The organism is Kitasatospora sp. NPDC004745, from assembly GCF_042873275.1.
GTDB lineage: Bacteria > Actinomycetota > Actinomycetes > Streptomycetales > Streptomycetaceae > Kitasatospora.
Window position 1 is genome coordinate 1 of the sequence record NZ_JBIALK010000041.1, and the last position, 51,662, is coordinate 51,662.

General features: G+C 75.4%; 47 protein-coding genes and 1 pseudogene. 19 read left to right on the forward strand and 29 right to left on the reverse strand.

The genetic code is table 11. The features are described 5' to 3' along the window. Window positions 1–156: 156 nt before the first annotated feature. The 15 genes from hypE to ACFYUY_RS37760 all read right to left on the reverse strand — a co-directional run bounded on the left by hypE (window position 157) and on the right by ACFYUY_RS37760 (window position 14,905). The gene (gene hypE / locus ACFYUY_RS37690; RefSeq protein WP_360219982.1) at window positions 157–1,254 is read right to left on the reverse strand and encodes a hydrogenase expression/formation protein HypE; all 1,098 of its coding nucleotides are present in this window, start codon (window positions 1,252–1,254) and stop codon (window positions 157–159) included. Next, entirely contained in the window at window positions 1,247–2,371 is a 1,125-nt protein-coding gene (gene hypD, locus ACFYUY_RS37695; RefSeq protein WP_360219979.1) for a hydrogenase formation protein HypD, read from the reverse strand. The genes hypE and hypD overlap by 8 nt, the downstream gene beginning before the upstream one ends. Continuing rightward, window positions 2,368–2,652, reverse strand: a complete 285-nt coding sequence (locus tag ACFYUY_RS37700; protein WP_360219977.1) for a HypC/HybG/HupF family hydrogenase formation chaperone — start codon at window positions 2,650–2,652, stop codon at window positions 2,368–2,370. Before ACFYUY_RS37700 ends, hypD begins: the two co-directional genes overlap by 4 nt. Before the next feature lie 6 nt (window positions 2,653–2,658). Next, window positions 2,659–4,977, reverse strand: coding sequence for a carbamoyltransferase HypF (gene hypF / locus ACFYUY_RS37705; RefSeq protein WP_387907684.1), 2,319 nt, complete (start codon window positions 4,975–4,977; stop codon window positions 2,659–2,661). Next, window positions 4,974–5,795 (reverse strand): hydrogenase nickel incorporation protein HypB, encoded by an 822-nt coding sequence (gene hypB, locus ACFYUY_RS37710; RefSeq protein WP_360219971.1) that lies wholly within the window; start codon window positions 5,793–5,795, stop codon window positions 4,974–4,976. Before hypB ends, hypF begins: the two co-directional genes overlap by 4 nt. A gap of 5 nt (window positions 5,796–5,800) precedes the next feature. Further along, window positions 5,801–6,178, reverse strand: coding sequence for a hydrogenase maturation nickel metallochaperone HypA (hypA, locus tag ACFYUY_RS37715; RefSeq protein ID WP_387907687.1), 378 nt, complete (start codon window positions 6,176–6,178; stop codon window positions 5,801–5,803). Between the two features lie 223 nt (window positions 6,179–6,401). Next, window positions 6,402–6,506: a DUF6893 family small protein gene (locus ACFYUY_RS37720; RefSeq protein WP_387907690.1), complete on the reverse strand. Its 105-nt coding sequence runs from the start codon at window positions 6,504–6,506 to the stop codon at window positions 6,402–6,404. After that, the gene (locus ACFYUY_RS37725; RefSeq protein WP_360219965.1) at window positions 6,500–7,006 is read right to left on the reverse strand and encodes a hydrogenase maturation protease; all 507 of its coding nucleotides are present in this window, start codon (window positions 7,004–7,006) and stop codon (window positions 6,500–6,502) included. The genes ACFYUY_RS37720 and ACFYUY_RS37725 overlap by 7 nt, the downstream gene beginning before the upstream one ends. Further along, window positions 7,003–8,394, reverse strand: a complete 1,392-nt coding sequence (locus ACFYUY_RS37730) for a hypothetical protein (RefSeq protein ID WP_387907693.1) — start codon at window positions 8,392–8,394, stop codon at window positions 7,003–7,005. The genes ACFYUY_RS37725 and ACFYUY_RS37730 overlap by 4 nt, the downstream gene beginning before the upstream one ends. Further along, entirely contained in the window at window positions 8,391–9,056 is a 666-nt protein-coding gene (locus tag ACFYUY_RS37735; protein WP_360219959.1) for a DUF6084 family protein, read from the reverse strand. The genes ACFYUY_RS37730 and ACFYUY_RS37735 overlap by 4 nt, the downstream gene beginning before the upstream one ends. Then, window positions 9,053–9,700, reverse strand: a complete 648-nt coding sequence (locus tag ACFYUY_RS37740) for a DUF5947 family protein (RefSeq protein WP_360219956.1) — start codon at window positions 9,698–9,700, stop codon at window positions 9,053–9,055. Before ACFYUY_RS37740 ends, ACFYUY_RS37735 begins: the two co-directional genes overlap by 4 nt. Beyond that, the gene (locus ACFYUY_RS37745) at window positions 9,697–10,164 is read right to left on the reverse strand and encodes a thioredoxin (RefSeq protein WP_360219953.1); all 468 of its coding nucleotides are present in this window, start codon (window positions 10,162–10,164) and stop codon (window positions 9,697–9,699) included. The genes ACFYUY_RS37740 and ACFYUY_RS37745 overlap by 4 nt, the downstream gene beginning before the upstream one ends. Then, window positions 10,161–11,945: a nickel-dependent hydrogenase large subunit gene (locus tag ACFYUY_RS37750; protein WP_387907697.1), complete on the reverse strand. Its 1,785-nt coding sequence runs from the start codon at window positions 11,943–11,945 to the stop codon at window positions 10,161–10,163. The genes ACFYUY_RS37745 and ACFYUY_RS37750 overlap by 4 nt, the downstream gene beginning before the upstream one ends. Window positions 11,946–12,030: 85 nt before the next feature. Next, a complete protein-coding gene (locus ACFYUY_RS37755; protein ID WP_360219947.1) occupies window positions 12,031–13,077 on the reverse strand; it encodes a hydrogenase expression protein HypE in 1,047 nt (348 codons plus the stop codon). A 133-nt stretch (window positions 13,078–13,210) separates the two neighbouring features. After that, window positions 13,211–14,905 (reverse strand): hydrogenase maturation protein, encoded by a 1,695-nt coding sequence (locus tag ACFYUY_RS37760; RefSeq protein WP_387907700.1) that lies wholly within the window; start codon window positions 14,903–14,905, stop codon window positions 13,211–13,213. Between the two features lie 181 nt (window positions 14,906–15,086). On the opposite strand from ACFYUY_RS37760, the gene ACFYUY_RS37765 reads away from it, so the two are divergent. The 5 genes from ACFYUY_RS37765 to ACFYUY_RS37785 all read left to right on the forward strand — a co-directional run bounded on the left by ACFYUY_RS37765 (window position 15,087) and on the right by ACFYUY_RS37785 (window position 20,419). After that, window positions 15,087–18,221 (forward strand): ATP-binding protein, encoded by a 3,135-nt coding sequence (locus ACFYUY_RS37765; RefSeq protein WP_387907703.1) that lies wholly within the window; start codon window positions 15,087–15,089, stop codon window positions 18,219–18,221. A gap of 123 nt (window positions 18,222–18,344) precedes the next feature. Next, complete coding sequence (locus ACFYUY_RS37770; RefSeq protein ID WP_360219939.1) at window positions 18,345–18,740, forward strand: hypothetical protein; 396 nt, start codon at window positions 18,345–18,347, stop codon at window positions 18,738–18,740. Then, window positions 18,737–19,147, forward strand: coding sequence for a hypothetical protein (locus tag ACFYUY_RS37775; protein WP_360219937.1), 411 nt, complete (start codon window positions 18,737–18,739; stop codon window positions 19,145–19,147). The genes ACFYUY_RS37770 and ACFYUY_RS37775 overlap by 4 nt, the downstream gene beginning before the upstream one ends. 48 nt (window positions 19,148–19,195) lie before the next feature. After that, the gene (locus tag ACFYUY_RS37780) at window positions 19,196–19,927 is read left to right on the forward strand and encodes an MBL fold metallo-hydrolase (RefSeq protein ID WP_387907706.1); all 732 of its coding nucleotides are present in this window, start codon (window positions 19,196–19,198) and stop codon (window positions 19,925–19,927) included. 93 nt (window positions 19,928–20,020) lie between these two features. Further along, a complete protein-coding gene (locus tag ACFYUY_RS37785; RefSeq protein WP_387907708.1) occupies window positions 20,021–20,419 on the forward strand; it encodes a cupin domain-containing protein in 399 nt (132 codons plus the stop codon). 24 nt (window positions 20,420–20,443) lie between these two features. On the opposite strand, the gene ACFYUY_RS37790 is transcribed toward ACFYUY_RS37785, so the two are convergent. Next, window positions 20,444–22,753 carry an FtsX-like permease family protein gene (locus ACFYUY_RS37790; RefSeq protein WP_360219929.1) on the reverse strand — a complete coding sequence of 770 codons (2,310 nt, stop codon included), beginning with the start codon at window positions 22,751–22,753 and terminating at the stop codon, window positions 20,444–20,446. Next, complete coding sequence (locus tag ACFYUY_RS37795) at window positions 22,750–23,475, reverse strand: ABC transporter ATP-binding protein (RefSeq protein WP_387907710.1); 726 nt, start codon at window positions 23,473–23,475, stop codon at window positions 22,750–22,752. Before ACFYUY_RS37795 ends, ACFYUY_RS37790 begins: the two co-directional genes overlap by 4 nt. Window positions 23,476–23,614: 139 nt before the next feature. Here ACFYUY_RS37795 and ACFYUY_RS37800 point away from each other — a divergent pair, with 139 nt between their 5' ends. Together ACFYUY_RS37800 and ACFYUY_RS37805 are read left to right on the forward strand one after the other, a co-directional pair. Then, window positions 23,615–24,469: a sensor histidine kinase gene (locus ACFYUY_RS37800; RefSeq protein WP_387907713.1), complete on the forward strand. Its 855-nt coding sequence runs from the start codon at window positions 23,615–23,617 to the stop codon at window positions 24,467–24,469. Between the two features lie 173 nt (window positions 24,470–24,642). Next, a complete protein-coding gene (locus ACFYUY_RS37805) occupies window positions 24,643–25,263 on the forward strand; it encodes a response regulator (RefSeq protein WP_387907757.1) in 621 nt (206 codons plus the stop codon). Window positions 25,264–25,284: 21 nt separating this feature from the next. On the opposite strand, the gene ACFYUY_RS37810 is transcribed toward ACFYUY_RS37805, so the two are convergent. Together ACFYUY_RS37810 and ACFYUY_RS37815 are read right to left on the reverse strand one after the other, a co-directional pair. Beyond that, window positions 25,285–26,409, reverse strand: coding sequence for an AI-2E family transporter (locus ACFYUY_RS37810; RefSeq protein ID WP_387907715.1), 1,125 nt, complete (start codon window positions 26,407–26,409; stop codon window positions 25,285–25,287). 622 nt (window positions 26,410–27,031) lie between these two features. Beyond that, window positions 27,032–27,205, reverse strand: a complete 174-nt coding sequence (locus tag ACFYUY_RS37815) for a CsbD family protein (protein ID WP_360219914.1) — start codon at window positions 27,203–27,205, stop codon at window positions 27,032–27,034. 215 nt (window positions 27,206–27,420) lie between these two features. Here ACFYUY_RS37815 and ACFYUY_RS37820 point away from each other — a divergent pair, with 215 nt between their 5' ends. From ACFYUY_RS37820 to ACFYUY_RS37855, 8 genes are all read left to right on the forward strand, one after another. Beyond that, the gene (locus ACFYUY_RS37820; RefSeq protein ID WP_360219911.1) at window positions 27,421–27,843 is read left to right on the forward strand and encodes an STAS domain-containing protein; all 423 of its coding nucleotides are present in this window, start codon (window positions 27,421–27,423) and stop codon (window positions 27,841–27,843) included. Between the two features lie 10 nt (window positions 27,844–27,853). Further along, the gene (locus ACFYUY_RS37825; protein WP_360219908.1) at window positions 27,854–28,339 is read left to right on the forward strand and encodes an ATP-binding protein; all 486 of its coding nucleotides are present in this window, start codon (window positions 27,854–27,856) and stop codon (window positions 28,337–28,339) included. A gap of 94 nt (window positions 28,340–28,433) precedes the next feature. Beyond that, window positions 28,434–28,799 carry an STAS domain-containing protein gene (locus ACFYUY_RS37830; RefSeq protein WP_387907718.1) on the forward strand — a complete coding sequence of 122 codons (366 nt, stop codon included), beginning with the start codon at window positions 28,434–28,436 and terminating at the stop codon, window positions 28,797–28,799. A gap of 184 nt (window positions 28,800–28,983) precedes the next feature. Next, the gene (locus ACFYUY_RS37835; RefSeq protein ID WP_387907720.1) at window positions 28,984–33,090 is read left to right on the forward strand and encodes a HAMP domain-containing protein; all 4,107 of its coding nucleotides are present in this window, start codon (window positions 28,984–28,986) and stop codon (window positions 33,088–33,090) included. After that, window positions 33,087–35,351: a SpoIIE family protein phosphatase gene (locus ACFYUY_RS37840; protein ID WP_387907723.1), complete on the forward strand. Its 2,265-nt coding sequence runs from the start codon at window positions 33,087–33,089 to the stop codon at window positions 35,349–35,351. Before ACFYUY_RS37835 ends, ACFYUY_RS37840 begins: the two co-directional genes overlap by 4 nt. Window positions 35,352–35,454: 103 nt before the next feature. After that, window positions 35,455–35,817: a hypothetical protein gene (locus ACFYUY_RS37845; RefSeq protein ID WP_360223180.1), complete on the forward strand. Its 363-nt coding sequence runs from the start codon at window positions 35,455–35,457 to the stop codon at window positions 35,815–35,817. A gap of 145 nt (window positions 35,818–35,962) precedes the next feature. Continuing rightward, window positions 35,963–36,757 carry a metal-dependent hydrolase gene (locus ACFYUY_RS37850; protein WP_387907725.1) on the forward strand — a complete coding sequence of 265 codons (795 nt, stop codon included), beginning with the start codon at window positions 35,963–35,965 and terminating at the stop codon, window positions 36,755–36,757. A 153-nt stretch (window positions 36,758–36,910) separates the two neighbouring features. After that, window positions 36,911–38,569, forward strand: coding sequence for an alpha/beta hydrolase (locus ACFYUY_RS37855; protein WP_387907728.1), 1,659 nt, complete (start codon window positions 36,911–36,913; stop codon window positions 38,567–38,569). Window positions 38,570–38,626: 57 nt separating this feature from the next. On the opposite strand, the gene ACFYUY_RS37860 is transcribed toward ACFYUY_RS37855, so the two are convergent. Beyond that, window positions 38,627–39,097, reverse strand: coding sequence for a flavin reductase family protein (locus tag ACFYUY_RS37860; RefSeq protein ID WP_387907730.1), 471 nt, complete (start codon window positions 39,095–39,097; stop codon window positions 38,627–38,629). A 357-nt stretch (window positions 39,098–39,454) separates the two neighbouring features. Between ACFYUY_RS37860 and ACFYUY_RS37865 the strand changes: the two genes are divergently transcribed. Beyond that, window positions 39,455–39,691, forward strand: a complete 237-nt coding sequence (locus ACFYUY_RS37865) for a DUF6296 family protein (protein WP_360222830.1) — start codon at window positions 39,455–39,457, stop codon at window positions 39,689–39,691. A gap of 22 nt (window positions 39,692–39,713) precedes the next feature. Here ACFYUY_RS37865 and ACFYUY_RS37870 read toward each other — a convergent pair whose 3' ends face one another. Next, the gene (locus tag ACFYUY_RS37870) at window positions 39,714–39,938 is read right to left on the reverse strand and encodes a hypothetical protein (protein WP_360222833.1); all 225 of its coding nucleotides are present in this window, start codon (window positions 39,936–39,938) and stop codon (window positions 39,714–39,716) included. A 268-nt stretch (window positions 39,939–40,206) separates the two neighbouring features. Here ACFYUY_RS37870 and pip point away from each other — a divergent pair, with 268 nt between their 5' ends. Continuing rightward, window positions 40,207–41,151 carry a prolyl aminopeptidase gene (gene pip / locus ACFYUY_RS37875; protein WP_360222859.1) on the forward strand — a complete coding sequence of 315 codons (945 nt, stop codon included), beginning with the start codon at window positions 40,207–40,209 and terminating at the stop codon, window positions 41,149–41,151. 150 nt (window positions 41,152–41,301) lie between these two features. Here pip and ACFYUY_RS37880 read toward each other — a convergent pair whose 3' ends face one another. Next, the gene (locus tag ACFYUY_RS37880) at window positions 41,302–42,954 is read right to left on the reverse strand and encodes a phospholipase (protein WP_387907733.1); all 1,653 of its coding nucleotides are present in this window, start codon (window positions 42,952–42,954) and stop codon (window positions 41,302–41,304) included. Window positions 42,955–43,182: 228 nt separating this feature from the next. Here ACFYUY_RS37880 and ACFYUY_RS37885 point away from each other — a divergent pair, with 228 nt between their 5' ends. Then, window positions 43,183–44,025: a hypothetical protein gene (locus tag ACFYUY_RS37885; protein WP_387907736.1), complete on the forward strand. Its 843-nt coding sequence runs from the start codon at window positions 43,183–43,185 to the stop codon at window positions 44,023–44,025. 33 nt (window positions 44,026–44,058) lie between these two features. On the opposite strand, the gene ACFYUY_RS37890 is transcribed toward ACFYUY_RS37885, so the two are convergent. Further along, window positions 44,059–45,129 carry a DUF1152 domain-containing protein gene (locus ACFYUY_RS37890; RefSeq protein ID WP_387907739.1) on the reverse strand — a complete coding sequence of 357 codons (1,071 nt, stop codon included), beginning with the start codon at window positions 45,127–45,129 and terminating at the stop codon, window positions 44,059–44,061. 218 nt (window positions 45,130–45,347) lie between these two features. Between ACFYUY_RS37890 and ACFYUY_RS37895 the strand changes: the two genes are divergently transcribed. Continuing rightward, window positions 45,348–46,745 carry an STM4012 family radical SAM protein gene (locus ACFYUY_RS37895; protein WP_387907741.1) on the forward strand — a complete coding sequence of 466 codons (1,398 nt, stop codon included), beginning with the start codon at window positions 45,348–45,350 and terminating at the stop codon, window positions 46,743–46,745. A 29-nt stretch (window positions 46,746–46,774) separates the two neighbouring features. On the opposite strand, the pseudogene ACFYUY_RS37900 reads toward ACFYUY_RS37895, so the two are convergent. From ACFYUY_RS37900 to ACFYUY_RS37925, 6 genes and pseudogenes are all read right to left on the reverse strand, one after another. Next, window positions 46,775–46,885 (reverse strand): annotated as a pseudogene (locus tag ACFYUY_RS37900) (IS982 family transposase); the annotation flags it as partial. A 26-nt stretch (window positions 46,886–46,911) separates the two neighbouring features. Next, complete coding sequence (locus ACFYUY_RS37905; protein WP_360222847.1) at window positions 46,912–47,556, reverse strand: hypothetical protein; 645 nt, start codon at window positions 47,554–47,556, stop codon at window positions 46,912–46,914. Continuing rightward, a complete protein-coding gene (locus ACFYUY_RS37910; RefSeq protein ID WP_387907744.1) occupies window positions 47,553–48,140 on the reverse strand; it encodes an RNA polymerase sigma factor in 588 nt (195 codons plus the stop codon). Before ACFYUY_RS37910 ends, ACFYUY_RS37905 begins: the two co-directional genes overlap by 4 nt. 300 nt (window positions 48,141–48,440) lie before the next feature. Continuing rightward, the gene (locus tag ACFYUY_RS37915) at window positions 48,441–49,346 is read right to left on the reverse strand and encodes a DMT family transporter (RefSeq protein WP_387907746.1); all 906 of its coding nucleotides are present in this window, start codon (window positions 49,344–49,346) and stop codon (window positions 48,441–48,443) included. Between the two features lie 192 nt (window positions 49,347–49,538). Then, entirely contained in the window at window positions 49,539–50,684 is a 1,146-nt protein-coding gene (locus ACFYUY_RS37920; RefSeq protein ID WP_387907760.1) for an RNA polymerase sigma factor, read from the reverse strand. 8 nt (window positions 50,685–50,692) lie between these two features. Next, window positions 50,693–51,100 carry a YciI family protein gene (locus tag ACFYUY_RS37925; RefSeq protein WP_387907748.1) on the reverse strand — a complete coding sequence of 136 codons (408 nt, stop codon included), beginning with the start codon at window positions 51,098–51,100 and terminating at the stop codon, window positions 50,693–50,695. Window positions 51,101–51,662: the final 562 nt, after the last annotated feature.

Below are 51,662 nucleotides of genomic sequence, written 5' to 3' on the forward strand. Positions count from 1 at the left end.
GGGGGCCACCTGTGGTCCCCCGGGGCCGGGCCCCGGCGGCCCCCCCCCCCCCCCCGGCCGCCCCGCCCCCCCCCCCCCCGCCCGCCCCCCCCCCCGGGCGGGCCCCCCCCCCCCCCCCGGGGGGGGCCCCGGCCGCCGTACGTCCTCCCCGACGGGTCAGCAGATGCGCGGCAGCTGCTCGCCCATCGGGAGGTCGACCACGCGGGTGCCGCCGAACCCGGTGCGGGCCACGACCATGCCCGGGTGCTCGGTGACGCACTCGCCGATCACGGCGGCGCCGGCGCCGAGCGGGTGGGCGCGCATGGCGTCGAGGACGGCGTCGGCCTCCCGGCGCGGGACGAAGGCGACGAGCTTGCCCTCGTTGGCGACGTACATCGGGTCGAGGCCCAGCACGGCGCAGGCGTTGGCGACCTGGGGCGGCACGGGGACGGCCCGTTCGCTGATGACGACGCCGACCCCGGCCGCCGCGGCGATCTCGTTGAGCGCAGCGGCCAGCCCGCCCCGGGTGGGGTCGCGCAGGACGTGCAGGTCGGGGGTGACGGCCAGCATCGCCTCGACCAGTCCGCCGAGGGGCGCGCAGTCGCTCTGGATCTCGACCCCGAACTCGAGGCCCTCGCGGACGCTCATGATGGCCACCCCGTGCAGTCCGATCGCACCGCTGACGATCACCACGTCGCCCGGGGCGGCCCGTTGCGGCCGGATGTCCACCCCGGCCGGGACGAGGCCGATGCCGGCGGTGTTGAGGTAGATCCCGTCGCCGTGCCCGGACTCGACCACCTTGGTGTCCCCGGTGGCCACCTCGACCCCGGCGGCGCGGGCGGCGGCGCCGAGCGCCCTGGCGACCCGGTCGACCACCGCCATCTCGACCCCCTCCTCCAGGATGAACCCGCAGGACAGGTAGGCCGGCCGGGCCCCGCTCATGGCGAGGTCGTTGACGGTCCCGTTGACGGCGAGGTCGCCGATGCTGCCGCCGGGGAAGAACAGCGGGCGCACGACGTAGGAGTCGGTGGAGAAGGCGAGCCGGGCGCCGCCGAGGTCCAGGACGGCGGAGTCGCCGAGGCCGGCGAGGGCGGGCCCGCCGAACGCGGGCGCGAAGAGGTTCTCCACGAGTTCGGCGGACATCGCCCCGCCGCCGCCGTGTCCCATCACGACCCGGGGGTGGTCGCGCAGCGGCAGCGGGCAGCTCCAGCCGGAGAGGTCGGGGGCGGCCGCGGCCCGGGCGTCCGCCCCGGTGAGGGTCTCGGTGTCAGCCAACGGGGCTCGCCTCCTGGGGTGCGGCCGGCACGCCCAGGCGCCGGTAGAGGTAGTACGCGGCGCAGGCGCCCTCGCTGGAGACCATGGTGGCGCCGAGCGGGGTGCGCGGGGTGCAGGTGGTGCCGAAGGCCTCGCACTCGTGGGGTTTGAGCAGGCCCTGGAGCACCTCGCCACTGCGGCACTGGGCGGGTTCGCGGGTGGTGATCCCGGAGACGTCGAAGCGGTGCTCGGCGTCGTGGTCGCGGTAGCGGGGGGAGAGCCGCCAGCCGCTCTGCGGGATGACGCCGATGCCCCGCCAGGCGCGGTCGGTCACCTCGAAGACGTCCTCGAGCATGGCCCGGGCCGCCGGGTTGCCCTCGGGCCGTACGGCGCGCGGATAGGCGTTGTCGACGGTGTGCTCGCCGCGCTCCAGCTGCCGGACGGTGCGCCGGATGCCCTCCAGGATGTCGAGGGGTTCGAAGCCGGTGACGACGATGGGCACGCGGTGGCGTTCCGCCAGCGCCGGGTACTCGTCGGTGCCCATCACGCTGCAGACGTGTCCGGCGGCGAGGAACCCCTGCACCCGGCAGTCGGGCGAGTTCATGATCGCCTCGATCGCCGGGGGCACCCGGACGTGCGAGACGAGCATGCTGAAGTTGCGCAGCCCCTGCTTCCGGGCCACGTGGACGGCCATGGCGTTGGGCGGGGCGGTGGTCTCGAAGCCGATGCCGAAGAAGACGACCTCCCGGTCGGGGTTCTCCCGGGCGATCCGCAGTGCGTCGAGCGGTGAGTACACCACCCGGACGTCGCCGCCCTCGCCGCGCACCCGGAAGAGGTCGCGGTCGGTGCCGGGCACCCGCAGCATGTCGCCGAAGGAGCAGAAGACGACCTCGGGGCGGGCGGCGATGGCCAGCGCCCGGTCGATCACCTCCAGCGGGGTGACGCACACCGGGCAGCCCGGGCCGTGGATCAACTCGACCTCATCCGGCAGGAGTTGGTCGATTGCGTGCCGGATGATGCTGTGCGTCTGGCCGCCGCACACCTCCATCAGGGCCCACGGCCGGGTGACCGTGGCCCGGATGTCGGCGAGCAGGCCGGCCGCCAGCTCGGGGTTCTGGAACTCCTCCAGGTACTTCATCGCCCGGCCTCCTCCGCCGCTCCCGCCGCCTCCCAGGGGTCTCCGAACTCCTCCTGCAGCAGCCCGAGTTCCTCGAACAGCTGCAGGGTGCGCCGGGCCGACTCCTCGTCCAGGCGCTGCAGCGCGAAGCCGACGTGCACGATCGCGTACTCGCCGACCCCGAGGTCGGGCAGGTACTCCAGGCACACGTCCTTGACGACCCCGCCGAAGTCCATGACCGCCATCCTGGTCCCGTCGCGTTCCGAGACCTCCGTCACCCTGCCGGGCACCGCCAGGCACATCCGCACTCACTCCTCCCGGGCGGCCGCCGCGCGGGCGGCCACCATCAGCTGGCCGAGCGCCAGTCCTCCGTCGTTGGGCGGCACCCGGCGGTGCCGCAGTACGGTGAAGCCGTCCTCGCCGAGGCCGCGGGCGCAGGCCGAGGAGAGCAGCGCGTTGGCGAAGACGCCGCCGCTGAGCGCCACCGTGGTCGTGCCGTGCCGGTCGCGGACGGCCGCGCAGACCGTCCGCGCCAACCGGGCGACCGCGTCGTGGAAGCGCGCGGCCACCAGTCCGGCGGGCGCGCCGGCGCGGACGTCCGCCACCACCGTGGCCAGGACCGGTCCGGGGTCGGCGATCCAGCCCCCGGCCTCCGGCCGCAGCCCGAAGGCGTAGCCGGGCGCCCGGCCGAACTCCGCGGCCGCCGCCTCCAGTTCGATCGCCGCCTGGGCCTCGTACCCGGCCCGGTGGCAGATCCCCGCGAGCGAGGAGACCGCGTCGAACAGGCGGCCCATGCTGGAGGTCGGCACGCAGTTCAGGTTGCGCTCCAACTGCTTTTCGAGCAGCGCGAGTTCATTGCCCTGGCAGGCCTCCACCGGCGGCAGTCCGGAGCTCCGCGGCAGCCCGGCGGCGTACAGGTGCGCGAGCGCCGTCCGGTACGGGCGCTCGACCGCCGCGTCACCGCCGGGCAGCGGCACGTAGGCGAGGTGGGCCAGGCGTCGGAAGCCGGCGTAGTCGGCCAACAGCACCTCGCCGCCCCAGACCGCACCGTCCTCGCCGTAGCCGGTGCCGTCGAAGGCCAGGCCGAGGACGGGGCGCCGGCCGTCCAGGCCGTGCTCGGCCATCACCGCGGCGACGTGGGCGTGGTGGTGCTGCACCCGCCGGACGGGCCGGCCGGCGGCGACGCGTCCGGCGTGCCGCACGGAGCGGTACCCCGGGTGCCGGTCGGTGACCAGCAGCTCGGGCCGCACTCCGCTGACCGTTCCGAGCTGGGCGACGGCGCGGTCGAAGGCGCGCAGGGTGGCCAGGTCGTCCATGTCCCCGATGTGGCCGGAGAGCCAGGCGTAGCCGTCGCGGGCGAGGGCGAAGACGTTCTTGAGGTCGCCGCCGACGGCCAGGGCCGGACGGACCGGCACCGGCAGCGGGATCGGCAGCGGCGCGTACCCGCGGGAGCGGCGCAGCGGCAGCAGCTCACCGTCGACGACCCGCACCACCGAGTCCTCGCAGGGGACGTGGATCGGCCGGTCGTGGGTGAGCCAGCCGTCGACGAGCGGGGCGAGGTCGGTCAGCGCCCGTCCGTCGTCGGTGACGATGGGCTCGCCGGAGAGGTTGGCGCTGGTCATCACCAGGAGGTCCGGTCCGGGCGGGGCGAGCAGCAGGTGGTGCAGCGGCGTGTAGGGGAGCATCACCCCGAGGTCCGGGCTGCCCGGGGCGACCGCCGCGAGGCCGGGCAGCGGTGTGCCGGTGCGGCGCAGCAGCACGATCGGCCGCACCGGCCCGGTGAGCAGCTCGCGTTCGACCGGGTGGAGCGGCAGCAGGCGCTCGACGGTGGCGAGGTCGCGGGCCATCAGGGCGAACGGCTTGTCGCCGCGCCGCTTGCGCCGCCGCAGCAGGGCGACGGCCTCGGCGTCGCGCGCGTCGCAGGCCAGGTGGTAGCCGCCGATCCCCTTGACGGCGAGGACGGCCCCGGCGCCGAGCAGCTGGCGCGCCCCGCCGAGCGCCTCCTCCCCGGTCAGGTCGTCGCTCCCGGGCACGGTGAGCGTGAGCCGGGGGCCGCAGGCGTGGCAGGCCACCGGCTGGGCGTGGAAGCGGCGGTCGGCGGGGTCGGTGTACTCCCGGGCGCAGTCGGGGCACATCGGGAAGCCGGCCATGGTGGTGCCGGCCCGGTCGTAGGGCAGGCCGGTGACGATGGTGTGGCGGGGCCCGCAGTTGGTGCAGCTGATGAACGGGTGCCGGTGGCGGCGGTCGGCCGGGTCGGCGAGTTCGGCCAGGCAGTCGGCGCAAACGGCCACGTCGGGCGGGATGAGGGTGGTGCTGGGGCCGTCGGTGCGGGACGGGACGATGGCGAAGCCGGTGGCGCCGGTGGGGGCCAGCGGCGCGGACTCCACCGAGGCGACCTGGGCCAGCGGCGGCGCGTCGCTGGCCACCCGCCGGCAGAAGGCGTCGAGGGCCGCGGGGCTGCCCTCGACCTCGGCCAGGACGCCCTCACCGGTGTTGGTGACGCTGCCGGCCAGGCCGAGCTCCCCGGCGAGGGTGAAGACGAAGGGCCGGAAGCCGACGCCCTGCACCAGGCCCCGGACGGCGACCCGCCGCCGCTCGGGGCCGAGCTCCCGGTGACCGGTCGTCACGCGCTCTCCCGCACCGCGGCGGTCGCGTCCCGGCGCTCCCCGTCCTGGTCCTGGTGCGGATGCCCGTGGTCGTGCGCATGCCCGTGGTCGTGCGGGTGCGCATGCCCGTGCCCGTGCCCGGATCCGGCGTGGTCGGCCGCCATCACCGGCCGGTGCGGCGCGGCCCCGTCCAGGACGGCCAGCGCCCGGTCCAGCAGCACACCGACGCCCTGGCCGCGCCGGGCCGAGGTGAGGACGACCTCCACCCCGGGGTTGACCCGGGCGACGTTCGCCCGGAACGCCGCCTCGTCGAACTCGGCCGCCGCGGCGAGGTCGGCCTTGGTCACCAGCACCAGGTTGGCCAGCCCGAACGCGGTCGGGTACTTGAGCGGCTTGTCCTCGCCCTCGGTCACCGAGGCGAGCGCCACCCGCAGCGATTCCCCGAGGTCGTAGGAGGCCGGGCAGACCAGGTTGCCGACGTTCTCCACGAAGAGCAGCCGGGTGTCGTCCGGCAGCCAGTCGGCGAGGTGCCCGGCGAGCATCTCCGCCTCCAGGTGGCAGAGCCCGTCGGTGAGCACCTGCTTCACCAGCGCGCCCGAACGGGCCAGCCGCAGCGCGTCGTTCTCGGTGGCGAGGTCCGCGGTGAGCGCGGCCACCGGCACCCCGCGCCGCCGGGCCAGGCCCAGTTCGGCCTCCAGCAGCGCGGTCTTGCCGCTGCCGGGGCTGGACATCAGGTTCACCGCGACCGTGCCGCGGGCGGCCAGGGCCGCCCGCAGCTCCCGTGCGCTGCCGTCGTTGCGGGCGAGGACCGCCTGACGGAGGTCGACCGTGCGGCACATCGGCATCAGCCTTTCTGATCGGCCTGGACGCCGGGGCGCTCGGCCCACTCGACGTCGAGGATCTGCAGCTCGCGCCCGGTCAGCAGCTCGACGCTGCCGCCGGCGCAGCTCGGGCAGCCGAGGTCCGGCGGCATGCCGACGGGCCACTCGACCGCGCAGGGCGTGCAGCGGGCGCGGGCCGCCACGGACTCGGTCTGCAGCACGGCGCCCGCCACCAGCGTTCCGGCGCAGGCCAGTTCGAAGCAGAAGTCGAGCGCCTGCGGGACGACGCCGGCCAGTTCGCCGACCTGCAGCCGCACCCGCGCCACGCCGGGCGCCCCGTGGTCGCGCGCGGCCGCGTTCACCTGTTCGACGACGGCGGCGGCGATCGACATCTCGTGCATGGGTCCCTTCCCACGGCCGGTGGCGGCGCGCGCCGACGGGCGACGGCCCCGGCACGACGACAGGCCCCATGACAGGGCTGCGACGACGGGCCCCATTACAGGGCGCGGTGGCGGTCCCGGCCCGAAGCCGCGCCGCCACCGCGCCCGGGGCTGCACCGTTCGCAGCAATCCGCGCCCGGCGCCCGCCCGCCGGAGCCCGTCCGGCAGGACCTGCCGGCGGGTGCTACATCCGCGAGATGCGCAGGTAGCGCTTGAGGTCGGGCAGGCTCTGCCAGACCAGCACGCCGATGCCGGCCAGCAGGCCCGCGCAGAACAGTCTTCTCAGCATGGTGTCGTCTCCCTCTCCGGTTGCGTGGCCTCGTCCAGGACCCGCAGGATCACGTGGACCGCCTCCTCGACGGCGGCGGTGACGGGGGCGCTCAGCCCGATGCCCTCCTCGAGCGACGCCGGCTCGCAGCCGACCACCAGCACCCGCCCGGGCGGTTCGCCACCGGTGCCGGCGGCGAGGGTGGCCAGCAGGCCGAGCACGGCGTCCGGCCCCATCCGGTGCCCGTCCAGGACCGGCACCTCCAGCGGCTCGGCGGCCGCCTCGATGAGGTAGACGGTGCCCGGCGGGCCGCCCCGGCAGGTGGCGTCGACCAGCACCGCGGTGCGGTACCCGTCCAGCAGCCGGTACGCCAGGTCGACCCCGCGCACGCCGACGTCGACCACCTCGACGCCCGGCGGCACCGGGTGGGCGGCGAGCCGGCGGACGGCCTCCACCCCGAACCCGTCGTCGCCGAGGAAGACGTTGCCCACGCCGGCGACCAGCACCGTCGCGCCGCTCACGGCTCCACCACCGGGGCGGGGCCGTCCAGCGGGGTGACCTCGTCGGGCTGGAAGTAGCGGAACCGCCCCTGCGCGCGCCACAGGTCCGCGCCCGGGTCGTCGTCCACCGTGACGGCCAGGTGCACCGAGCCGTCGACGTCGTGCAGCACGGCCTCCACGACGGCGCTGCGCCCGTGCAGGAAGAGGTCCTGGGCGTCGGTGCGCCGCCGCCCGGGCCGCAGCACCACCCGGCTGCCGGCGCCGACCGGCGTGCCGTCGACCATGACGCGGTCCTGCTCGGGGTCGACGTGCGGGTCGTTGCCCGGGTCCCACCAGGGCTGCTCGCCCGCGGCGGCTCCGCCGGTGACTTCGCGCAGCCCGCGCACGGCGCCGTGCAGCCGCTCCAGCACCTCGGGCGGCATGGACTCCGCCAGGTCGATCACGGCGCCGGCCCGCTCGTCGGTACCCCGCGCCTCGCGCTTCTCCTGGTCGGTGAGGGCCGCGGTCCGCAGGGCCAGGATCTCGTCGATCTCGGTGGCGTCGTAGAGGGTGCCGAGGCTCTCCGGGGCGATCTGCGGGTGGTCCTCGAGGATGATCGGCGAGGAGAGCAGCACCCGGCGCCCGCCGTCCGGCCCGGCCAGCACCGGCCAGGTGTGCTCGTTGCGGCACTTCTCGACGGCCGGGCGGGCCCACTCGGGCGGGTCGGTGACGGACAGGAAGCTGCCGTGCTCCAGCCCGAGCAGCAGGTGCGCGGAGACCAGCGAGCGGGGCAGCGCCTCCTCGCGGTCGGCGCCGCGGGGCGGCGTCCAGTCGGAGGTGTTCTCCACCACGACGGTCAGCCGCAGCGCCCGGAACGGCCCGGGCAGCTCCTCGGCGGTCACCCGGAGCAGGCCGTCGACCTGTTCGCGGCGGCGGGCCAGCCGGCCGACGGCGGTGCCGTTCTCGCGCACCAGCTCCAGTGCCGCGGTGGCCGGCAGCCGGAACGGTCGCATCACCCCCTGCCCAGTCAACTCCTTGACGTCGAGGAGGAGTTCGACCTTCTCCTCGACGCCCTCGTCCCACGGGACGAGCACCCGGTCGGCCAGTTCGAGGCGTTCCACCGGCTCGAAGCCGCCGATCGCGGCGGTCTGTTCGACGGTGCGGCGCTGGGCCCGCAGGAAGCGCAGTTCGACCGCCAGCCGGTCGTCGTCGCCGCGCGGCTCCAGCAGGCACTCGGTGCGCTGGTGGGAGTGCTCGCCGCCGCGCGCGCCGTACTCGGGCGGGACGAGCACGCCGAACTGCCAGCGCAGTCGGTTCTTGGCGGCCGAGGCGCGGTACGGGTAGAGCACGTAGCCCTCGAGCAGCACCGCGTCGGCGATCTGCCGGGCGGTCGCGAAGCCCTGCTCGATCCCGCTCGGGAAGGCGCTCACCGGACTCCCTCCTTCACGATGTCGTCGACGGTCGTCCCCCCGGCCGCGGTGAGCAGCTCGCGCACCGTCGCCTCCCAGGAGGGCAGGGCCCGTCGGGAGCGGTACGCGAGGAGGGCGTCCATCAGGTCGTTCGGCAGCCGCAGCCAGCCGCAGCCGGGGAAGTGCTGGTCGACGGCCTCGCGCCAGACCCGCACCGGCATCCGGACGGAGGCCTCCCGGTCCCAGGGCACCGGGGTGACCTGGAAGCCGCCGGGGCCGCTGAAGGCGGTGCCGGAGAAGAGCAGCAGCAGCGGCACCTCGCCGCCGTCCAGGGCCCGGAAGTAGCGGGCGGAGGCGACCTCCAGGTCGTAGCTGCACGGGACGGGCAGGTCGACCTCGGTCTCCTCGGTGAAGCCGGGGACCATCAGCGGCACGGTGGCGAGCTGGATCGGGTTGAGCGTGGTCGCCCAGCGCTCCCGCTCGCCGAACAGGTCGGCCAGCCGCTCGCCCTCCGCCTCGCCGTACGGCCGGCGCCCGGGTTCGATGCGCAGCTGGCAGCGCAGCGCGAGGGCGTGCACCCGGGTGCCGGGGGCGGCGGTGATCCGCAGCCGGAACACCAGGGTCGGCACGGCCGCGTACGGGTCGGAGCGCACCGCGGTGCAGCCGAAACCGAGGGCGCTCACGCCGTCACCTCCGCGGGCAGCGGGCGGGCCCGGGCGGCCAGCCGCGCGAAGAAGGCGTCGAGTTCGGCGCGGGCCTCCGGTCCGCCGTCGAAGCCGTGCCAGCACCGGCGCAGCCGGCCGACGAGCTCGTAGCAGGCGTCGATCGGCACCAGCAGGCAGCTGACCCGGTCGGCCTCGCGGTGCAGCAGCAGCGCCTCGACGTCCGGTGCCAGGGCGGCCGCCAGCCGGCTGCTGCCGAGGGCGGCGCTCCAGGCCTCCTCGGTCAGTTCGCTCTCGGTGGCGCCGGCCGGCCCGGGGTAGCAGGCGACCGGCCGGCCCAGCGCGGTGTTGCGGAACAGGAACGCGGTGCCGACCGGGATCCCCAGCGCCGTCCAGGCCCGCTCGTCCAGCCGGGTGTCCGGGTCGCTGAGGTGGCGGTCCGGCACCGCGAGGTAGCGCCCGGCGGCGGCGCCCGGCTGCTGGAACAGCAGGCCGCAGGCGGTGCAGGCGCAGGTCAGCGCGCGCTGTTCGGTGTCCACCAGGTGGCGGTGGCCGGGTGGCAGGCCCTGGCCGCAGAACCCGCACCGCTCGGGCAGCGGCGGGGCCGGCTCGCGCAGCCGGCGCAGCAGGGCGCTGCCGGCCCGGGGCAGCGGACGGCCGGTCATCGGGCCTCCGCGGCCAGGGGCGGCCGGGTGCCGATCTGCAGCAGCTGCGGGGCCCGTTCCAGCTCCAGGGACGTCACCTCGGGGGCGTGGCAGGCGAGCGCGGCCTCCACCTCCGCCTCGCCGCAACCGCAGCCGGAGGCGGTCCGGCGCAGCCGCAGCGTGCCGGCGGCCGGCTCGAACCCGAGCACCTCGAGGGGTTCGGGCAGGGAGTCGAGCGCCCGGCGGATCCGGGTGTCCACGTCCTCGGGGTGCAGCTCGTGCAGGATCAGCAGCCCGGCCACCGCCGGGTCGTCCAGCAGCCGGGACAGGGCGGGCGGGGGCAGTTCGGGGACGAGCCGGGCCAGGCCCTCGCCGTAGAACTCCATCAGCTCGCGGACCAGCTGCTCGCCCGCCTGTTCGGCGCCGCTGCCGGCCAGTGCGTCCAGGGCCTCCTGGATCCGCAGCCCGGTCTGCTCGGCCGTCACGCGGTCAGCCCGCTCAGGCCGGTGGGCACGTGCATGGTCTGCAGGGTGCGCCCGTTGCCGACGTACATGTGCACGCCGCAGGGCAGACAGGGGTCGAAGCTGCGCACGGCGCGCATGATGTCGATGCCCTTGAAGTTCTCCGGGCTGTTCTCCTCGAAGATCGGGGTGTTCTGCACCGCGTCCTCGTACGGGCCGGGGGTGCCGAAGCTGTCGCGGACGCTGGCGTTCCACGGGGTCGGCGGGTAGGGGTGGTAGTTGGCGATCTTGCCGTCGCGGATCACCATGTGGTGCGAGAGCACGCCGCGCACGGCCTCGGTGAAGCCGCAGCCGATCGACTCGTCCGGCACCTCGAAGCGCTCCCAGGTCTGGCTGCGTCCGGCCCGGACCTCGGCCAGCGCCTTCTCGGCGAAGTGCAGGGCGGCGGCGGCCGCGTAGGCCTGGAAGTAGGTGCGGGCGCGGTTGCGCTCGATGGCGTTGCTCCACTGCGGGATCTTCCACTCGAAGGTGGTCTCCGGCTTGGTCATGGAGCGGGGGAGGTTGATCACCACGCTGTGCCCGGTGGCCTTGACGTAGCCGATGTCGACCAGGCCGGAGAGCGCGGTGGACCACAGCCGGGCGATCGGGCCGCCGCCGGTGTCCAGGGCGAGGTAGTCGGTGCCGTCGAACCAGCGGGGGGACATCACCCAGCTGTACTTGTCGTCGAAGTTCCGCTTCTGCGGCTGGGGGATGGTGTGCTGGTTCCACGGGTGCCGGGGGTCGACCGGGTTGCCCAGCGGGTCGTGGGTGACGAAGAGCTCCTTGCCCTGCCAGTCCTCGTAGTAGGAGCTGCCGAGCAGGATCCGGATGCCGAGGTTGATCTGGGTCAGGTCGTTGGTGACGAGCTTGCCGTCGACGACCACGCCGGGGGTGACGAACATCCGGCGCCCCCAGTCCGTCATGTTCCGGTACGTGAAGTCGCAGTGGTCCGGGTCGTTGAGGCTGCCCCAGCAGCCGAGCAGGACCCGCCGCCGGCCGACCTCCTCGTAGCCGGGCAGCGCCTGGTAGAAGAAGTCGAAGAGGTCGTCGTGCAGCGGCACGACCTTCTTCATGAACTCCACGTAGCGCATCAGCCGGGTGAGGTAGTCGGTGAACAGCTGCACCGTCGCCACCGTGCCGACGCCGCCCGGGTAGAGCGTGGAGGGGTGCACGTGGCGGCCCTCCATCAGGCAGAACATCTCCCGGGTGTACCGGCTGACCTGCAGCGCCTCGCGGTAGAACTCGCCCTCGATCGGGTTGAGCGAGCGCATGATGTCGGCGATGGTCTTGTACCCGTGGTCGCCGGCGTGCGGCGCCTCGGTGCGTTCGGCGAGCTCCAGGACGCCGGGGTTGGTCTCGCGGACCATCTTCTCGCAGTAGTCGACCCCGACCAGGTTCTCCTGGAAGATGTTGTGGTCGAACATGTACTCGGCGGCCTCGCCGAGGTTGATGATCCACTCGCCGAGGTGCGGGGGCTTCACGCCGTACGCCATGTTCTGGGCGTAGACCGAGCAGGTGGCGTGGTTGTCGCCGCAGATCCCGCAGATCCGGCTGGTGATGAAGTGCGCGTCGCGCGGGTCCTTGCCGCGCATGAAGACGCTGTAGCCGCGGAAGACGGAGGAGGTGCTGTAGCACTCCGCGACCCGCTTCTGCTTGAAGTCGATCTTGGTGTGGATGCCCAGGCTGCCCACGATCCGGGTGATCGGGTCCCAGGACATCTCGGTCAGGCCGCTGCCGTCGCCGGCCGCCTTGGTCGTCGGTGCCATCGTGTGTGTGGTGCCCTTCTCTGCGAGCGGGGGAGGTGGTCGGCGGCGACGGGCCGCACGCCCGTGGGCGTGCGGCCCCCGGGCGTCACCAGGGCGGTCGGTAACCGGTGGTCAGCCGATTGCCCCGGTGCCGCCACTTCGGCTCCTTGTCGACGGTCTTCTGGGTGATCTCGCGCAGCCGGCGGATGACGGCCCCGTAGGCGGAGCTGGCGCCGGTGGAGACCCGCGAACCGGGCGGCGGGTCCATGAACGGCATGAACTTGTCCGGGAAGCCCGGCATCGTGCAGGCGATGCAGATGCCGCCCACGTTGGGGCAGCCGCCCACGCCGTTGATCCAGCCGCGCTTGGCGACGTTGCACTTGACGACCGGGCCCCAGCAGCCGAGCCGCACCAGGCACTCGGGCGTGCCGTAGTCGGTGGCGAACTGGCCCTGCTCGTAGTAGCCGCCGCGGTCGCAGCCCTCGTGGACGGTGGCGCCGAACAGCCAGGTCGGCCGCAGCTTGTCGTCCAGCGGGATCATCGGCGCGGAGCCGGCCAGCTGGTACAGCAGGTAGGTGAGCGTCTCGGAGAAGTTGTCGGGCTGGATCGGACAGCCCGGCACGCAGACGATCGGCAGACCGGCCTTGGACTTCCAGTCCCAGCCGAGGTAGTCCGGCACGCCCATGGCGCCGGTCGGGTTGCCGGCCATCGCGTGGATGCCGCCGTACGTGGCGCAGGTGCCGATCGCCACCACGCCGGTCGCCTTGGGGGCGAGGCGGTCCAGCCACTCACTGGTGGTGATGGGCTGGCCGGTCGCGGGGTCGTCGCCGAACCCGCACCAGTATCCCTCCTTCTTGATCTTCTCGTTGGGGATCGACCCCTCGACGACCAGGACGAACGGGTCCAGCTCGCCGCGGTCGGCCTTGAAGAACCACTCGACGAAGTTGTCGGCGCCCTGGACGGGGCCGCACTCGAAGTCGATCAGCGGCCAGTGCACCGCGATCCTGGGCAGGCCGGGGAGCGCGCCGGTGACGATCTCCTCGATGCTCGGCTGCATCGCGGCGGTCAGCGAGACGGAGTCGCCGTCACAGCTGAGACCGGCGTTGATCCAGAGAATGTGCACCACGTCGGTGTCGGTACTTGCAGCACCCATGAGGATGCCTCCTCGGGGATGGGAGCCGGAGGAAATGGCTCGAAGCCAGTCATAGCAACGGTTCGCGGCGCCCGCCGGTCCGCACGGCCGGGAGGGGCGCCCCGCGGGCGCAAGCCGGCCGGGGCCGTTCGGGTCACCGTGGCGCCGCGGACCGGGCCGTCGCGGGCCGCTTGCGGACGAACGCGGACCGCAGCGCGTGGTACGGCTCTTCGGGGGAGAAGAACTGCTGCCGCATCACCGCCAGCTCCTCCTCCCGGTACGCGGCGAGCGGCCTGGCCAGCTCGTCGCGCTCGCGGGCGGCCTTCTTGGCGGCGATCCGCTGCTGGGCGGTCGGCGAGGCCGCGAGCAGCCCCGCCAGCCGGGCCGCGGCCGGCCCGAACTCCTGCGGCCCGCAGGGCAGCACCCGGTCGACCAGGCCGATCCGCTGCGCCGTCGCCGACGACACCGGCAGCGCCTGCGCCGTGAGCCGCTCCGCCTCGGCCGCCCCGACCCGGCGCGGCAGCGAGTACGTCCAGTACTCCGAGCCGTACAGGCCCATCAGCCGGTAGTGCGGGTTGAGCACCGCGCCCCGGCGGCACCAGACCTCGTCCGCGGCGAGCGCCAGCATCACCCCGCCGGCCGCCGCGTTCCCGCCCAGCGCCGCGACCACCAGCCGGTCGGTGGTGGTGAGCACCTCGGCGACGAGGTCGTCCATCGCCGTGATGTTCGCCCAGGACTCGCCCGCCGGATCCGGCGCCGCCTCGATCACGTTCAGGTGGATGCCGTTGGAGAAGAAGTCCCGCCCGCCGCCGAGCACCACGACCGAGGTCGGCCGGCCCAGCGCGAAGCGGTAGGCCGACAGCAGCCGCCGGCACTGCTCCGTGGACATCGCGCCGCCCGGGAAGGAGAACTGCAGGAAGCCGACCGGGCCCTCCTCGCGGTAGCGGACGTCCGCCCACTCCGGGCGCCCGTCCTCCGCCGGCATCAGCGCCGCCGAGAACTCCGGCACCCGGGGCAGCCACGGGCCCAGCGCCGTGACCGCCGGCAGCCGGAAGGTCTCCGGGCCGCCCGGGGCGCGGCGCCGGCGCAGCTCGGGGATCCACACCGCGCCGTCCGAGGTCGCCCGGCAGACCGCGCCGTCCCGGGTGGCCAGCACGTCACCCGGGCGGCCGCGCAGGCCCGGCTCGGAGTGCCCGCCGTGCAGGTACCACTCGCCGCCGCAGAACGCGTCCAGCACACCGGGCTGGGAGTCGGCCGCGTGCAGGCGGCGCAGCACCTCCTCGGTGGAGTGGCCGGCCCAGTCGATCCGCCGCTCCTCCTGGCGCAGGAACGGGCGGGTGCGCACCGCCACCCGCCAGTCCGGGCCGTGCTGCGGACGCGGCGCGTAGTCGCCGGAGGCGAGGCGCTCGACGGCGAGCAGGACCGCGCGCACGGCCGCGTCGGAGACCTCGTTGCGGTAGAGGTCGCCCTTGCCGAGACCGGGCACGAGGCGGCACGGGGCCCAGGCCCAGACCGGCCCGGCGTCCATCTCCTCCTCCGCCTGCAACACCGTCACGCCCCACTCGGTGACGCCCTCCTGGACGGCCCGGTCGAGCGAGGAGGGGCCGCGGTCGCCCGGCGGACCGGGATGGACCACCAGGCAGGGCACCGCCGACCAGACGTCCCGGGGAATCGCGCTGCGCAGCATCGGTGCCAGCACGCAGTCCGGCTCCAGACGGCGCACGTCCTCCCGCAGCGCGGCGTCGTCCCCGGCCAGCCGGACCTCCACGGTGTGCCGCAGGTCGCGCAGCTCGGCGTGAACCCGCTGGCTGAGGCTGTTGAACGCGCTGGCGAGGAGCAGGATCCGCATGCCGGCCTCCGGCGGTGTGGGCGTCCGGGAACCCGGCGATCATCACCCCGCCACCGGCGCCCCCCGGACCCACCCGCCCCGCCGCGCCGTCCGTTCACCCGGCCGGACGCCCGACTCACCGGCCGGCCCGGCGGAGCGGTGGCTACCCTCGAAGCGGAGGACCGAGCAGACGGGTGGTGCCGTGGCCGCGAGTTACCCGTTCGTGGGGCGCGAGGACGTGCTGGGGGAGCTCCGCGACGCGCTGACGCGGGCCGCGGCCGGCCGCGGCGGGCTGGTCGTCCTGACCGGGGCGGCCGGCGCCGGGAAGACCCGGACCGCCGAGGAGGCCACCGGGCACGCCGAGGGCTTCCGGGTGCTCTGGACGTGGTGCCCGCCCGACACCGCCGGTCGCGCCTTCCGGCCCTGGTCGCGGGTGGTGGGCGAGCTGGCCGCCGACGACGTGGGGTGCGGGCGCCTCACGGCCGCCTCGCCACCCCTGCGGGCCCTGCAGGCCGGCGCCGCACCGGAGGACCCGGCGGGGGCCCCGCCCGCCACCGATCCGGAGGCGGCCCGGCTGCGGCTCGCCGGGGACCTCGCCCGGCTGCTGGCGACGGCCGCCCGGAGCCGGCCACTGCTGCTGGTCCTCGACGACGTGCACGCGGCCGACGCCTCCTCGCTGCGCCTGCTGCTGGACGTGGCCGACGCGGCGCGCACCGCCCCGCTCCTGCTGCTCACCACCGCCCGTGACGACGACCCGGCCTGGCAGGACCGCGGCTGGGCGCGCGCCCAGCTGCTGCGCCGCGGACGCAGCCTGGCGCTGGGGCCGCTGCGCGAGGCGGACGTGGCCGGCCTGGTCGAGGCCGCCACGGGCCGCCCACCCGCCCCCGCGGCGCTGCGGGAGCTCGTCCGGCGCACCGGTGGTGAGGCCTTCTTCGTCACGGAGCTCGTGCGCGCCCGTGGCCCCGGAGCCGCCGGGGGCCCGGACGACCGGTCCGCCCCCGGGCCGCCCGTGGTCGGCGTGCGGATCGCCGTCGAGGCCCGGATCGCCGAGCTGTCGCCGCCCGCCGCCCGGCTGCTCCGGCTCGCCTCCGTGCTCGGCAGCCCGTTCCGGCTGGACGTGCTGGCCGAGGCCGCCGCGGTGCCGCTCGCGGCGGTGCGGGCCGCCCTCGACGAGGCCGCCGGGGCCGGTCTGCTGGCCGAGCTCACGGCCGACGGCGGCACCTTCCGGCACGACCTGCTGCGCGAGGCCGTGTACGGCACGCTGAGCCCCGGCGAGCGCACCGCCCTGCACGCCGCGGTGGGCGCCGTCCTCGCCGGGCACTGCCGGCGGGGCAGGGACACCGGGCCGGCCGAGGCCGCGCACCACCTGCGGCTGGCCGGCCCCGGACACGCGGCCGAGGCGGCCCGGTACGCGCGGTCGGCCGCCGAGCAGGCCGAGGCCCTGGGCGCGTACGAGGAGGCGGCCCGCTGGTTCCGGGCCGCCGCCGGGGCCGCAGACGGCGCGGAGCTGGTCGAGGTGCTGCTCGGGCTCGGCGGGGCCGAACTGGGCAGCGGGGAGCCGGCGGCCGCCCGCGCCGCACTGCTGCGGGCCGCCGCGCTCGCAGGCCCGGCCGGCCGCCCCGACCTGCTGGCCCGGGCGGCCCTCGGGCTCGGCACCGGCCCGGTCGGCTTCGAGGTCGACCTCGCCGACCAGGAGCAGCAGGAGCTGCTCGCCGAGGCCCGCACCGCCCTCGCGGCCCGTCCCGACCAGGAAGGCCTGCGCGCCTGCGTCACCGCCCGACTCTCCCTCGCCACCGCCCTGGTCGAACCGGAGCAGCACCGGCTCGCCCTCGCCGAGGAGGCCGTCCGCACCGCCCGCTGGCTCGACGACCCCGCCGTCCTCGGGCCCGCGCTCGCCGCCCGCTGCGACGCCGCGCCCGGGCCCGACCGCTGCCGGGACCGGCTCGACTGGTCCGCCGGGATCGTCGCCGCCGCCCGGGCCCGCCACGACCCGGTGCTGGAACTCCTCGGCCGCCGGCTGCGGCTGGTCGCCCTGATGGAGACCGGCGACTTCGCCGCGGCCGACACCGAGGCCGACCGGTTCGACTCCGTCGTGCGCCCGCTGCACCGCCCGCTGTACGCCTGGTACGTGCCGCTGTGGCGCGGCGCCCGGGCCCTGATGGAGGGCCGGTACGCGGACTGCGCCGCCGCCGTCGAGGAGGTGGCGGAGCTGGGGCGACGGGCCGGCAGCGGCAACGCCGCGCTGCTCGCCGCCACCCAGCGCTGGTGCCTGGCCGCCCAGGGCGGCGACCTCGACGCACTGCGTGGCAGCCGCGCGGACGCCACCGTGCTGGAGCAGCACTCCGGCGTCTGGCCCCGCGTCACCCTCGCCCTGATCGCCGCCCAGCTCGGCGACCCGGAGGAGGCCGGGCGCCGGCTTACGGCGATCGCCCCCCGGATCGGCGGGGCGCCCCGGGACAGCGAGTGGCTGCCGATGCTGGGCCAGGCCGCCGAGACCGTCGGCCTCATCGGCGGGCACCCGGCGGCGGACACCCTGTACCGGCTGCTCGCCCCGTACGCCGAGCTGTTCGCGGTGGAGGGCATCGGCGCGGCCGTCCGCGGTCCCGTCCACCGCCACCTGGCACTGCTCGCGGCGGCCGGCGGCGACTCCGCCCGGGCCCGCTCGCACCGGGAACGGGCGCTGCGGGCGGCCGGGGCGGCGGGCGCGGTGGCACTGGCGGAGCGGATCGCCGAGGAGACCGGGCGCGGGCCCGCCGCGCTCCCGCCCCCGGCCGGCCGGGACGGCGCGGTCTTCCGGCGCGAGGGCCCGCTCTGGCACCTGGCCTACGCCGGCCGTGACACCCGCCTGCCCGACAGCAAGGGCCTGCACGACCTCGCCGTCCTGCTCGCCCGGCCCGGTACGCCCGTGCCCGCCGTGGAACTGGCCGCCGCGCCCGCCGCCGCCCCCGGGCCGGCCGAGGGCCTGCACCCCGAGGGCGACACGGGCGAACTCCTCGACGCCACCGCCCGCTCCGCCTACCGGCGCCGCCTGCAGGAGCTGGCGGCCGAGGCCGAGGAGGCCGACGCCGCGGCCGACCCGGACCGCTCCGAGCGGATCGCCGTCGAGCGCGACGCGCTGGTCGCCCAGCTCTCGGCCGCCTACGGGCTCGGCGGCCGGGTCCGCCGGACCGGCTCGCCCGCCGAGCGCGCCCGCACCGCCGTCACCGCCCGGATCCGTGCCGCCGTCCGCCGGATCGCCGCCGACCACCCCGAACTGGGCCGGCACCTGGACACCGCCGTGCGCACCGGCACGCTCTGCGTCTACGCCCCGGAGGACCCGCCCGACTGGCGGCTGTGACCGCGCACCGGCCGGAGCGCGCCGGAACACCGGCGTGCACCACCGCCGTGCCGCCGTGGCGCACACCGTGCCGTCCGATCTCACGCCTGTGGGTCGAAGGCGCCGTACGACGGATGTACGGCCGTGAGACCGAGGCAGGACACCATGCCGCGCACCAGCAAGACCGAGGCCGAGCTCCGGGTCGACGAGCCGGTCATCGAGGGCCGCTACGCCGAGATCGGCCCGTACACCGTCGGCTACGAGACCGTGAAGCAGGACCTGGACCCGGCGCCGCTCTTCCGTGGCCTGCCCGACGACCGCTGCCAGTGCCCGCACTGGGGCCAGGTGCTCACCGGCCGGATCGTGTTCCGCTACGCGGACCACGACGAGGTCTTCCGCGCTGGGGACAGCTACTACGGCGCCCCCGGCCACCTCCCGCTGCTGTTCGCCGGCACCGAGACCGTCGAGTTCAGCCCCACCGCCGAGCTCGGCCGCACGATGGCCGTCATCGGCCGCAACCTGGAGGAGGCGGCGGCATGACCACCGACCAGGCCCGCGCCGAGGAACTGGCCGGCCTCTTCGTCCGGTTCCTGGAGACCAACACCGCGCCCGACGGCCTCTTCACCGACGACGTCCTCGTCGACCTCAGCCTGCCGCAGTGGCGGCTGCAGGCCTCCGGCCCGGACGCGCTGGTCGCCCTGCGCCGGCGCAGCCACCCCGCCCTCGGCCGCGTCCCGCGCCACCGCGTCGACGCGACCGGGACCGGGCTGGTGGTGGAGTTCGAGGAGCGCTGGACGGACGACCAGGGCCACTGGTACTGCCGGGAGATGATGCGCGCCGACGTCCGCGACGGCCGGATCGACGAGCTCTCCGTCTACTGCACCGGCGACTGGGCCCCGGACGTCCAGTCCGCGCACGCCCGCGAGGTGACCCTGCTGCGGCCGTGAACCGGAAACCGGGCCCACCGCCCCGCCCGGACGTGAGAGCATCGGCCGGTGCGAGCACTGACTGTCCTGGGGACGTGCGGGGCGTGGCCCGAGGCCGGCCGGGCCGCCAGCGGCTTCCTGCTGGAGTACGACGGGTTCCGGCTGGTCCTCGACCTCGGTTACGCGACCTTCCCCCGGCTGCTGGAGCACTGCCCCGACGGCCGGGTGGACGCCGTCGTCGTCACCCACGAGCACCCCGACCACTGCGCCGACCTCAGCGCGCTGTGCCGGGCCCGCTACTTCGCGCCGCAGCGCGGTCCACGGGTGCCGCTGTACTGCCCGCCCGGGGTCGTGGCACGCGTCCAGGCGATGGAGCCGACCGAGGACCTGCACGAGGTGTTCGACGTGCACCCCCTTCCGGCCGCCCACCGGGTGGGGCCGCTGCGGCTGGACGCCGAGCCGCTGCCGCACCACGTCCCGCACGCGGGCGTCCGGCTGACGGCTCCGGGCCTGACCCTCGCCTACAGCGGCGACGCCGGACCGGGCCCGGCGCTGGAGCGGCTGGCGGCCGGAGCGGACCTGTTCGTCGCCGGCGCGACCCTGCAGGGCGGGCCGGCCGCGGACCCGTACCTGATGAGCGCCGCGGACGCCGGGTCCTGGGCCGGGCGGTGCGGCGTCGACCGCCTGCTGCTCACCCACTTCTGGCCCGGGGCCGACCGGGCACGGTCGATCGCCGAGGCGCGTGAAGCCTTCCCGGGCGAGGTGACCGCGGCCGAGGAGGGCATGACCATCCCGCTGTGACGCCGGACCGGGCCGCGTGCCCGGTCCGGCGCCGGGGGCCGGCCGGGGGACAATCGTTCCCAGTCCAGTCCACACGTCGACGGGTGACCTCAGATGACCGGAGCACGCACCGAGCCCCCCGCCGCGGGCGGCGCCCCCGTCCCCAAGCTGCTCTGCGACACCAGGGCGCTCGCGGCGCTCGATCCGGCACCGGCGGGGGCGCTGTGGCGGCTGGCCGAGCCCGGTCGGCAGCTGGACGCCAACCTCGTCCACGTCCCGCCGGGCGGCCGCATCGACACCCACACCGAACCGGACCTCGACGTCCTCGTCCTGGTCGTCGCCGGTGACGCCACCCTGCACGTGGGCCCGGAGCGGCAGCCGCTCACCGAGGGCGGCCTGTTCTGGCTGCCGCACGGCTCCACCCGCAGCCTCACCGCGGGCGACCGGGGCGTTTCCTACCTCACGGTGCACCGCCGCCGCCCGGGCCTGCAGATCCGGCACCAGGACCGCTGACCCGAGCCGCGGTGCCCCGATCCGTCACTCGTTGTGCAGCACCTCGGCGATCGGCAGACGGGCCGCCGCGCGGGCCGGGACGAGCGCGCCGAGGACGGCGATCGCGACGCCCGCGAGGGCGAGACCGGCGAGCAGCGGAGTGCTCCACACGTCGATCATCCCCTCCGTGAAGTCGATGATCCGCACGTTCTCGACGATCAGCCGGTGCGCCGCCACCCCCACCGGGATGCCGATGACCCCGCTGAGCGCACCCTGCCAGGCCACCGAGGTGACCGTCATGGCGACGACCTGCCGGGGCGTCATCCCGATCGACTTCAGCATGCCGAGATCGCGGCGGCGCTCACGGACGGTCAGCAGCAGCGTGTTGAAGACGCCGAGCGCGGCGACCACCGACAGCAGGACGGTGAAGACTGTGGTGAACGTCCGGATCGCGACGGTCGCCCCGTCCTCGTGGGCCCTGACGACGGAGGGCGTGAGGCTCGGGTCGGCCGCCGTCACGGCCCTCCGGTAGGCCTCGGCGTCGGCGCCGTCGGCGAGCCGCACGTCGTACTCGACCGCGTGCGGGTCCGCGGTGAGCGCCGCCCGGACGGTGTCGTTGGAGGTGATCGCGTTCGGATTGCCCTCGAGCAGCTCCCCGACGATGGTGACGGTCAGCTGCCGCCCCTCCAGGTCCAGGGTGATCCGGTCGCCGAGTCGGAGCCCCCGCTGGTCGAGGAAGGCCGGCCCGACCTGGATCTCGGCCGGCCCGGTCGCCGGGTGCCCCTTGACCGTCCGGAGCCAGCGGGCATCGGCGATGGAGTCGCCGCCGTAGAAGTCGGCGAAGACGGGCCGGGTGTAGCCGACCAGGCCCAGCTGGACGAGCCCCCGGGTGACGACCCGTTCGGCGCCGGGGGCGGCACGCAGCATCGCCTCGGTCCGGGCCGGGTCCAGCCGCGGCTCGGTCGTGCTGCCGGTGAAGTGGGCGGTCTGCACATTGACGTGGATCCGGCCGTCGGGCGGGGCCAGGGACCGCGACAGGGTGCCGTTCACCCCGGTGGTCACCGTCACGGTGACCACGCCGAGCACGATCGCCGACATGGTCAGCGCGGTGCGGGCCGGCCGGGCGAAGGGCTGGCCGAGGCCCAGGCTGACGGCGCGCGGCAGCCGGGTGGAGCCCAGCCACCGCTGGACCTTCAGCCCGCGCCCGGTGCGCGGTGCGCTGCCGGCCGAGATCGCCTGCGCGGCGGAGAGCCGGTGGGCCCGTGAGGCCGGGACCAGTGCGGCCGCGGCGACCAGCAGCGGGACTCCGAGCAGGGTGGCGGCGGGAAGCCAGCCGGCCGGCTCGATCACGGCGGTGCCGGTCACGATCCCGCTGAAGGCCGCCTGCAGGAGCGGGGGCGACGCCGCCCAGCCGGCCGCGGTGCCGAGGACCGCCCCGGCGATCGCGGGCACCGAGACCATGGTCAGGTAGACGGTGACCACCTGCCGCGGGGTGAAGCCGATCGACTTCAGCACGCCGATGTGCCGGTAGCCGGAGACGACGGCGCCGCTGACCACGTTGCCGACGATCAGGGTGGCGACCACCAGGCCGAGCACCCCGAACACCGTCATCAGCGGAAGGTAGGCGTCGGCGCCCGCCGAGAAGGCCTGCTTGAGCGTCAGGTACGACTGCGTGCTGACCACCGCGCTCTCCGGCAGGCCCGCGGTGGCCGTGCCGAGGGAGGCCGTCACCCGCTCCTGGGTGCCCGCGTCGGTGAAGCGGTAGAGCATCTGCCGGCCGGTGGGGTGCAGGGCCGCCGCCTGTCCGGGGGTCACCCAGCCGCCGGCGGTCTGGCTCATGCTGGTGGCGAAGCCGACGACGGTGAGCCGCAGTCCGGTGGCGGTGGTGAGCGGCCGGCCGAGGAAGGCCACAGCGGCGCCGCCGAACGGCTCCTGGATCACCACCTCGCCGGGCGCGGTGGCCCAGCGGCCGGCGAGCAGCTCCACCCGGTCGACCGGGCCGCCCGGGTCGGGGCGGCCCACCAGGGTGAGCGGGCCGGGCGGGCGGCCGATCCAGTCGGTCGGGATCTCGACCACGGCCTGGTCGAACGGCCCGGCGGCGGCCTGGACGCCCGGCCGGTGGGCGGTGGCGGCCAGCTGCTCGGCGGAGGCCGCGGCCGGGTCGAAGGCCGCCACGAGGTGGGCTCCGTGCTGGGCGCCGAAGGCCTCGTCGAAGGGGGCCCGGGCGGCGCTGATCACCGCCAGGGCCAGCAGGAGGGTCGCGGTGGAGCAGAAGACGACCAGGCCGATCACCACGGTCTGCAGCCGGCGGCGCCTGACCGCCGCGCGGGACGCCCGCCACACGGCGCCGTTCACGACGAGGCCTCCAGCATCCGCTCGCGCGCCACCCGGCCGTCCGCGACCTCGACCAGGCGGCTGGCGCAGCGGGTGGCCAGACCGGCGTCGTGGGTGACGATGAGCAGGGTCTGTCCGATCTGGTTGAGGTCGATCAGCAGGTCCATCACCTGTTCGCCGGAGCGGCTGTCGAGCGCGCCGGTCGGCTCGTCCGCGAGCAGCAGGGCCGGACGGTTCATCAGGGCCCGGGCCACCGCGACCCGCTGGCGCTCGCCTCCGCTGAGCGCGGCCGGGTAGACGTCCCGCCGGTGGGCGACGCCGAGTTCGTCCAGCAGTTCCAGGGCCCGGCGGCGCGCCTGGCGGGCGGGGGCCCCGGTCAGCTGCGCGGCCAGGGCGACGTTGTCGAGGGCGGGGAGGTCGTCGATGAGGTTGAAGAACTGGAAGATCATGCCGATGTGCCGGCGGCGGAACAGGGCCAGCCCGGTCTCGTTCAGCTGCCCGAGGTCCTGTCCCTGCACCCGGACCGTGCCGGCGGTGGGCCGGTCCACCCCGGCCACCATGTTCAGCAGGGTGGACTTGCCGCACCCGGAGGGGCCCATCACGGCCACCGCCTCGCCCGCCCGGATCCGCAGGTCGACGCCGTCGAGCGCCTTGGCGTCGCCGAACTCCTTGTGGACCCCGGACAGCTCGACGACGACCTGGGCGTCGTCCGGCCGGGAGGTCCCGTCGTGGTCATTGCTCATGGTGCACGACGGTAGGCACCGACACCCGGGTGCCACGTCCCACCCCGGGTGTAACCGCGGGCCGCCGTAGTACCGGAGATGTACGGGTGCGGCACCCCCGGATGATGTGGATCATGCTGTGACCTGCGAAGCTGACGTCGTGTGGGGAATCGGGTGGGAGTGGGCCGCCGTCGCGGTGGCCGGGGCGGCGTGCGCGTGCGCCGGTTGGCTGGCCGTCGCGCTCGGCCGGGCGCGCAGGTCGCACCGGGCGGCCATCGGCGAGCGCGGCTGGCTGCTGGAGCGGGAGCGCGAGAGCGCCGCCCGCACCGCGGTGGACGCCGAACGGGCGCGGATCGCCGCCGAACTGCACGACATCGTCAGCCACAACGTGAGCCTGATGGTGGTTCAGGCCGGGGCGGCCCGCGAGGTGGTGACGACCATGCCCGAGGAGGCCGCGGCGGCGATGGGCGCCGTCGAGGCCGCCGGGCGGGACGCCATGACCGAACTGCGGCACCTGCTCGGCCTGCTCGCCCCCGCCGCGGACGGCGGTGAGGAGCCGCACGGGGACGGCTTCGCGCCGCAGCCGAGCCTGAGCCGGCTCAGCCCGCTGATCGACCGGTTCGCCTTCGCCGGGCTGCCGGTGGAGGTGCGGATCTCCGGCGAGCCGCGGCCGCTGCCCGGCGGCATCGACGTGACGGCGTACCGGATCGTCCAGGAGGCGCTGACCAACGCGCTCAAGCACGGGGACGGGGTGACGGCGGAGGTGACGGTGCGGTACGCGGACCACTACCTGCGCGTCGAGGTGCTCAACAGCGGGCCGAGCGTGCTCGCCGGCGGACCGGCCGGGTCCTCCGGCACACCCGCCGCGGTGCCGGCGAAGCGGCCCGACGGGGCCGGGCGCGGGCTGCTCGGCCTGCGCGAACGGGTCGCGGTGTACGGCGGGGACCTGGACGCCCGGCGCCGGCTCGGCGGCGGCTTCCGGGTCCGTGCCCGGATCCCGCTGGACCGGCCGTGACGGCGGGCACCGAGGTCGGCGGAGGGCCGGGAGAGGCGGGGGAACAGGACCGGGGGAGAGACGTGAGGGAGCAGGCCCGGCGGGCGGACGCGGGGGAGCACGGTCCGGACCGGGACCGCCGCCCCCGGGTGGTGATCGCCGACGACCAGGAGCTGGTCCGCACCGGCTTCCGGATGATCCTCACCGCGCGCGGCATCGACGTGGTCGCGGAGGCCGGGGACGGCGCGGAGGCGGTGGCCGCCGCCGTCCTGCACCGGCCCGACGTCGCCCTGCTCGACATCCGGATGCCCGGCACGGACGGCCTGGAGGCCGCCCGCCGCATCCTCGCCGAGGTGCCCGATTGCCGGGTGATCATGCTGACCACCTTCGACCTCGACCACTACGTCTACGCCGCCCTCTCCGCCGGGGCCAGCGGCTTCCTGCTCAAGGACGTCACCTCCGCGCACCTCGCCGCCGCCGTCCGGCTGGTGGACACCGGGGACGCCCTGCTCGCCCCCTCGATCACCCGGCGGCTGGTCGAGCGGTTCGCGGCCGGTGCGCCGCGCCCGGCCCCCGGCGCGGACGGCCCGCCGCTGCACCGCGACCTCGCCCCGCTCACCCCGCGCGAGGCGGAGGTGCTCGCCCTGCTCGGGCGAGGGCTGTCCAACACCGAGCTGGCCCGCGAACTGACCCTCAGCGAGTCGACGGTGAAGACCCACGTGGCCCGGATCTTCGCCAAGCTGAACCTGCGCGACCGGGCCCAGGCCGTGGTCCTCGCGTACGAGACCGGGCTCGTCGCGCCGGGGGCGGGGTGAACCGGGCCGGCGCTCCCGGGCTCACCGCTGGCGACGGCGGGGCCGCCCGACCGCTGGTGGGGCCCGGGGTGGTGCGGGCGGACCGCCGTCGCGCAGCTCGCTGATCACGGCCCAGGCCACCGAGACCACGGGCACCGCCACGACCGCGCCCAGCACCCCGGCCAGGACGGCGCCGCCGGTGACGGACAGGGCCACCGCCACGGGGTGGATCCGGACCGACCAGCCCAGTACCAGGGGGTGCAGCAGGTGGCCCTCGATCTGGCCGATCACCACGATCAGCCCGAGCACCAGCAGGGCGACCACCGGCCCGCGCACGGCCAGGGCGACCAGCGAGGCGATGGCGAGCGCGATCGGCGATCCGATCAGGGGGACGAGCGCGGCGACGAACTCCAGCACCGTCAACGGCAGCACCAGCGGGACGCCGAGCACCGACAGGGCGATGCCGACCAGCACGGCGTTGGTCGACGCGACGATCAGCACGCCCCGGGTGTACCCGGCGAAGGTCTGCCAGCCGACCCGCCCCGCCCGGCTCCACACCGACCGGGCCCCGGCGGGTAGTTGGCGCTCCGCCCAGCCCCACATCCGGTCGCCGGAGTGCAGGAAGAACACCGAGCAGAACAGGCCGAGGGCGGCCGTGGTGACCAGTTCGACGACCCGGCCGGCACTGCTGATCGCGGTGCTGATCAGCGTGGACCGGTGCTCGGAGAGGAACTCGCCGAGCTTGGACCGGAAGTCGGTGACGGTGCCCGGACGGACGTGGAACGGCGCACCGCTCAAGGAGTGGTCGAGCCGGGCCAGGCCACCGTGCAGCTCCTCGCCCAGCCGGCTCCACTCGCCCGCCACCGTGGTGCCGACCAGCGTGAGCACCCCCAGGACCACCGCGATCGCGGTGAGGAAGGACACCAGCACGGCGAGCGCGCGCGGCATCCGCCGGGCCAGCAGGTCGACCAGCGGCCGCAGCACGGAGGTGATCACCAGCGCCAGGAACAGGGCGACGACCGGGAGTTGGAGCTCGCCCAGGACCTGCACCACGAGGTAGCCGGTGATGCCGAACAGGAGCAGCCGCCAGGTGTAGGCGGCCGCCGTCCGCAGCCCGGGCGGGACGGTGGCGTGGGGCGGGGCCGGCCGTGGCCGGGGCGCGGGCACGCGGGGCCGCCGCCCGGCAGCCGGCCGGGGCGGTCGGTGGCCGGTGTCGCGCACGGGCCGCCTCCCAGGGGTCGTGGTCTCGGTCGTGTGGCGGGGCCGCCCGGTCGGGCGGCCGTGCCCCCGGCGGCCCACCGCCGGGAGCCCCGGGGGGAGGAGGGCGCCGTGGGCACGGGCCGGCACCGCATCGACGGTCCGACCGTGCTGCCGCTCCCGCCCCCGCCGCTCCCGGGCGGCCGGCCCGCCGGTGCGGCGGGCGGCCCCCAGGTCTACCGCCCGGCGCGCGGCCGCGTCCCGGAGGCGACGCCGCCGCGCGCCGGATCACCGTGCCGGACCACCCGTTCGCCGGAGTGCGCCGGACGGTGCTGTGATCATCTGTCCGGAGGCCCCGGGCGGCCGGACCGGCCGTGCGGTCGCGGCTCCTCCACCGGGTCGGTCACCTCGTACTCAGGGCCGTCCTCCGGCCCCTTGCGCTTCTCCTGCTCGGGTGGAAGCCTGCCACCCTCCCCGGTCATCCGGGACTCGGGCGTCTCCGCCCGCACCGGTGGGTCCTGCGAGCTGTCGTCCACGTCTCTCGCCTCCTCGGGCCGCGCAGGCCGCCGCGGGGCGGCCGCCCGGCGCCTGGTCAGTGCCGGCCGGCGTCCTTGATCTTCTCGGCGGCCTGCTTGAGGTCGCTCTTTGCCTGCTCGGCGCGGCCCTTCGCCTCGATCGAGCGGTCCCCGGTGGCCCGCCCGGTGACCTCCTTGACCTTGCCCTTGGCCTTGTCGGCGGCATTGCGCAGCTTGTCGTCGGTACCCACGACGGGGCTCCTCTCGTCTCGCGGTCAGGGCGGTGCCCGCCCTGGGCCGCGTGTGCCCGGACTCCGGTGTTCCATGCACGGCTGTTCCATGCACGGCGCACCCCTCGGCGCGGGCGCCGGACGGGTGGACGCCGTCCGTCCGCGCATCCCGGGGCCGTGCGCGGCATGATGGTCGGGACGGCACACCGCCGCCGCAACCCGACCAGGAGCCCGCCATGCCACGGTCAGCCGAACCGCCCGGTGCGGGCGCGGAGGAGCAGGGCCCCGGTGGGCTGCGGGTCACGGCGCGGCGGGAGGGCCCGGTCCGGGTGGTCTCCGTCGAGGGCGAGCTGGACCGCGACACGGCGGACACCCTGCGCGCGGCGCTCGCCGGGCCCGGGGAGGAGGACGAGCGGCGGATCGTCGTCGACCTCGCCGGTCTGCGGTTCTGCGACTCGACCGGGCTGAACCTGCTGCTCCGCGCGCGTCAGGACACCGGGGCGGACGGGGTGCGCCTGGAGCTGGCCGGTGCGCGCGGGGTGGTGGCCAGGCTGTTCGAGATCACCGGGGCCGACACCGTCCTGCGCATCCACCCGGACCTCGACGCCGCGCTGGGCACAGCCGGCCCGGCGTCCGAGTCCGTCGCCGACCCGACGTGAGGAGGCCGGTGTGACACGTGCCGCGGACGGGCTCCCGCACGACCCCGGACGGACGCCGGGTGCCGAGCGGATCAGGCGGCTGGTCCTGGACGGGGCCGACGGGGCGGTGGCGCGCTGCCGCGAGTTCAGCCTCTCGGCCCTGGTCACGTGGCACTGGCTGTCGGCGCTCGACGACGAGCGGCAGGCCGTGACGGAGGACGTCCTGCTGATGGTCTCGGAACTGGTCACCAACGCGTGCCTGCACGCCGGGGGGCCGCGGGAGCTGCGGCTGCGCTGGGACGGCGAGCGGCTGCGGGTGGAGGTCGTCGACGCCAGCCCGGTGCCGCCGAGGCTGCAGCCGCTCATCGACCCGGGCCGGCCCGGCGGCCACGGGCTGCGGGTGGTGGACCGCCTGGCCCGGTCCTGGGGATCGCTGCCCGAGGGCGGGGGGAAGGCGGTCTGGCTGGAGGTGCCGTCGCCGCTGGGCCGCCCGGCCGACGGGGCCCACCGGGCCTGAGGCCCCCGCGGCGTTTCCGGTTCCCCGCAGCGGATACCCGTGGGGCGGGGAGCCGTCGCCGTGGACGGCCCGGGAAAGGAAGGGAGCCGCCGCCATGACGCGCCGACCCAGGGACGCGCAGCCCGTACCGGAGACGCTCGGGTTCACCGCGGTCGCCCGCCCGTGGGAACGCGGCACCGTCCTCACCCTCGTGGGCGAGCTCGACCTCGACACGGCCGGCGCCCTGACCGTGGCCCTGGACGCCGTCCTGGCCGTCCCCGGCACCGTGGTCGTGCTCGACTGCGCGGGCCTGGAGTTCTGCGACTCCAGCGGTCTCAACGTGATGCTCCGCGCCCACAAGCGGGCGGTGGCCGGGGGTGGCCGGGTCGAGCTCGCCCGCCCCCGTCCGATGGTGCTCAGGATGCTCGAACTGACCGGTGCCACCCACGCGCTCCCGGTCCGCGACTCCGTGCCGGAGTGAGCGGCCCGCCGCCACGGCCCGGGCCCGCACCACGGCCCGGACCAGGCGGGGGAGGCACCCCGTCCGCCCGCCCGCCCGCCGCCCGCCGGTGGCAGAGTGGGAGCAGGGCGGCGCCCGCCGCCCCCACGAGCCGCAGCCCGCCCGTCGGCGCTGGGGCCGTGCGTCCGTGCGGGACGGTGACAGGATGGACGAGCAGCCGGCACCCGGTGCGCGGCCCGCCGACCCGGCCGGACAGGCCCTGCGGCAGCTGCTGGCCGGGCTGACCGCTGTGCGCGACGGCGACTTCGGGACGAGGCTCACGCCCGACCAGCCCGGGGTGCTGGGGGAGATCGCCACGGTCTTCAACGGCATGGCGGACCAGCTGTCCCGGTTGACCTCGGAGGTGACCAGGGTGGCCCGGGAGGTCGGCACCGACGGGCGCCTCGGCGGCCAGGCGCAGGTGCCGGGCGCGGCCGGCACCTGGGCGGACCTCACCGACTCGGTCAACGCGATGGCCGGCAACCTCACCTGGCAGGTCCGCAACATCGCCCAGGTGACCACGGCGGTCGCCGAGGGCGACCTGACCCAGAAGATCGAGGTCGACGCCCGGGGCGAGATCCTGGAGCTGAAGAACACCGTCAACACGATGGTCGACCAGCTCTCGGCCTTCGCGGACGAGGTGACCAGGGTGGCGCGGGAGGTCGGCACCGAGGGCATCCTCGGCGGCCAGGCCGACGTCAAGGGCGTCGCCGGGACGTGGCGCGACCTCACCGACTCCGTGAACTTCATGGCCGGCAACCTGACCGGCCAGGTCCGGGCGATCGCCCAGGTCGCCACCGCCGTCGCCGAGGGGGACCTGACCCAGAAGATCACCGTGACGGCCCGGGGCGAGATCCTGGAGCTGAAGACCACCATCAACACCATGGTCGACCAGCTGGGTTCCTTCGGCGCCGAGGTGACCAGGGTGGCCCGGGAGGTCGGCACCGAGGGCCGGCTCGGCGGCCAGGCCGACGTCCGGGACGTCTCCGGCACCTGGCGCGACCTCACCGAGTCCGTGAACGTGATGGCCGACAACCTCACCGCCCAGGTGCGCGCGATCGCCGAGGTGACCACCGCCGTCGCCGAGGGCGACCTGAGCCAGAAGATCCGGGTGGACGCCCGGGGCGAGATCCTGGAGCTGAAGGAGACCATCAACACGATGGTCGACCAGCTGTCCGCGTTCGCCGACGAGGTGACCAGGGTCGCCCGCGAGGTGGGCACGGCCGGCAACCTCGGCGGCCAGGCCACCGTCCGGGGCGTCTCCGGCACCTGGAAGGACCTCACCGACAACGTCAACGTGATGGCGTCCAACCTCACCGGCCAGGTCAGGTCGATGTCCGACGTGGCGACGGCCGTCGCGCGCGGAGACCTCTCCCGGAAGATCACCGTGGAGTCCCAGGGCGAGGTCGCCGCCCTGGCGGACGCGATCAACACCATGGTGGACACGCTGTCGGTGTTCGCCGACGAGGTGACCAGGGTCGCCCGCGAGGTCGGCACCGAGGGCATCCTCGGCGGCCAGGCCCGCGTTCCCAACGTCGCGGGGACGTGGAAGGACCTCACCGACAACGTCAACTTCATGGCGCACAACCTGACCAGCCAGGTCCGCAACATCGCCCAGGTGACCACGGCGGTGGCCAAGGGCGACCTCACCCGCAAGATCGACGTCGACGCGCGGGGGGAGATCCTGGAGCTCAAGACGACCGTCAACACGATGGTCGACCAGCTGGGCTCCTTCGCCGCCGAGGTGACCAGGGTGGCCCGGGAGGTCGGCAGCGAGGGCCGCCTGGGCGGGCAGGCCCGCGTGGAGGGGGTGTCCGGCACCTGGAAGCGGCTCACCGAGAACGTCAACGAGCTGGCGGGCAACCTCACCCGGCAGGTCCGCGCGATCGCCGCGGTCACCAGCGCCGTCGCCGCCGGGGACCTCACCCGATCGATCACCGTGGACGCCTCCGGCGAGGTCGCCGACCTCAAGGACAACATCAACGCCATGGTCGGCTCCCTGCGCGAGACCACCCTGGCCAACCAGGAACAGGACTGGTTGAAGACCAACCTCGCCCGCTTCGCGGCCGCCCTCCAGGGGCGCCGGGACGTCCGCTCCGTGGCCGAGATGATCACCGACGAACTCACTCCGCTGGTGGGCGCCCAGTACGGGGCCTTCTTCCTCGCCGAGGAGGGCGCGGACGGCCCCGAACTCGCCCTGATCAGCGCCTACGGCCGGTCGGCGGAAGGACTGCCCGACGAGCGGTTGCGGCTCGGCGAGACCCTGGTCGGCCAGGCCGCCCGCACCCGGCGCACCGTGGCCGTGGACGACCTGCCACCCGGCTACGCGACCATCTCCTCCGGTGCCGGGTCGGCCGACGTCCGGGCCGTCCTGATCCTGCCGATCGCCCTGGAGGAGTGGCTGCTCGGCGTGCTGGAGTTCGCCTCCGTCCACCCGTTCACCGAAGTCCACCGGGACTTCCTGGAGCAGTTCGCCGAGGCGTGCGGCGTCAACATCGGCACCCTGCTCGCCAACGCCCGCACCGACGAACTGCTCGGCGAGTCCCAGCGGCTCACCGCCGAACTGCAGGCCCGCTCGGAGGAGTTGCAGGAGGGGCAGGAGGAGCTGCGGCGCTCCAACGCGGAACTGGAGGAGAAGGCGGCGCTGCTCGCGGAACGCAACCGCGACATCGAGGCCAAGAACCTGGAGATCGAACAGGCCCGGCAGGAACTCGAGGAGCGCGCCCGCCAGTTGAGCCTCACCTCGATGTACAAGTCGGAGTTCCTGGCCAACATGAGCCACGAGCTGCGCACCCCGCTGAACAGCCTGCTCATCCTCGCCCAGCTGCTCGCCCAGAACGCCGCCGGCAACCTCACCCCCAAGCAGGTGGAGTACGCGGGTGTCATCCACTCGGCCGGCGCCGACCTGCTCCAGCTCATCAACGACATCCTCGACCTGTCCAAGGTCGAGGCCGGCAAGATGGAGCTGAGCCCCGAACCCTTCGCCGTGCACGAGCTGCTTGACTACGTGGAGTCCACCTTCCGGCCGCTCGCCGACCAGAAGGGCCTCGGCTTCGAGGTCACCGTCGACGAGGCCGTGCCGGAACGACTCGTCACCGACCAGGCCCGGCTGCGCCAGGTGTTGCGCAACCTGCTCTCCAACGCCGTCAAGTTCACCGACACCGGCCGGGTCGAGCTGAGGCTCGAACCCGTCCGCGCCCCCGACCTCCCGGCCGAGCTCGGCCACCTGGCCGCGGCCGTCGCCTTCCACGTCGAGGACACCGGCATCGGCATCGCCCCGGGCCACCTGGACGCCATCTTCGGCGCCTTCCAGCAGGCCGACGGCACCACCAGCCGGCGCTACGGGGGCACCGGCCTGGGCCTGTCCATCAGCCGGGAGCTGGCCCGGCTGCTCGGCGGCACCATCGTCGTCCGGTCCAGAGCCGGAGAGGGCAGCCGCTTCACCCTCTACCTCGCCACCGGGGAGCCGGCCGAACCCCACGCCGACCGGCGGCACGTCCTCGTCGTCGAACCCGAACCGCCCGGTCTGCTCACCATGATCGCCCGGGCCGCCGTCCGGTCCGCGGGGCCCTCGGCGGGGCCGGTCGAGGTCCGCGCCGCAGGGGACGAGGCCGCCCTGCGCTCCGCCCTGGTCCAGGGCCACTACCGCTGCGCCGTCCTCGACCTCGACCACTTCGGGGACCTCGCTCCGGTACTGCTTCCGGCCCTGGACGGCGACACCCCGGTGCTCGGCCACCAGGGTGACGCCGCGGCCCGCTCCGGCACGGCGACCGCCGGCGGCCTCGAACTCCCCGGTGGCCTGGACGCGTTGCGCGGGCGGCTGGTCGAGCTGATCGGCGGCGCCCCGCAATCCGTCGAGGCCGCAGTGCCCGCGCCCGAGCCGTCGAACGGGCCCCTGGCCGGCCGGACCGTCCTGATCGTCGACGACGACGTGCGCAACGTGTTCGCGCTCACCGCCGCCCTCGAACAGCGCGGCCTGGACGTCCTGCACGCCGCCGACGGCGGCGGCGCGCTCGACCTGCTGCACGCCCACCCCGACACCGCCCTGGTCCTGATGGACGTGATGATGCCCGGCATGGACGGCTACGCCGCGATCGGTGCCATCCGGGCCGACGACCGCTTCGCCCGGCTGCCGGTCATCGTCGTCACCGCCAAGGCGATGCCGGGCGACCGGGACCGCAGCCTCGCCGCCGGCGCGGACGACCACGTCACCAAGCCCGTGGACATCGGCAGCCTCCTCGACCGGATGCGGCACGTGCTGGACCTGCCGTGAGCCCGGGACCGGACCCAGAGGACGGCACCGCCCGGGCGCTGGCCGGGACTGTCCGCCGACTTCAGCGCACCGTCGAGCGGATGCGGGCGGAGGACCGCTCCCGGGCGGTCGTCGACCTGGCGACCGGCATCCTGTCCGAACGGCTCGGCCTGTCGCTCGGCGAGGCGGCCGCCCATCTCGGCTGCCTCGCCCGGGAATCCGGTGTCCCCGTCGCGGCGTTGGCCGCCGACGTCGCGGGCCTGCCCGCGCCGGAGCACCCGGGCGAGGCCGACGGCGAGCCCGTGGCCGCTCCGGGCCCGGCCGCGTTCGCAGGCGGGGAGCGTTCCGAGCTGCAGCACGCCGTCGAAGCCGTCCTCGACCAGACCGGCGGGCCGCTCGGCGTGCGCGCCGTGGCCGTCTGGCAGTGCCTCGCCGACGGTGCCCTCGCCCTCGCCGCCCAGGCCGGACTGCCCACCGCGGAGGCGGCCGCCTGGGCCCGCGTCCCACCGGGCGTCCCCACCCCGGCGCAGCGGGCCGTCGGCCTGGGGCGGGACCTGTGGCCCGGCACCCCGGAGACGGCGGGCCCCTCAGTCGGTCCCGGATCCGTCCGGGCCGTCCTTCCGCTGCTGGAGCGGGGCCGCCGCCGGGGAGCCCTGGAAGTGCTCTGGCCGCCCCCGGCGCCCGGCCTCGGCAGTGCCGAGCGCCGCCAGTTGCGGGCCCTGGCCGACCTGTGCGCCACCCTCCTCGACGGCCCCGCGGAGCCGCCCGCAGACGACGACCTGGGCGCGGTGCCGGACGGCCTGCTCACCCCCGCCCTGCTGCTGGCACCGGTCCTGCGGGGCGGCCGGGTCGCGGACTTCGCGATCCTGCGTGTCAACGACCTCTTCCACGATCCGCTCGGCCGCCCGCGCGCGGAGGTGGAGGGCTCCTCCTTGCTGGAGGCCTACCCCGTCGCCGCCGCCACCGGACTCTTCGCGCACCTGCTGCGCTGCCACGAGAGCGGCGCCGCGCAGCCCGCGGCGCTGCTGGAGCTGGAGTTCCAGCGCGGCGCGAACCCCCTGCCGAGCACCGTCCGGCTCGCCGTGGCCCCGCTCGGGGACCGGCTGCTGCTCAGCTGGCAGCCGGGCCCGGCGCGGGCCGGTGCGCCGCAGCAGGCCGACCTGCTGCGCCAGGCCCAACGGCTGGCCCGGGTAGCCGGGTTCGAGGAACCGGCCGGTACGGGCCGGATCGGCTGGAGCGAGGGCCTGCACGAGCTGTTCGGGCTGCCGCCGGAAGCGGCGCCGGTACCGCTCGCCCACCTCGGCCGGCACGCCCACCCCGACGACGAACCGGCCATCCGCCGGCTGGTGGACACCGTCCGGCACCGCCACCGCAGCGCCTCCGCCGTCTTCCGGCTGGTCCGTCCCGACGGCGCGCAGCGCTACACCAGGGTCATCGCCGAGCCCGTGCTGGACGCGGGCGGCCGCCTCGCCGCCGTCCGCGGCGCCTACCACGACGTGTCCGCGCAGCACTGGACGGAGGTCGCGCTCGGCGCGACCCGGGAGCGGCTCGCCGACTCCGAGCAGGAGTCCGCCGAGCGCGCCGAACTGGCCCTGCGGCTCCAGCAGGCCATCCTGCCGACCGTCCCGCCGGCGCTGGGCCCGGGCGGCCTGCGGGCGGCCGTGCGCTACCGCCCGGCCGCCAAGAAGGACCGGGTCGGTGGCGACTGGTACGACGTCATGCCGCTGCCCGACGGACGGGTGCTGCTCGCGGTCGGGGACGTCGCCGGCCACGGCGTGGGGGCGGCCACCGGCATGGTCGCCCTGCGGCACGCGCTGCGCGCCCTGGCCGTCACCGGGGCCGGGCCGGGCCGGATGCTGGAGTGGGCCAACACCGTCGCGCTGGGCGAGCCCGGGCAGGTCACCGCGACCGCCGTCTGCGTCCTGCTCGACCCGGCGGGCGGTGGCCTGCACTGGGCCCGGGCAGGGCACCTGCCCCCGATCCGGCTGGGCGCCGCGGGCGCCGAGGTCCTGCCGCTGCCGCACGGCGTGCTGCTCGGGGCCCTGGAGGACGCGGCCTACGAGGAGCACACCGCCCGGCTCGACCCGGGGGACGTCCTGCTGCTCTACACCGACGGCCTGGTCGAGCGCCGGGACCGGCCGGTCGAGGAGTCCGTCGACCAACTGATCCGGGCGGCCGGAGCGCCCGGACCGGACCTGGAGGGCTTCCTCGACCGGTTGCTGGAGCTCAGCCCTTCCGACACCGACGACGACACCTGCCTGGTCGCCGTCCGGAGGGACTGAGACCGGCCGGACGCGCCGGCCCCCCGGACCGGACGGGGCGTCGGTGCAGGGCGTCCGAGCTGGCCGTATGCTGTCCGCCACCACTGAAGAGGGGGAGGACACCATGGGTTGGCTGTGGGCGGTGATCCCGGCCGTCATGATCGGCGGCGGCTGGGTCGTCGAGAACGTGCGGGGTGCGCTGAAGACGCGTCACGAGCGCACGATGGAGAGGCTGCAGGCGGAGGACAAGCGCAGGCTCGCGCTGGAGGCCGCGCACCGGCCGCCGGAGCCGGTCTGCGGCTGTACGCACCACCTGGCCAAGCACGACAAGCAGGGGCGGTGCCACGAGGTCGTCGAGGCGCCGACCGCCTGGGACGCCGAGCGGCGTCCGCTGCAGTTCGAGGCGCGCGACTGCAACTGCCAGCAGTACGTGGGGCCGGAGCCGCTGGGCACGGTGTTCGCGCCGGAGATCGTCGCTCCCGAGTGAGGCCGCCCCCGGGAGGGGCGAGCCCTGGTCCCGGCCCCGCCGGGGGCGGGACCGGGCGGCGGTACGAATGATGATCTTGTATGGATATGCTGGGAAACCGTCAGGTCCTCGTCGGGGGCGTGGATACGAGGGCGGGAGCCAGATCATGATGGGACCGGCGCATTCACTGTCGGGGGCGGCGGCGTGGCTCGGAGCCGGGGCGGTCGCCGCGGGGCTGGGGGAGCCGATGCCCTGGCCGGTGCTGCTGGTCGGTGCGCTGATCTGCGCGGGCGCCGCGCTCGCGCCGGACCTCGACCACAAGGCCGCCACGATATCCCGGGCCTTCGGTCCGGTCTCGCGCTCGCTGTGCGAGGTGATCGACAAGCTCTCGTACGCGGCCTACAAGGCCACCCGCAAGAAGGGTGATCCGCGCCGCTCGGGTGGGCACCGCACGCTGACCCACACCTGGCTGTGGGCGGCGCTCTGCGGGGCCGGCGCGTCCGCGGTGGCCGTGTTCGGCGGCCGGTGGGGCGTGCTCGCGGTGCTGTTCGTGCACATGGTGCTGGCGATCGAGGGGCTGCTCTGGCGCCACGCCAGGGTCTCCAGCGACGTGCTCGTCTGGCTGCTCGGCGCGACCAGCGCCTGGATGCTCGCCGATGTGCTCGACGAGCCCGGCAACGGTGCCGGGTGGCTGTTCGACCAGCCCGGGCAGCAGTACCTGTGGATCGGTCTGCCGGTCGCGCTCGGCGCCCTGGTGCACTGCCTGGGTGACGCGCTGACCGTCTCGGGCTGCCCGGTGTTCTGGCCCATCCCGATCGGGCGCAAGCGCTGGTACCCGGTCGGCCCGCCCAAGGGCATGCGGTTCCGGGCCGGCAGCTGGGTCGAGATCAAGGTCCTCACCCCGGTCTTCATGGGCGCCGGCGGGGTCTGCGCCCTGGGTGCGCTCGGCATCTTCGGCTGAGCCGGCCGACGGGGCCCGCCCGCGCGCCCGCCGGACGCGCCCCGTCCGAGGGGGCGTCAGTGCGGCGGGCTCCCGACCGACCTCCGGTCAAAGCTCGGTAAAGTCCGGTCAGCCCCCTAGCTGTACCATTGCACATATCACATCATGCTTCCCATGAGAAAAGCCATCGCCCTGCTCGCGGCAGCCGCGGCCGTCGCCGCCTTCGGCGGAGTGTCCGCCTCCGCCGCCGAACCCGGTACCGCCGAATTCGTCGACAGCGGGCAGGGGAAGCTCGCCTGGAGCTCCTGCAACGACGCCACCACGCCCGCACTGCAGTGCGCGATGCTCGACGTGCCGGTGGACTACGCCGACCCGCACGGCCGGAAGATCAGGATCAAGCTCAACCGGCTGCCGGCCACCGCGCCCAAGGAGAAGCAGCAGGGCCCGATCCTGCTCAACCCCGGCGGCCCCGGGGACTCCGGACTCTGGATGCCGGCCTACATCTCCGGGAAGGTCCCGCAGGATGTCGCCTCGACCTACGACTGGATCGGCTTCGACCCGCGCGGCACCAACGGCAGCGACCCCCACGTGGTCTGCGACGCCCACTACTTCGACGGCGAGCGGCCCGACTACCAGGTGAGCCAGGGCACGGCGAAGGCCTGGCTGAAGAAGGCCGCCGGCTACGCGGCCGACTGCGCCGCCGACTGGTCCTGGCTGCTGCCGCACATGACCACCGTGGACAACGCGCGCGACATGGACAGCATCCGGCGGGCCCTCGGCGTGCCGAAGATCAACTTCTACGGCGGATCCTGGGGCACCTCGCTCGGCTCCACCTACGGCCAGCTCTTCCCCTCGCACGTGCGACGCATGGTGCTCGACAGCATCGTCGGCCCGACCATCACCTGGTACGACCACAACATCCTGCAGGACAAGGAACACCAGCGCCGGTTCGAGGCCTTCGCGGCCTGGACCGCCAAGGCTGACTCCGTCTACCACCTGGGCACCGACGCCGCCGCCGTCGAGAAGGCCTACGCCCAGGTCGAGGCCGCGCTGCGCACCGACCCGGTCGACGCCGCCCCGGCCCCGGGGAAGATCGGCCCGGCCGAGTTCGAGGACACCTTCTACGGCGGCGGCTACAACTTCCTGCGCTGGCCGAGGATGGCCACCGTCCTCTCCGCCTACGTCACCCAGCACGACACCCGGCCGCTGAACATCGCCTACAACCGCTACGCGGCCCCCGGCGCCGACGACGGCACCTTCCCCGCCTACAACGCCGCCCAGTGCACCGAGAACGCGTGGCCGCGGGACTGGGAGGTCTGGAAGAAGGACCAGGCCCAGGTCGACGCCGTCGCGCCCTTCTACACCTATAACAACATGTGGTACAACGCTGCCTGCATGTTCTGGCCCCACCAGGGCAACCCGGCCGGCCGCACGAAGATCACCGGCAAGGGCCTGCCCCCGGTCCTGCTGTTCCAGGCCACCGAGGACGCCGCCACCCCGTACGAGGGCGGCCTCGCCATGCACGACGCGCTGCCCGGCTCCAAGCTGGTCGTCCAGACCGGGGGCAGCTTCCACGAGATCCTCTTCCACGACAACCCGTGCCTGGACGACACCTTCACCGCCTACCTGCGCGACGGCAGCCTGCCCGAGGGCAAGGGGCGGATCGCCAGGACCTGTGCCCCCGAAGCCGACCCGGCCCCGGTCTACGTGACCCCGCCGCCGGCCACCACCAGCAAGACCGCCACCGCCGCCGCCGGCGGGGACGCCGCGACCGGCGGAGCCGCCCCGCTCGCGCCCACCGACCCGGAGGCCGTCCGCGGCGTGCTGCGCTGACCCGTCGCCCGCGCGGCCGCCGCCCCCCTCCCCGGGGCACGCGGCCGCGCGGCCGGCTCAGGCGGGCTGACCCGGCTCGACGTCCGCGACGTCGCGGTAGCACAGCAGCGGCGCGGCCCCGGGCGGCACGTGGACGGCGACGGGGGCGAGCAGCAGCCCGGTGTGGTCGCCCCACTCGGCCAGATCCAGGACCCGGCCGACGAACCAGGCCGGCGCCGCGGCGAGGATCGGCGCGCCGAACGGGCCGTGGTACCACTCGACCAGCGGGAACTTGCCCGTGCCGCTCAGACCGCCGAACACCTCGGCCAGCCGGTGGTCGCGGGGCAGCAGGTGGACGGCGAGGGCGTCCGCCCGCAGCGCCGCCGCGTGGGTGTGGTTCGCCCGCGAGATCCACACCACGAACCGCGAGGGCCGGATCGAGCACTGGCCGGCGAAACCGACCAGGCAGCCGGCCGGCTCGCGCCCGGCGGCCGTCACCACGTAGACCGGGTAGTCCAGCAGGGCCGCGAAGGCGTCGAAGTCGCTCATGCGCCCGCCACCTCCTCGGCCTCCGCCGGTTCCACGGCGCCTCCCCGGCCGACGCTCCGTCGCCCGTGGGCCGCCTCCGGGCGTCGGGCCGAGGACTTCGCGGGATCGGTCATCGGGTGTGCCTCCTCGTCGCCAGTCGGGTCGCGACGCCTCGCGTCTGCCCGCTGCCCGCGTGGCCACACCCGGGCCCGGAGCGGCACCTGCGGTGAGCGACCGGCTGTCGGGTCGCCCGCCCCGGGCGTGTCGGACCGGCCGGACGGAGTGGTCGCGGGCCGCCCGGCACCATTCGTGTACATCCGGCCCGGTGGGGAGGACAATCGGCAGCACAGGGCGGGAAGACGAACGAGGAGGCCGATCATGCGGAGCCTCACGCACCGCTACGCGGTGACCCTGCCCGGTCCGGTCGGCGGGCACGCCCCGCCCACCGTCGTCGTGGTGCACTCCACCGGCGTGGTGGGGCCCGGTGGGCGTCCGGTCTGGGAGAACGCGGACGGTGACCTACGGGTGGAGATCGCCGGCGAGGTGGCCACCGTCCTCGCCGCGCCCACCGGCACCGGCCGGCACAGCTGCCTCCTGGCGGTGCCGCTGCGCTGAGTGCCCGCCGCGGGTGCCGGCGTCAGTGGGCGTCGGCCGCCATCGCCTCGCGGACGGTGACCAGGCACGGGTCGCAGTAGCGGTCCGGCGTCAGGGGCTCGGCGCTGTCCGCCGGAGGTGCCACGCGCTGGGCGGGTTCCAGGAACCGGCCGCACAGCGAGGTCGTCGCGTCGTCCTTCGTGACGACGTGCCACACCACGGTCGGGGGGAAGATCGCCGGGTCGTGCTCGGCCCACATCTCGTACACGGCTGCCTCCGGGATTCGCTGGGGCTCGTCACCCCATGCAACCCCCGCTGCGGCGGCTCGGCCACCGGGCGGCGCCCGGTGGGATGGCACGGCGGGCGGGCCCGTCGTCCCCACCGCCCGGAGCCCGTGGGGAAATCCGCCCGCGCGCCGATCGGACGGTCGGTAGATTGCTGCGGTCGTCCGCCCGGGCTCCGGGCGGACGTCCGCCCGGCCTCGCCACCGCCGGGCCCGTCGACCCAGCGAAGGAGCGCACGTGACCCAGCCGCGGATGGTGCCCGAGCCCTACGACGAGGGCATGCTCGACGTCGGCGACGGCAACCAGGTCTACTGGCAGGTCCGCGGGACCCCCGGCGGCAAGCCCGCCGTCGTGGTGCACGGCGGCCCCGGCGGGGGCTTCCACCGCGGCGGCTACGGGCGGTTCGACCGGGCCGGCTACCGGCTGGTGCTGTTCGACCAGCGCGGCTGCGGCCGCAGCACCCCGAACGCCGCCGACCCGGCCACCGACATGCGGCACAACACCACCCACCACCTGATCGCCGACATGGAACGGCTCCGGGAGCACCTGGGCATCGAGCGCTGGCTGCTGTACGGCTACTCCTGGGGCTCCGCCCTCAGCCTGGCCTACGCCCAGCAGTACCCCGAGCGGGTGTCCGAGATCATCCTGGCGGCCGTCTTCGGCGGTCGGCGCAGCGACATCGATTGGCTGTACCGGGGAGCCGGGCGGTTCTACCCCGAGGCCTGGGAGCGGTTCCTCGCCGGGGTGCCGGGCACCCCGCGCGACGGCGACCTGCTCGGCGCCTACGCCCGGCGCCTGGAGGACCCGGACCCGGAGGTGCGGGAGCGGGCGGCCCTGGACTGGTCCGCCTGGGAGGACGCGCTGCTCTCGCACGAACTGCCCGGGCGGCGCGGCCCGTTCACCGGTCTGCCGCGGGCCGAGCGGATGGCCCTCGTGCGGACCTGCGCGCACTACTTCTCCCACGGCCTGTTCCTGGAGGACGACGCGCTGGTGCGCGGCGCCCACCGGCTGGCCGGCATCCCCGGCGTGCTGGTGCACGGCCGGATGGACATGAACGGACCGCTCCAGGCCGTCTGGGAGCTGGTCAGGGCCTGGCCGGACGCCGAACTGCTGGTCGCCGAGGACGCCGGGCACCTCGACAGCGAGACCAAGGTCCGTCACGTCTTCGAGGCCATCGAACGCTTCGCGGCCCGCTGACGGTCGGTCGACGGCCCGCTGACGGCCTCTTGACGGCCCGCCCGGTCCGGCCCGCTCCGGGCGCGGCTCCCGGTCGCGGCGGAGGGGCCGCCCCCGCACGCGGGTGGCGTGCGGGGGCGGCCCCTCCGGTGCGGGCCGTCCGACGGGTGCTCAGGCCTGGCAGCGGCCGGTGGCCCAGTCGACGGTGGCGGTGGCCTGGGAGTAGCGCCACTCGGGGGTCAGCAGGTCGCGGTCGAGCTGCGCGGCCGCCGTGCCGTCCTCGACGACGTAGCCGAAGTCCTGCAGCCAGGCCGGGTAGAGGTTCTTGGAGCCGATGTAGAAGGCGGATCCGTCGACCGCCACCAGCTTGTGGTGCAGCGCGTACGGGTGGCCGTCGGCCCAGGTGGCGGAGGGGGCGGCGCGGAAGGTGGCGAGCTGGAGGTTGCTGCAGAGCGCGGCGCCGGCCTTGGTCCGGTCCCCGGTGAGGGCGGTCAGCCGGGCCTTGAGGACGTCGCTGATCTCGTTGAGGGACTTGATCTGCGAGTAGCCGCCGCTGCCGACGGTGCCGCGGTTGGCGGGGTCGCTCACCACGATGCGGACCTTGACCCCGGCGGCGAGCTTGGCGGCCAGCGTCTCGTAGAGCCGGGAGTCGTAGCGGGGGAGCGGCGGGCAGGTGCCGTTCATGTCCTGCTGGGAGATCTCGATGTGGCTGGTGGCCCCGGCCACGAGGGCGCGAAGCGCGTTCTCCTCGGGGTTGACCGTCTCGTAGTCGCGGTCGGCGTTGGTGTTGTCGTGCAGGGTGAGCGGGCTGCACTTGGCGTCGGACGCGCCGGTGACCGGGCCCGGGCGGTAGTCGGAGGAGGGGTCGGCGGCGCGGATGCCGACGCCGAGGCCGCCGACGGCGAGGACGGGGACGTTGCCGGTGGCGGGTGCGTCCGGGTTGAGCTCCCGCTCCATCGACGGCCGGCAGGCGGCGCCGTCGGTGGAGGCGAACCAGGCGTTGTCGAGGACGCCGGTGCGTCCGCAGGTCCACTCCCAGAGGGTGTCCAGGTAGCGGGCCGCGGAGCCGGCGGCGGGGCCGGTGAGGGCGAGGTCGACGTCCGAGACGGGGTGCGCGGTGTCGAGGTAGTCGTCCTTCCAGCCGTTGATGCCGCCGGCGATCACGCTGCGGCCGTCGACGACCAGGAGCTTGGAGTGGTTCCAGGAGAAGGCGGTGCGCGAGGTGGTCATCGAGGCGACGGTGAGGGTCACCGACCGGGCCGCCGGGCCGAGCTTGGCGACCAGTTCGTCGCGGTAGCGGGACGGCAGGACGTTGGCGTTGTAGAGCGGGGCGGCGCCGACCAGGATCCGCACCTGGAGGCGGTGGCCGGCCGCGACCGAGGTCTTGAGGCCCTCGACCAGGGCGTCCTGGAAGCCGCCGTTCGGGAACGGCGCGAGGGTGGAGACGTCCACCGTCCGGGTGGCCGAGGCGACGTTCGCGCGCATCCGGTCGAGCAGGGCGCGGGTGCCGGGGCGGTCCGTGCAGGTGCTGTCGCCCCAGCAGCCGGGGGTCTGCAGCAGCCAGCCGGCCGGGTCGTCCGCGGTGGCGTCGAGGCTGTTGCCCTCGGTGCGCTGCCAGACGGTGCCCTCCAGGCCGGGCGCGACCTCGCGCAGGGCCTGCTCGACGGCGTCGAGGTGGGGTGTCGCACCGGGGGCGGCCGGGCCGTTCGCGGCGTCGGCGTGGGCGGGCGGCGGCGTCGCGAGGGAGAGCAGGGTGGTGGCTGCGGCGGCGGCCAGGGCGGAGCGCAGCAGACGGTCGGACCGGCGGGACCAGGGGAGGTGCACGTGTGGTTCCTTGCAGGAGGTGACGGGTGTTCACCCGTGGGACGACCTGAGATTACCCAGAAGTAACCTGATCCTTAAATCTGAGCATGACAATGAGTCACCAGGCCGGAATCACACCCGCCGTCCGGCCCCCGCCGTCGGACCCCCGCCCTTCGGCCCCCGCCGACCGCCGGGGTCCGACGGCGCGTCAGCCACCCCCGCCGCCGCCCCGCACCGTAGCGTCGGCCCATGCTCATCGGCCTGCTGTCCGCCCTCCTGGCCGCACTGCTCACCGGCACGGCCACCGTGCTGCAGGCGGTCGGCGCCCGCAGGGCGGCCACCTCCCCGCAGACGGGCGAGACCGCCGCTCTCGCCGGAGCGCTCCGGCAGTGGCCCTTCCTGGTCGGGGTCGGGATGGACATGCTCGGCTTCGCCGCCGAACTCGTCGCCCTGGGGCGGCTGCCGCTCTACGTCGTCGAGGCCGCGCTGGCCTCGGCGCTCGCGGTGACCGCCGTCGGCGCCTCCCGGGTGCTGGGCGTACGCCTGCGGCGCAGCGAGTGGCTGGGCGTGGCCGCCGTCTGCGCCGGGCTCTGCGTGCTCGCGCTCACCGCGGGGCGGGACGGCCAGGGCAAGGGCGACGAGGCGCTGCGGCTGGGCGTGCTGCTCGTCGCGGTCCTGCTGCTCGGGGCCGGCCGGCTGGTGGTCCGCTTCGGCGGCGCCCGCCGCACCCCGCTGCTCGGCCTGGTCGCGGGCCTGCAGTTCGGGGTGGTCGGCGTCGCCGCACGGGTGCTGCCCGACCCGAGGCTCCCGGACCTGCTGACCGAGCCCTCGGCGTACGCCATCGCGGTCGCCGGCCTCGGCGGCTTCGCCGCGCTGACCTGGGCGATGCAGCACGGCTCGGTGACGGCGGCGACGGCCGCGATGGTGCTCGGCGAGACGCTGGGCCCCGCCGCGGTCGGGGTGCTCGTGCTGGGCGACCACACCCGGCACGACCTGACCCCGTTGGCCGTCCTCGGCTTCGCGGCCGCGGTGATCGGCGCGCTGACCCTGGCGCGCTTCGGCGACGCCGAACAGCCCGCCGCCGCGGGCTGACCGGGCGGCCGCCCGCGGGTGGCGGAGGATCCGTCACACCGTCAGGAGCGGGAAGGCGCTCCCGGTGGAGGGCGCGATCCGGCGCAGGTCGGCCGGGCCGAGGGCGAGGTCCTCGACGGCCCGGCGCCGGGTGGTCAGGGTGACGCCCTCACGGCGCAGGGCGGCCCGCCAGCCGGCGAGGCGGGCGGGCAGGTCGGCACCGTCGGGGGAGACGGTAACGGTGGGCGGCGGCGGTCCGGCAGCCGCCCGGGCGCGCTCGCGGGCGACCTCGGAGAACCCGCACACCTCCAGGCTCGCCTGCTCGGCGTCGTCCAGACCGGCGCTGTCCGCGAGGCGGCGCGCCAGCGGGTTCAGGGCGACCGCGCGGGCGAGGGAGAGCCGGTGCACGCCGGCACTGCGGTCGTCCAGGCGCAGCGGCTCGGGGACGTCGCGGATGCCGCAGCGGCCGCGCACGCCCCGGGCGGCGGCAGCCAGCATGGCGCTGGCCTCCGAGGGGTGCCAGCCGAAGACCCGGCGGACCGGTTCGACGTGCGCGGCGCCCAGGGCGAAGCCGGCCGGCGGCAGCCGAGCGAAGAGTTCCCGCGTCGGGACCTCCCGGTCCAGGGCGGGGCCGGCGACCCAGACCCGGGTCGGCAGCCGGGTGCGGACGCAGGCGGCGAGGACGAGGGCGTCGCCGAGCGGGCTGCGCAGCGTCGGCTCGGTGCCGTCGGACAGGATGTCGCCGCCGACGTCGACCACGTCGACGTGCGTCGCGCCGCAGTGCCGGGCCGCCGCCGCGACGGTGCGAGTCAGCCCGGCCGCACCGCCGTACGGGTCCAGCAGGCCGAGCGGCAGCGGAAGTTCGGCGGCCAGTCGGGGCAGTGAGGAGCCGGCCGGGAGGATCGGCGCGGTCCGGGCCGTGACCAGGTCGAGGTGGGGCGCCGGGCTGTCCAGGCCGGTGAAGTCCGCGCGGCCGCGCGGGCCGGGCAACGGATCGACGACCAGGCGCTCCCAGGAGTACGTCAGGACGAGCGCGGGCGCGGCCGGGCCGTACAGCGCCGCGTGCAGCATGACGGCGGCGATGACGTCCCCGCCCCCGCCCGCGGCGATCAGAAGTCTCTTCATGCCGACCAGGGTTACCGCCCTCCCGGGGCAAGTACCAGACCTCCACAAGCAATTGATCGGTCGACATATTTCTCCAGCGTGCGAACCTCTCAACTCCCCGGCCGCGCCGCTTTCGTCACTCGGAGAATCCGACCCGTGACCGCGGGATTCCGGTCCGCCTAGCGTCATGTCCCGGGCTTGACCGGACCTTGACCTGGCCGAACGGAGTCACCACCCCGATGAGCACCTCCCCCCTGCTCCACCTCACCCCGCGTCCCCCCGCCGACACCCCCGCCGAGGCCCTCGGCACCCCCTACCGGCAGTACGTCTACGCCTACCCGCACCAGAAGTCCTACCGCGCCCTGGCCGACGGGCCGGCGCTCGCCGACATCTGGGCCGGAGAGCGGCTGGACGCCCTCTCGCTCTACGTCCACGTGCCGTTCTGCGAGATGCGCTGCGGCTTCTGCAACCTGTTCACCCGCACCGGCGCCCCCGAACAGATCACCACCGCCTGGCTGGACACCCTCGAACGGCAGGCCCGGGCCACCCGCGAGGCCCTCGAGGCCCAGGGCCGCGACATCCGGTTCACCCTCGCCGCGTTCGGCGGCGGCACGCCCACCTACCTCACGGCCGCCGAACTGACCCGCCTCGCCGACCTCTGCGAGAACGTCATGGGCGCCGACCTCCGGGCCGTCCCCTGGTCGGTGGAGACCTCCCCGGCCACCGCCACGCCGGACCGGATCGCCGTCCTCGCCGAACGCGGCGCCACCCGGGTCAGCATCGGCGTGCAGACCTTCCTCGAGGAGGAGGCCCGCGCGGCCGTCCGGCCGCAGAAGCGCTCCGAGGTCGACGCCGCCCTCACCCGGCTGAAGGCCGCCGCCTTCCCGATCCTCAACATCGACCTCATCTACGGGATCCAGGGCCAGACCGAGGAGACCTTCCGGACCTCCCTGGACGCGGCGCTGAGCTGGGAACCCGAGGAGGTCTACCTCTACCCGCTGTACGTCCGCCCGCTCACCGGGCTCGACGGCCGGCACGAGGACACCGGCGAGAGCTGGGACGAACAGCGGCTGCGGCTCTACCGGTTCGGCCGCGACCACCTGCTCGCCGCCGGCTACCGGCAGACCTCGATGCGGGTCTTCCAACGGGCCGGCACCGCCGCCGTCGACCAGGCCGACGACGCGGGCATCAGCGAGTACAACCAGCAGGCCGGGATGGTCGGCCTGGGCGTCGGCGCCCGCTCGTTCACCACCGGACTGCACTACACCACGGACTACGCGGTCGCCGTCCCCGAGGTCCGCCGGATCATCGACGACTACATCGCCACCCCCACCGAGGACTTCCGGCGCGCCCAGTGGGCGTTCACCATGGACGACGACGAGCGCCGCCGGATGTACCTGCTGCAGACCCTGCTGGAGAGCGGCGGCACCGTCGTCGAGCAGTACCGCGGCCGGTTCGGCGACACGCCCGCCGCGCACTTCCCGGCGCAGTTCGCGACCCTCGCCGAGCGCGGCTGGCTGACCGGCGGCGACACCCTGCGGCTCACCCCCGAGGGCATGGCCTGGTCGGACGCCGTCGGCCCGCTGTTCTTCTCCCCGCGGGTCGACGCCGCCATGGCGGCCTACCGGGACCGCTAGACGAGTGGTTCCGAAGTCGGTCAGTGGCCGACTCGGGCGCCGACACCTTCGATGGTCCGGCCGCCATGCTGTGCGAGGCCGAGCCGGCCCTTGAGAACCGGAAAACCCAGCCGACTTCGCAACCACTCGTCCGGGCCGCCCCCACCGGCCAGCCCTACCAGGCGGTTCAGCCCACACCGACCCCGTTGGTCTGGGAGAGCGGGAAGCAACCGGGAGTCTCCTTGGTCAGCGAGATCTCCAGACTCCCGACGGCGTCCGGGTGGAGCCCGTCCTTGGGGGCGGTGTCGAGCAGCAGCAGGCTCTCCCCCGGCGGGATGGCGGCGGGGTGCAGGATCGAGATGCGGCCGTTCGAGGGGTCCAGAGACATCACCGACTCCAGTCGGCTGCTGTCGGTGGCCACCGGGGTGTGGCAGGAGGCGGAGGGCGTCATCACCACGGCGGGCACGCCCACCGAGCGCAGGGCGTCCTGGAGCCCGGACCACTCGGCGCCGATCAGCTGGAAGGAGACGGTGCCGTCCTGGTGGGGAGTCACCGTGTAGGAGGCGGTGGTGAGCTGCACCGCGGTCGAGCTGCCACCGGTCGAGCGCGGAGCGGCGGAACCGGCCTGCGGCGTCGGCGCCGCACCGGTGGCGCCGTCGTGCGGCATCAGGACGACCGCAGTGGTCGCGGCGGCCAGCCCGAGGCCGGTCGCCACCAGCCTACGGGTGTAGCGAGGCCGGACCCTGGCGGCGGTGGCCGCGACGGGCATGTTCTCGGCACGGACGGCGAGTTCGGCGCCGAGCTTCTGCTGAAAGTGCAGGGGCGTGGTCACGAGGCGGCCTCCAGGAGAACGTTCACGGACGTGCTGGTGGTGTTGCTCTGTGGGACGACCTTCTGCAGCGCCTTGCGGGCCCGGTGCAACCGCACCCGGGCGGTGGCCGCGCTGATGCCCAGCGCCTTGGCCGCCTCACGGACGGCCAGCCCGTCGACGGCGACCAGGTCCAGCACCGCACGCAGCGGCTCGGACAGCGCGGTGTGCCGAGCGGCCAGCCCACGGGCCTCGCGCTCGGCGTCGATGCGCCCCTCGATCGCGGACACGTCCTGGTCGTCCAGCAACCGCTGACCGGCGATCCTGGCCACCGCGTTGCGTTCCCGGGCACAGCCGCGGAAGTGCGAGGCCAGGACGTTGCGGGAGATGCCGAACAGCCAGGCGCCGGGCGCGCCGCGCCGGGCGTCGTAGCTGTCGGCCTGCTCCAGCGCCGTCAGGAAGATGTCGGCCGTCAGATCGGCCGCCAGGTGGGCACTGTCCGTGCGCCGCGTGACGAAGCCGAGCACGGTGTCGAACTGCTGACGGTAGAACACGGCGAACGCCGCCGGGTCACGCGAGGGTGGTGCTATCGGATGCTCCGCTGACACGGATGACTCCTTGGGACGACGAGCACTGCCTTACGTCTCTTCTTGGCTCCACCGGTCCGAGGCGTTACACGCGATCCTTCCGGCTTCCCTGGACGGCTCCGCTGACGACCGCGGGCTCGGCCGCAGGCCCGACGGGCCGTCCCACGGATCCCAGCCCTACGCCGACGCTGGCCGCAGTAGGGACGGAGGCGTCGAACGGACCCTGGCCAGGGCTGGGCCCCCGGGCGCCCGGGCCGTCGCGACCCCCGCCGCGGCGGCCCGGGCGGTGGCGTCCCCTCCCGGCTCCCGGCCGACCACCGCTCAGGCGGCCCCGGCGGCCACCCGCGCCCGGCTCCGCACCGGGACCGACACCACCACCAGACCGCCCAGCAGCAGCGCCGTCCCGAGCGCCGCCCAGCCGCCGAGCCGCTCACCCAGCAGCAGCACCCCCAGCAGCGCCGCCACCAGCGGCTCCGCCAGGCTCAGCGTCCCGGTGGTCGCCGCGCTGATCCGCTGCGCACCCCGGGTGAACAGCAGGTACCCGACGGCCGTCGTCGCCAGCGCCAGCCAGCCGATCAGCACCAGCGCGCGCACCGAGCCCAGACCGGCCGGGGCCACCGCGATCCACGGTGCCACCAGCAGGCCCGCCCCCAGCACGCTCACCGGCGCGGCGGCGCCCGCGTCCGCGCCCGCCGCCGCGAGGCGCTTGCCCGCCACGACGTACACCCCGAACGAGGCCCCCGCCACCGCGGCCAGCAGCACGCCCACCAGGTCCGTCCGGCCGGAGCTGCCGGGCAGCAGCAGGAGGCCGATCCCGGCGACGGCGAAGCCCGTGCCGGCCCACCACGGCCCGCCCAGCCGATCGCCCTGCACCAACCGGGCGCACAGCCCCGCCACCGCCGGAACGCTGCCGAAGGCCACCGCGGTGGCGACCGCGGCCCCCGTCCGGTCCACCGCGGGCAGGAAGGCGGCCTGGAACACGGCCGTGACCGCGACGCTCAACAGCACCCAGGCACGCGCGCCCCGGCGCCACAGCGTCCGCAGCCCGGCCGGGCGCACCGCCACCGCGCACAGCACCGCACCCCCCAGCAGCATCCGGCAGGCCCCCAGCGCCACCGGATCCACCCCGGCCTCCGCCGACAGCTGCGCCGGACCGACCGTGCCCCACAGACACGCCGCGGCCAGCACCGGCACCACCCCGCCCCGCACCGCTCCTCCGGCAGCCACCCGCGCTCTCCCCTCGCCCGCCCCCGCCGACGGCGGCGCCGGCTCCGACGACCCTAGGGGCGCCCCGCAGGCCGGCCAATTGGGGGAACCGCTCGACCCCGGACACCCCGGCGGCCCCCGCCACGGACCTTCCGCCAACCGCACCGCCCCGGGGCTGGCCTCCCGGGCTGCAGCCGGGCCACAGCCGGGCCGTCAGCCGCGCAGGCGGGTGTTGAGCCGGGCGGCCTGACGCGTCAGGTGGTCGCGCTCGGCCAGGTCGGGCGCGCGGTGGGCCGCCTCGGCGTACAGCCGCGCGGCCGTGGCGAGGTCGCCGTCGCGCTCGTGCAGGTACGCCGCCACCGCGGTGTGGCGGGGCAGCGAGTCGTCCAGTCCGGCGAGCGCCGCCAGCCCGGCGCGCGGCCCGTCCGCCTCCCCGACCGCGACCGCGCGGTTGAGCCGCACCACCGGACTGCCGTTCAGACGGACCAACTCGTCGTACCACTCGACGATCTGCACCCAGTCGGTCTCCCCGGCGCTCCGGGCGTCGGCGTGCAGGGCCGCGATGGCGGCCTGGGCCTGGAACTCGCCCAGCCGGTCGCGGGCCAGGGCCGCCTGGAGGATCCCGACGCCCTCGGCGATCGCCCGGGTGTCCCAGCGGGAGCGGTCCTGCTCCGCCAGCGGCACCAGGCTGCCGTCCGGCGCGGTCCGGGCCGCCCGCCGGGCGTGGTGGAGCAGCATCAGCGCGAGCAGGCCCGCCACCTCGGGGTGGTCGATCACGGCGGCGAGCTGCCTGGTCAGCCGGATCGCCTCGGCGGCGAGGTCCACGTCGCCGCCGTAGCCCTCGTTGAAGACCAGGTAGAGCACCCGCAGCACGGTCGCGACGTCCCCGTTGCGGTCGAGCCGCACGCCGGAGACGGTGCGCTTGGCCCGGCTGATCCGCTGCGCCATCGTCGCCTCGGGCACCAGGTAGGCCCGGGCGATCTGGCGGGTGGTCAGGCCGCCCACCGCGCGCAGGGTGAGCGCGACGGCGGAGGCCGGGGTCAGCGAGGGGTGGGCGCACAGGAAGTAGAGGCGCAGCGTGTCGTCCACGGCCGGGGCGGGCCCGGGCGGCGGCTCCTCGACGAGGCGGTCCTCGCGCCGGCGGCGGGCGGAGTCCGCGCGGGCGGCGTCGAGGAACTTCCGCCACGCCACGGTGACCAGCCAGCCCTTCGGGTCGCGCGGCTGGTCGGCCGGCCAGACCCGCACCGCCTCGACCAGCGCCTCCTGGACGGCGTCCTCGGCCGCCGCGAAGTCTGCTCCGCGGCGGACGAGGACACCGAGCACGCCCGGCGTGAGGCTCCTCAGCAGGGCTTCGTCCACGGGGTGGGTCACTCCGAGATGGTGGGCGGGGCGGCCAGGAAGGGGCGCAGCTCCAGCCACTCGTGGATCGGCCGACCGCCCGCGCCGGGGGCGGCCGACAGCTCGCCGGCCAGCTCGACGGCGCGCTCGTGGCTGTCGACGTCGATCACCATCCAGCCGGCGATGAGGTCCTTGGTCTCGGCGAACGGGCCGTCGGTCACCGGCGGGCGCCCCTCACCGTCGTACCGGACCCAGGAGCCCTCGGGCGCGAGCGCCTGGCCGTCGACGAACTCGCCGCTCTTCTCGAGCCGGGCCGCGAAGTCGTTCATGTACTGGATGTGGGCCGAGATCTCCTCCGGCGTCCACTGGTCCATCGGCACGTTGTTCACGGGGGCCGGGGCGCCGCGGTAGTGCTTCAGCAGCAGGTACTTGGCCATCGTCTTCTCCTCGGAGCGGGTGCGACCATTCTCGTCGCGTTCGGCCCTGGGACGGAGCCGGGCACGGGTTCTCGACACGGGCGACGGAGATTTCTCCGAAGAGTTTTCCCGGGGCCCGGCCACGCCCTGGCGCCCCGCGCCCCGCCGCGCGCGTCCGCGGGGTGAGGGGGCGCTCCCCGGCCCGGACGGTGCGCCCGGTGCCACGGCGGTGCCGGGGTCGTGCGCGGGCGCCGGGTTCGGCCGGATCGCGTCGGGACGGTCCGTGGGCACCCTGTCCGCCCGGCGGCGGGCGGGCGAGAATGTCCCGGCTGCGTACGGGGGGCGGGCCGGAACGGCCCGTTCCCGTGCGCAGCCGTGTCGTTCCGATGCCAGCATGGAGGTGTGCCGACCGTGTGCAGGAACCTTCCGCGAACCGTGTTGTCGGGTGTGCTGACCGCCGCAGTCGTCGTGGGGGGGGGCGGGGGGGGGGCCGGCCCCCCCCACCCCCCCCCCGGGGGGGCCCCCCCGGGGGGGGGGGGCGCCCGGGGGCGGGGGGGGGGGGCCCCGCGGGCGGCCCCCCCCC

Excerpts from the sequence above, each read along its gene's own strand:
- hypD (WP_360219979.1), bottom strand. The coding sequence starts at position 2,371 with ATGAAGTACCTGGAGGAGTTCCAGAACCCCGAGCTGGCGGCCGGCCTG.
- ACFYUY_RS37700 (WP_360219977.1), bottom strand. The coding sequence starts at position 2,652 with ATGTGCCTGGCGGTGCCCGGCAGGGTGACGGAGGTCTCGGAACGCGAC.
- hypB (WP_360219971.1), bottom strand. The coding sequence starts at position 5,795 with ATGTGCCGCACGGTCGACCTCCGTCAGGCGGTCCTCGCCCGCAACGAC.
- hypA (WP_387907687.1), bottom strand. The coding sequence starts at position 6,178 with ATGCACGAGATGTCGATCGCCGCCGCCGTCGTCGAACAGGTGAACGCG.
- ACFYUY_RS37720 (WP_387907690.1), bottom strand. The coding sequence starts at position 6,506 with ATGCTGAGAAGACTGTTCTGCGCGGGCCTGCTGGCCGGCATCGGCGTG.
- ACFYUY_RS37740 (WP_360219956.1), bottom strand. The coding sequence starts at position 9,700 with ATGACCGGCCGTCCGCTGCCCCGGGCCGGCAGCGCCCTGCTGCGCCGG.
- ACFYUY_RS37750 (WP_387907697.1), bottom strand. The coding sequence starts at position 11,945 with ATGGCACCGACGACCAAGGCGGCCGGCGACGGCAGCGGCCTGACCGAG.
- ACFYUY_RS37755 (WP_360219947.1), bottom strand. The coding sequence starts at position 13,077 with ATGGGTGCTGCAAGTACCGACACCGACGTGGTGCACATTCTCTGGATC.
- ACFYUY_RS37760 (WP_387907700.1), bottom strand. The coding sequence starts at position 14,905 with ATGCGGATCCTGCTCCTCGCCAGCGCGTTCAACAGCCTCAGCCAGCGG.
- ACFYUY_RS37775 (WP_360219937.1), top strand. The coding sequence starts at position 18,737 with ATGACCACCGACCAGGCCCGCGCCGAGGAACTGGCCGGCCTCTTCGTC.
- ACFYUY_RS37785 (WP_387907708.1), top strand. The coding sequence starts at position 20,021 with ATGACCGGAGCACGCACCGAGCCCCCCGCCGCGGGCGGCGCCCCCGTC.
- ACFYUY_RS37795 (WP_387907710.1), bottom strand. The coding sequence starts at position 23,475 with ATGAGCAATGACCACGACGGGACCTCCCGGCCGGACGACGCCCAGGTC.
- ACFYUY_RS37805 (WP_387907757.1), top strand. The coding sequence starts at position 24,643 with ATGATCCTCACCGCGCGCGGCATCGACGTGGTCGCGGAGGCCGGGGAC.
- ACFYUY_RS37820 (WP_360219911.1), top strand. The coding sequence starts at position 27,421 with ATGCCACGGTCAGCCGAACCGCCCGGTGCGGGCGCGGAGGAGCAGGGC.
- ACFYUY_RS37830 (WP_387907718.1), top strand. The coding sequence starts at position 28,434 with ATGACGCGCCGACCCAGGGACGCGCAGCCCGTACCGGAGACGCTCGGG.
- ACFYUY_RS37835 (WP_387907720.1), top strand. The coding sequence starts at position 28,984 with ATGGACGAGCAGCCGGCACCCGGTGCGCGGCCCGCCGACCCGGCCGGA.
- ACFYUY_RS37845 (WP_360223180.1), top strand. The coding sequence starts at position 35,455 with ATGGGTTGGCTGTGGGCGGTGATCCCGGCCGTCATGATCGGCGGCGGC.
- ACFYUY_RS37850 (WP_387907725.1), top strand. The coding sequence starts at position 35,963 with ATGATGGGACCGGCGCATTCACTGTCGGGGGCGGCGGCGTGGCTCGGA.
- ACFYUY_RS37855 (WP_387907728.1), top strand. The coding sequence starts at position 36,911 with ATGAGAAAAGCCATCGCCCTGCTCGCGGCAGCCGCGGCCGTCGCCGCC.
- ACFYUY_RS37860 (WP_387907730.1), bottom strand. The coding sequence starts at position 39,097 with ATGAGCGACTTCGACGCCTTCGCGGCCCTGCTGGACTACCCGGTCTAC.
- ACFYUY_RS37865 (WP_360222830.1), top strand. The coding sequence starts at position 39,455 with ATGCGGAGCCTCACGCACCGCTACGCGGTGACCCTGCCCGGTCCGGTC.
- pip (WP_360222859.1), top strand. The coding sequence starts at position 40,207 with ATGGTGCCCGAGCCCTACGACGAGGGCATGCTCGACGTCGGCGACGGC.
- ACFYUY_RS37885 (WP_387907736.1), top strand. The coding sequence starts at position 43,183 with ATGCTCATCGGCCTGCTGTCCGCCCTCCTGGCCGCACTGCTCACCGGC.
- ACFYUY_RS37890 (WP_387907739.1), bottom strand. The coding sequence starts at position 45,129 with ATGAAGAGACTTCTGATCGCCGCGGGCGGGGGCGGGGACGTCATCGCC.
- ACFYUY_RS37895 (WP_387907741.1), top strand. The coding sequence starts at position 45,348 with ATGAGCACCTCCCCCCTGCTCCACCTCACCCCGCGTCCCCCCGCCGAC.
- ACFYUY_RS37925 (WP_387907748.1), bottom strand. The coding sequence starts at position 51,100 with ATGGCCAAGTACCTGCTGCTGAAGCACTACCGCGGCGCCCCGGCCCCC.